Origin of the sequence: Streptomyces sp. NPDC012827, from assembly GCF_042900905.1 — a bacterium.
Lineage (GTDB): Bacteria > Actinomycetota > Actinomycetes > Streptomycetales > Streptomycetaceae > Streptomyces > Streptomyces gulbargensis.
On the sequence record NZ_JBIBBY010000001.1, the window covers coordinates 338,926 to 395,757 of the forward strand.

Here is a 56,832-nt window from a genome sequence, read left to right on the forward strand (position 1 = left end):
GCCGCACAGGCCGACACCCTCATCGGCGAGGCCACGTCCGAGGCGGAGCGCATCGCGGCGGAGGCCGCCGAGCTGCGCGAGACGACCGAGCGGGACGCCGAGCGGCTCCGTACCGAGGCCGAGCAGGTCAAGGCGGACGGCGAGGCGCACGCCCAGGCGCTGCGGGCGGCGGCGCTCGCGGACTCCGACCGGATCCTGGACGAGGCGCGCAAGGCCGCCGACAAGCGGCGGGCCGACGCGGGCGAGCAGGCCGACGCCCTCGTGGGCGAGGCGACCGCCGAGGCCGAGCGGATCACCAACGAGGCGCTGGAGCTGGCCGACGCGGTGACCACGGATGCCCGTGCCGAGGCCGGCCGGACCGTGGCGACGGCCGCCGAGGAGGCGGAGCGGCTGCGGGCCGAGGGCGCCGAGGCGCTGGAGGCCGCGCGTCAGGAGGCGGAGCGGGTCCGTACCGAGTCGGAGCGGGTCAGGGCGGACGCCGAGGAGGCGGCCGAGCGGACGCGCGCCGAGGCGCGGGCCGAGGCGGACCGCACCCTCGACGAGGCGCGGGAGGCCGGGGCGCGCAAGCGCTCCGACGCGGCCGAGCAGGCGGATCAGCTCGTCGCCAAGGCGCAGGAGGAGGCGCTGCGCGCCACCACCGAGGCGGAGACGCAGGCGGACACGATGGTCGGCGCGGCCCGCAAGGAGGCCGAGCGGATCGTCGCGGAGGCGACGGTGGAGGGCAACTCCCTGGTGGAGAAGGCCCGTACGGACGCGGACGAGCTGCTCGTCGGCGCGCGCAGCGACGCGACCGCGATAAGGGAGCGGGCGGAGGAGCTGCGCGGCCGGATCGAGGCCGAGATCGAGGAGTTGCACGACCGGGCGCGGCGCGAGACGGCCGAGCAGATGAAGACGGCCGGCGAGCGGGTCGACAAGCTGGTGAAGGCGGCGGAGGAGCAGCGCGCCGAGGCGGAGGAGAAGGCGAAGGAGCTGGTCTCGGACGCGAGTTCGGAGGCGAGCAAGGTCAGGATCGCGGCCGTGAAGAAGGCGGAGGCGCTGCTGAAGGAGGCCGAGCAGAAGAAGGCCTCGCTCGTCGCGGAGGCGGAGCGGATCAAGGCGGAGGCCGAGGCCGAGGCGGAGCGCCTGGTCGCGGAGGGCCGGCGGGAGCTGGAGGTTCTGACGCGGCGTCGCAAGGACATCAATGCCGAGATCTCCCGTGTCCAGGACGTTCTGGAGGCGTTGGAGTCTTTCGAGACTCCGTCGGCGGGGGCCAAGTCCGCAGGGGCGGTGGGTGCCAAGGCGGGCGCGTCAGCGGGGTCCACTCGTTCGGGTGGCAAGTCCCAGGACGGCTAGCCACTCAAAAGGCTGGACATTCTCCCGATCAAACGGGCATACGCTCGATGACACGCCGCTTCGGCCCCTAGGATTCCCTCTAACACCTCACCGGTCTCATTCGACAGGAACCCCATGAGCGACACATCCTCCCCCTTCGGCTTCGAGCTCGTGCGGCGTGGTTACGACCGCGGTCAGGTGGACGACCGCATTACCAAGCTCGTCGCCGACCGTGACAGTGCTCTGGCCCGAATCACCTCTCTGGAGAAGCGCATCGAGGAACTCCACCTCGAAACGCAGAACGCCCAGGCGCAGGTCAGCGACGCCGAGCCGTCGTACGCGGGTCTGGGCGCCCGTGTCGAGAAGATCCTCCGGCTGGCCGAGGAGGAGGCGAAGGACCTGCGCGAGGAGGCCCGCCGGGCCGCCGAGCAGCACCGCGAGCTGGCCGAGTCGGCCGCGCAGCAGGTGCGCAACGACGCCGAGTCGTTCGCGGCGGAGCGCAAGGCGAAGGCCGAGGACGAGGGCGTCCGGATCGTCGAGAAGGCGCAGGGCGAGGCCAACTCGCTGCGCGCCGAGGCGCAGAAGGACGCCCAGTCGAAGCGTGAGGAGGCGGACGCCCTCTTCGAGGAGACCCGCGCCAAGGCGGCCCAGGCCGCCGCGGACTTCGAGACCAACCTGGCCAAGCGCCGGGAGCAGTCGGAGCGCGACCTGGCCTCGCGTCAGGCCAAGGCCGAGAAGCGGCTGGCGGAGATCGAGCACCGGGCGGAGCAGCTGCGCCTGGAGGCCGAGAAGCTGCGGACGGACGCGGAGCGCCGGGCCCGTCAGACGGTGGAGACCGCGCAGCGGCAGGCCGAGGACATCGTGGCCGACGCCAACGCCAAGGCGGACCGCATCCGCAGCGAATCGGAGCGCGAGCTGGCGGCGCTGACGAACCGCCGCGACTCGATCAACGCGCAGCTGACCAACGTCCGCGAGATGCTGGCGACCCTGACGGGTGCCGCGGTGGCGGCGGCCGGCTCCCCGATCGACGACGAGCGGAACGCGGGCGTCCCGGCCCAGCAGACGCGGTAACGCCCGCCGGTTCCGGTGCGAGAACCCCCTGTCACTCCGGTGGCGGGGGGTTTTGCGCGCCCTTAGGTTGGTACGCATGATCGAGGTTGAGGGGCTGACCAAGCGGTACGGGACGAAGACGGCGGTCGACCATCTCTCCTTCCGGGTCCGGCCGGGCATGATCACCGGTTTCCTCGGGCCCAACGGGGCGGGCAAGTCGACGACGATGCGCATGATGCTCGATCTGGACAACCCGACGAGCGGGACGGTCCGGATCGACGGGCGGCACTACCGGGACCTGGACGAGCCGTTGAAGTACATCGGGGCGCTGCTGGACGCCAAGGCGATGCACGGCGGCCGTTCGGCGTACAACAACCTGCTGTGCCTGGCGCAGTCGAACCGCATCCCCGAGCGCCGGGTGGGCGAGGTGCTGGAGCTGGTGGGTCTGACGGCGGTGGCGCGGAAGAAGTCGAAGGGGTTCTCGCTCGGCATGGGGCAGCGGCTGGGCATCGCCTCGGCGCTGCTCGGTGATCCGGAGATCTTGATGTTCGACGAACCCGTCAATGGTCTGGACCCCGAGGGAATTCACTGGATCCGCAATCTGATGAAGGCGCTGGCCGCCGAAGGCAGGACGATCTTCGTTTCCAGTCATCTGATGAGTGAAATGGCGCTGACGGCTGATCATCTGATCGTGATCGGACAGGGAAAGCTGCTGGCCGACACGTCGATGGCGGATTTCATCCAGCGGAATTCGCGGAGTTATGTACGGCTGCGCTCGCCGCAGCGGGAGCGTGTGCGGGACGTCCTGCACGCCCACGGATTCACCGCCGTCGAGGCGGGTGACGGCGCCCTGGAGGTGGACGGGGCGACGACCGAGCGGCTGGGCGAGCTGGCCGCGGAGAACGGGCTGGTGCTGCACGAGCTGAGTTCCCAACGTGCCTCGTTGGAGGAGGCGTTCATGGGGATGACGGCCGGTGCGGTGGAGTACCACGCGCACGGCACCGACATCCACGGCGGCGCGCTCGCCGCACCGGGGCCCCGCTGGGGCGCGACCTCCGAGGAGGCCTGAACCATGGCAGCGGCATCCGCGGTCCTCCGGTCGGAGTGGACCAAGATCCGGACGGTGTCGTCGACGGTCTGGACGCTGGCCAGCGCCCTGCTGGTCACGGTGGCGATGAGCGCGGCCCTGTGCGCGCTGATGCGGTCCACCTTCGACGACCTCTCCGAGGTGGAGCGGGCCACCTTCGACCCGACGTTCGTCAGCTTCTCCGGGATGGTGCTGGGCCAGCTGGCCATGGTCGTCTTCGGGGTCCTGGTGGTGGGCACCGAGTACTCCTCGGGCATGATCCGCACCTCGCTGGCCGCCGTCCCGCAGCGCGCGGCCTTCCTGTTCTCGAAGATCGCGGTGGCGGGGGCGCTGGCCCTCGCCGTGGGGCTGGCGACCAGCTTCCTCTCCTTCTTCCTCGGGCAGGCGCTGCTCGGGGAGCACCGGACCTCGATCGGTGAGGAGAACGTGCTGCGGGCGGTGGTCGGCGGCGGCCTCTACATGGGGCTGATCGCGGTCTTCTCGATGGGGGTGGCGGCGATGCTGCGGTCCTCGATGCTCTCGCTGGGCATCCTGGTGCCGTTCTTCTTCCTGATCTCGCAGATCCTCTCGGCGGTCCCGAAGGCCAAGGAGGTGGCCCGCTACTTCCCGGACCAGGCCGGCTCCCGGATCATGCAGGTGGTGCCGGACGCCCTGGGTTCGGAGAAGGCGCCGTACGGCCCCTGGGGCGGACTCGGGATCATGCTGGTGTGGGTGGCGGCGGCGCTGCTGGGCGGCTGGCTGGTGCTGAAGCGGCGCGACGCCTGAGGCAGGGGGGTTCTCAGGGAGGTCCCTGATCGTTCCCTGAGGTTCTCCTCTCCCTTCATCGGAACCGTCAAGGGCTGGATAAGCTCCTAGCTCGTACGGGGAACTCCGGCCGCGCGCGGCCGCACCCCGGCATGGACGTGACCGACCTGTCGATGGGGCTGGAAGAATGATCGAGGCGATCGGCCTGACGAAGCGCTACGGCGCCAAGACGGCCGTGTACAACCTTTCGTTCCAGGTGCGGCCCGGTGTGGTCACCGGGTTCCTGGGGCCGAACGGCTCCGGCAAGTCGACGACCATGCGCATGATCCTGGGCCTGGACCGGCCGACGGCGGGCAGCGTCACGATCGGCGGCCACCCCTTCCCGCAGCTGCCGAACGCCCCCCGGCAGGTCGGGGCCCTGCTGGACGCCAAGGCGGTGCACGGCGGGCGGAGCGCGCGCAACCACCTGCTGTCGCTGGCCCAGCTCGCCGGTATCCCGGCCCAGCGGGTCGACGAGGTGCTGGGCGTGGTGGGCCTCCAGGAGGTGGCCAGGCAGCGCTCCAAGGGCTTCTCGCTCGGCATGGGCCAGCGGCTCGGCATCGCGGCGGCGCTCCTCGGCGATCCGCAGGTGCTGCTGTTCGACGAGCCGGTCAACGGCCTGGACCCGGAGGGCATCCTCTGGGTGCGGAACCTGATGAGGAAGCTGGCCTCCGAGGGCCGGACCGTCTTCGTCTCCAGTCACCTCATGAGCGAGATGGCGCTGACGGCCGACCATCTGATCGTGATCGGCCGGGGTCAGCTGCTCGCGGACATGCCGGTGCGGGAGTTCATCGCGGCGAACTCGGCGGGCTTCGCGCGGGTGCGCACCCCGGAGGGTGAGCCGGAGCAGCGGGAGAAGCTGACGGCGGCGCTCACGGAGGCCGGCGGCCAGGTGCTCTCCGAGCCGGACGGGGCGCTGCGGGTCGCGGGGCTGCCCCTGCCCCGGATCAGTGACCTCGCCCACGGGGCGGACGTCCGGCTCTGGGAGCTCTCGCCGCACCAGGCGTCCCTGGAGGAGGCCTACATGCGGCTGACTCAGGGCGCCGTCGACTACCGCTCCACCGACGACCGGCTGGCCCACCTCCAGGCGCCGCCGCAGCCCGGGCAGCCGGGGTACGGGCAGCCGCCGCAGCCGGTGATCCCCGAGGTGCCGCAGCAGGGCTGGTACGCCCCGCCGCCGCCCGGACAGAACCCCTACGCCTCCCCGCAGCCGAGCGACACCCCCAAGGACGCCCGATGACCGCCCCCCTGCCCTCCCCGGCGCCGCACTCCTACGTCTCGCCCATCCCGGTGCGCCGGGCGCACCTCGGCGACGCCCTGGCCTCCGAGTGGACGAAGATCCGCTCGCTGCGTTCGACGATGTGGACGCTGGGGGTGATGGTGCTGCTGATGCTGGGTGTCGGCTTCGGCGTCGCGCTGATCGTGGCGGCCTCGGACTACCCGGCGGAGAACGAGGCGGCGCTCGGCCTGGGCTTCTTCGGTCTGCTGCTCGGTTCGATCTGCGTGATGACGCTGGGCGTGCTCACCATCGCCTCCGAGTACGGGACCGGCATGATCCGCACCACCCTGACGGCCTGCCCGAGCCGGGGGCGCGTGCTGCTCGCCAAGGCGATCGTCTTCTTCGCGCTCGTCTTCACGATCACGACCCTGACGGCCACGGTGGTCGCGGTGGCGCAGGTCGCCCTGGTGTCCGGGCCGGATCCGACGGTCGACCAGTGGCTGCGGGCCACGGTGGGCGCCGGTCTGTTCCTGGCCCTGACGGGCCTGGTGTCCCTGGCCGTCGGGACGCTGATCCGGCACTCGGCCGGCGCGATCACCATCATGATCGGCGTCCTGCTGATGCCGCTGGTGGCCGCCATGTTCATGATGGCCGAGTCGCTGTCCGGCGTGCGGGACTGGCTGCTCGCCTACGCCCTCCCGAGCCAGATGATCGCCCTGTACTCGTCGGTGCCGGTCGAGGGCGCCTCGGGCCCGACGGGCTGGGACCCGGTGTGGATCATGCTGGTCCTCGCGCTCGGCGCCCTGGGCGGCGCCTTCGCCGTGCTGAACAGCCGGGACGTGTGAGCGGGGCGCCCCACCAGGACCCGTGACCGGGACCTGGGCCGGGGCGCGTGACGGAGGTCAGTACCTCGGAGCGTTGCGGGACCGCTGCACCTTGGTGGTGCGGCGGTCCTTCGCGTTCCAGCAGGCCTTGTGCCAGTGCCGGCGGTCGTCCACTCCCCCGAACTCGGGCCAGGCGACGAGGTGCGGGGCGCCGGACGGGATCTCCTGGTCGCAGCCGGGGCAGCGGTACCGCTTGCCGGGGGCGCTGGCGCCCGCGACGAGCCGTACGTACCACTCCTCGCCCTGCCAGGTCTCGGTACGCTGCACTCCCCCGTACCGGTTGCCGTGGTCCACCTGCGGCTCGGGCCTGGCACCGCCCCGGGAGCGGTTGTGACGCGGGGACACGGGCACCTCACAGGGTCTGGGAACGACACGGACCGTTGCCTCCAGCCTACGGGCCGCCACGCGGTGCCGAAGCCGCGTCCGCCCCGGCTTAGCCGAAAATCGCAAGAACTTCATGAACGGCCGTTGCCTTTGGCACGTGTCAGACGTTGGTGCCAGTGCGAGGGGGGAGAACCGTAGGGCGCAAGGAGGCAGTTGGCGATGCGCGTGGGTACGTTCGTTCTGGCCGCCCAGTTCCCCGGCCAGGGACAGGGGGAGGCCCTGCACCGGGCGGTGCGGACCGCCGAGGTGGCCGAGGAGGCGGGGCTCGACTCGGTCTGGCTGGCCGAGCACCACTTCGTACCGTACGGGGTCTGCCCCTCCGCGGTGACCCTGGCGGCCTTTCTGCTCGGCCGGACCCGCCGGCTGCGGGTCGGCACGGCGGTGACGGTGCTCCCGACGGCGCACCCCGTCTCCCTGGGTGAGCAGGCCGCGCTGCTGCACCTCACCTCGGGCGGCCGGTTCACGCTGGGCGTCGGACGGGGCGGCCCCTGGGTGGACCTGGAGGTGTTCGGCGCGGGCCTGGAGGCGTACGAGCGGAGCTTCCCCGAATCGCTCGACCTGCTGCTGCGCTGGCTCACCGAGCCCCGGGTGGGCGCCCGGGGGGAACGGTTCGCCTTCCGCGAGGTGGCGGTGGTGCCCCGCCCCGACGAGCTGATCGACGGCCCGGCGGCCCCGGAGGTGGTGGTGGCGTGCACCTCGCCCCGCAGCGTCCGGCTCGCGGCGGAGCGCGGCCTTCCGATGCTGCTCGGGATGCACTGCGGGGACGAGGACAAGGCCGAGATGGTGGCGGCGTGGGCGCGCTGCGCCCGGGAGGCCGGACGGGACCCGGACGAGATCGCCCGGATCGCGGACGGCCATGTGTCGGCGGGTGTGGTGCAGCTCGCGGACGGCGGCGCCGACGCGGCGGAGGCTCTGCTGAAGGCGATGCCCGGCTGGCTGAAGCAGGGGCTCGACGCCCATGTCACCGTGGACGGCCGGCACCGCGCGATGCGGGACCCGGTGGCGTACACGGAGCTGCTCTGCGGCCTGCACCCGGTGGGCACGCCCCGCTTCGCGGCCGACCGGCTCGCGGCGACCTCCGAGCGCACGGGCATCACCCGTTTCGCCCTCCTCGCGGAGGGCTCCGGCGACCTCGCGGCCACCGAGGAGAACGTGCGGCGCCTGGGCACCGAGGTCCTGCCGCTGCTCGCCTGAGCCTCGCCGGGGCGGCCGCCGGACGCCGGGTCCCCCTGGCGGCGTGCGGCGGTGCGGGGCGACCGGGGCCCCGTGACGTACCGGGAGGCCGGCGCCCCGCCCGGGCCCCCGTGAGGGCGGTGGGACCGTGCGCCGCCGCCCCGGCGTCCGTGTGCGGCGAGGCCGTGCGCGGCGGCACGCACCGAGCGCGGCTCCCGTGACGCGGAGCGGCAGCACCAGGTCTCAGCAGTCGCGCAGTTCCGGCGACTGGTTGAGCAGCTGCGCCCGTACGGACGTGAACCGGGCGAGCCGCTCGTCGGTGGACGGGTCCAGCGGGAAGACCGCCACCCGGTGGCAGTTCTGGAATGCGAGACGCACCCCGAAGTGCCGCTGCAGCGCGCCACGAATGGCATCGCTCGCGAGCGCGCGCAGCAGCTGACCACGTGCCTGCTCGTCCGGCGGCGGCGTCTGGTTGTCGGCGAAGTCTCCGCCGTCGACCTTCAGCTGGGCCACCAGAGAGCTGATCATCTCCCACGCGTAGGGCAGGGAGGTCCGGACGCAGTCGACGAAGTCGGCTTCGTCGACCTCGCCTCGCTCGGCCTGTTCCAACAGGGCCGGTGAGACGTCGAGCGACATGGGTTCTCCTCTCGCGACCCCGCGGGCGGGGTCTTGCGGGCAGGGGTGAAGGCCGGGTCACCGCCACGGAGCGTGCACGGTCGACGACCTCCGGCATCCACGGTAAGCGCGCAGTCGGGACCGCACCAGGAGAATGCGAACACAACCGGCCGATATACAACGGGTGTTCGGCGCATGATGACGCCCGAATCGCGAAGAAGAGGGCCCGTCTTGTAGCGTTGCCCACCATGCGTCTCGTCATTGCCCGCTGCTCCGTGGACTACGCGGGCCGGCTCACGGCCCATCTGCCCTCCGCACCTCGTCTGATCCTGATCAAGGCGGACGGGAGCGTCTCCATCCACGCGGACGACCGGGCGTACAAACCGCTCAACTGGATGTCCCCGCCGTGCACCCTGAAGGAGGGCGCGGACGGTGACGCGGGCGTGTGGACCGTGATCAACAAAGCGGGCGAGAAACTGATCATCACGATGGAGGAAATCCTCCACGACTCCTCGCACGAGCTCGGCGTGGACCCGGGTCTGATCAAGGACGGGGTGGAGGCGCACCTCCAGGAGCTCCTCGCCGACCGCATCGAGACCCTCGGCGAGGGCTACACCCTGATCCGCCGCGAGTACCCGACGGCGATCGGCCCGGTGGACATCCTGTGCCGGAACGCCGACGGTGCGACGGTCGCGGTGGAGATCAAGCGGCGCGGCGAGATCGACGGCGTGGAGCAGCTCACCCGCTATCTGGAGCTCCTCAACCGCGATCCGCACCTGGCGCCGGTCAAGGGCGTCTTCGCCGCGCAGGAGATCAAGCCGCAGGCGCGGGTGCTCGCCACCGACCGCGGGATCGACTGCGTGGTCCTCGACTACGACGCGCTGCGGGGCATCGAGGACGACAAGCTGCGGCTGTTCTAGAGGCCGGAGGGACGGTGTACGGGGGCGGCCCCGGGTGCGGTGAACGCGCCCGGGGCCGCCCCCGTCTTCCGTACACCCGTCTCCGAGGGCTCAGATCGTGGCCCCGGGAGCGCCGGAGCCCCCGGAGGGGGACGGGACGGCGAGGGAGGACGAGGCCGAGCCGCTGGGGTCCGGAGCCGTCGTCGTGGGAGGGGCGGTGGTCGTCGGCGGGGTCGTCGGCACCGAGGGGGACGACGAGGTCGGCGGCGTCACCGGCGGCGTGGTCGTCCCCGTCGGCGCGGGCCCGCCCGTCACCGTGGGGGCCGTGGTCGACGGCGTCGGTGTGTCGCTGGTCGGCCCGTCGGTGGTCGCCGGCGGCGTGGTGGTGGCGGTCTTCGACGGGGAGGACGGGGAGTCGGAGGTGCCGGGCGTCGACGAGGAGGAGACGGAGGGCGAGCCGCTCCCGGAGGCGGACGGGGACGGGCTGCCGGAGGCGGTGGGCTCGGCCGTCCCGCCCGGGACACCGGTCTCCCCACCCGTCCCGCTCCCGGCGGGCGGCTCCTCCGGGCCGAGGCCGTCGTCGGTGGTGCCCGGGGTCGTGCTGCTGTCGGAGGTGACGCGATCGGTGGCGGGGGTCTCCCCGTCGCCGGAGGTGGCGCCGAGCGTCACGACCGTGCCGAGGACCGCGACCAGGAGCGCTCCGGCGCCGACGGCGACCAGGTTGCGGCGGGCGCCGTCGAGGATGCCGCCGCGCAGTCCGGACCGGCCGGCCGCGACCGGGGACCCGGCGGCGGGGGTGGCGCGCTCGTCGCGCGGACCGGGACGGCCCGCGGTTCCGGCCGCCGTGGCGGCGCCGGGAGCGGTCACGCGGGCCGGACGGCCGGCGGGGTCGGGGAAGTCCGCGAACGCCGGGAGCGCGGGCTTGCCCTGGGGCGGCGTGGCGTCGGCCGGGCCGGACGCCGCCGGGGGCACGGGGGCGCGGAGCGCCGGGGTGCCCCGGGGCGGCGAGACGGCCTCGGGAGCCGGCGCGGGGGCGGCGGCACGGCGGGCGAGGTCGTCCACGAGGGCGAGCGCCCGGCGGCCGGCGACCGTGCCGCGCTTGTCGGCGAGGGCGCCGCGCAGCGCGATGGAGGCCTCCAGCTCGGCGCGGGCCCGCTCCAGGTTGCCGGCGCAGAGCGCGAGCACGCCCAGCTCGTGGTGGAAGTACGCCTCCTCGGCGACGTCCCCGGTGAGGCGAGCGGCCTCCTGCCCGGCGCGCAGGGCCCGCTCCCAGGCGCCCCAGTGGAGCGAGGCGGCGAAAGCGGGGGCGGCGGCGCGGGCCAGGAGCACGGCGGTGGCGCGGTGTTCGGCGTCGGTGCCGGCGAGCAGCCCCGTGAGGGCGGCGAGCAGCGCGTCGGCCTCGGCGGCGGCGCGCTCGGGGGTGACGGAGGGGTGTCCGGCCCACCAGGCGTAGTGCTGGGCGGCGCTGTGGACGCGGTCGGTGGCGCCGGTGTCGTACCCGTGGGCGAGGAGCTGGGTGACGACGCCCGTGGCGAGCCGGTGGCGCGGGCCGACCGGGGTGAGCAGTCCGCAGGACCGGAGTTCGCCGAGGGCGGCGTCCGCGTGGGTGTCGCCGACCAGGGCCGGCAGGTGGGCCTGGTGCGGGAGTTCGCCGCCGAGGGCGACGGCGAAGCGGAGGGTGGCCTGGGCGGAGCGGCTGAGCCGGGAGGCGAGCAGGGCGGCCGGGGCGGCGCCCTCGCCGAGGCTCGGCAGCGGTATGTCGCGCAGTTCGATGTCGGCGTCCTCGGCGGCGTCCCCGGCGGGGACGGCGGTGCCGTGCTGCGGCCCGAAGGCCTCTTCGAGGGCGCCGAAGGCGTCGAACTCGGCCGGTGTGACGCGCAGTCGGTCGCGCTGCCGCAGCAAGGCGCCGGCCTGGACGAAGCGGAGCGGCAGGCCCTCGGACTCGAACCAGAGGTCGCCCGCCCAGTTGGCCTCGTCGTCGGTGAGGGTCCGGCCGACGGCGCTCTCCAGCAGCTTCAGGGAGGCGGCGCGGCCGAGGCCGGCGAGGGCGACCTCCTCGACGTGGGAGTCGGCCGAGGGCGCCGGCACGTCGGGGGTGGCGGCGAGGAGGAAGGCGCATTCGGGCGCGGCGGCGAGGAGTTCGTCGAGGGCGGCGCCGCCGAACTCGAGGTCGTCGACGACGACCAAGGCGCCGATGTCGGCGAGCCGGGCCAGGAGCGTGGGCCGGTCGGGCCGCTCGCCGGGGGCGTACCGGACGGTGGTGAAGAGGTCGTGGAGGAGTTCGGTGGCGGTGCGGTGGTGGCCGGAGAGGCGGACGACTCCGTCGGGGGCGAGGTCGGCGCAGTCGGCCGCGACCGCGTCGAGGAGCGCGGTGCGGCCGGAGCCGGCGGGGCCGGTCAGGCGGGCGGAGCGGCCCCGGCCGAGGATCTCGGCGAGCCGCTCACGGGTCTCCTGGCGTTCGAGGAGCGGCAGCGGAGGCGCGGCAGGGCCGGGGGGCACGGGCGGAGCGGCGGCGCGGGCGGCCTCGGCACGCTCCTCGGGGGTGCGGCGCCGGGGTTCGCGGTCTTCCCGGCCGGGCGGGCAGGGCTCGATCTCGCTGCCGTCGACGGGGTTGACGGTGAGAAGCAGGCCGCCGGAGACGATGCGGGTGACGCGGGCCCGGGCGGGCGACGCGGCGGTGCGCTCGGGGAGGGCGGGAGCGGGCGCGGGGCGGGCGTCCTCGGCCGCGGGGTCGTGACCGGACGCGTCCGGTCCCCGGTGTGTCGGGTCCATGGTCAAAGCTCCCAAGAGCGGTGTGCGGAGCCCGCCGGGTGGGTCCGTCGATGTGTGCAGACGGCCGAACCCTAGACGGTCGCGGGGGGCCCGGGAACAGGTGGGGTGCCGCCGAGACCAAGACGTCACGGTCTTGTGAGGATTGAGCGTGACGCCTGGTTCTCACGGCGGCTTCACAGGTGGCGGCCGGTGCGGGCCGCCGGCCCGGCCCGGCCCGCTCAGACGCGGGGCAGGGACTCCATGGCGAGGCCGCCCTCGATGGCGAGGATGCGGTGGAGCCGGGTGGCGACGAGGAGCCGCTGCATCTGGGGCGGTACGCCGCGCAGGACGAGGCGGCGGCCGCAGCGGCCGGCCCGCCGGTGGGCGCCCATGATGACGCCGAGGCCGGTCGCGTCCCAGGAGTCGAGGCCGGTCAGGTCGAGCACGAGGTCGCCGACGCCGTCGTCGACGGCCGAGTGCAGGACCGTACGGGCGTCCGCCGCGCTGCGGACGTCGAGGCGGCCCCCGACGACCAGCTCGGCGTGGTCGCCCCTGATGTGCATATGCGCTCCCCGAGAGTGCTCCGTCTTCACAACGACTGACTGCCGTATCGGCAGATACGTTGCGCCTTGTCAGCGAACCGGTACCGAAGTTCACCCCACGGAGTGAGGCGGACTGGCGTCACGGGCTCAGTACTTGTAGAAGCCCTGCCCGCTCTTGCGGCCGATGTCACCCGCGTCCACCATCCGGCGCATCAGCTCCGGCGGCGCGAACTTCTCGTCCTGCGTCTCCGTGTAGATGTTGCCGGTGGCGTTGACGAGGATGTCGATGCCGGTGAGGTCGGCGGTGGCGAGCGGGCCCATGGCGTGGCCGAAGCCCAGCTTGCAGGCGATGTCGATGTCCTCGGCGGTGGCGACGCCCGACTCCTGGAGCTTGGCGGCCTCGACGACGAGGGCGGAGATGAGGCGGGTGGTGACGAAGCCGGCCACGTCACGGTTGACGACGATGCACGTCTTGCCGACGGACTCGGCGAAGTCACGGGCGGCGGCCAGGGTGGCGTCGCTGGTCTTGTAGCCGCGGACGAGCTCGCAGAGCTGCATCATCGGGACCGGGGAGAAGAAGTGGGTGCCCACGACCGCCTCCGGGCGCCCGGTCACCGCGGCGATCTTGGTGATCGGGATGGCGGAGGTGTTGGAGGCGAGGACCGCGCCGTCCTTGGCGATCTTGTCGAGGGAGCGGAAGATCTCGTGCTTGACCTCCAGCTTCTCGAAGACGGCCTCGACCACGACATCGGCGTCGGCGACGGCTTCCAGGTCGGTGGTGGCGGTGATCCGGCCGAGCGCGGCCTCCGCGTCTGCGGCCTCCAGCTTGCCCTTGGCGACGAAGCGGTCGTACGACGCCTTGATGCCGTCGGTCCCGCGGGTGAGCGCGGCGTCGGTGACGTCACGCAGGACGACGTCCCAGCCCGCCTGGGCCGATACCTGCGCGATGCCGGACCCCATGAGTCCGGCCCCGATGACGGCGAGCTTCCTGGCCACGATCTTCCACCCCTCAACGCCTGTTCACTTCTGGCTCTCCGGCGGAGATTAGCGGTCGCGGGCCGTCATGTGACCGCTAAGTAATGCGCGTCACGCCCTCTTTGACGGACGTCACACTCGCGACAGGCCGCAGGAACCGCCGAGGGGGACGCTGGGCTTCCGGGGCGGGCGCGTCCGCCGTGACGGTGGGCACAGACACCGCCCGGCGGGCCCGGTCGTCACTACGCTGGGGCCATGGTCAATCTGACGCGCATCTACACCCGTACCGGCGACAAGGGCACCACCGCGCTGGGGGACATGAGCAGGACCGCCAAGACGGATCTGCGGATCGCGGCCTATGCCGACGCCAACGAGGCCAACGCCGTGATCGGGACGGCCGTCGCCCTGGGGCAGCTGGACGAGGAGGTCGTCAAGGTCCTGGTCCGCGTCCAGAACGACCTGTTCGACGTGGGGGCGGACCTCGCCACGCCGGTGGTGGAGAACCCGGAGTACCCGCCGCTGCGGGTGGAGCAGGGGTACGTCGACAAGCTGGAGGCGGACTGCGACCGCTTCCTGGAGGACCTGGAGAAGCTGCGCTCCTTCATCCTGCCGGGCGGCACGCCCGGTGCGGCCCTCCTGCACCAGGCGTGCACGGTGGTCCGGCGGGCCGAGCGCTCCACGTGGGCGGCCCTGGAGGTGCACGGCGAGACGATGAACCCGCTGACCGCCACGTACCTCAACCGGCTATCGGACCTGCTCTTCATCCTCGCGCGGACCGCGAACAAGGGCGTCGGGGACGTCCTCTGGGTCCCGGGCGGCGACCGCTGAGGCGTCGCTCCCCGGGGCCTTCCTCGGCCAGACGACGTAGCTGAGGGCGATCAGGCCGTGGATGCCGGCCGCCCGCCAGACGCCGGCGATCGAGGCCTCCAGCTTCGAGGTGTCGCCGGCGTCGCCCACGTACCAGACCGCGGCCAGCAGGAGGCCGGCGGCGACGGAGGCGGCCACCACGGAGCCGAGCCAGATCCGCCCCTCGTGGCGGGCGCGCTCCATGCCGTACTGCGGCGGCTTCGGCGGCGGCGGGCCGCCGCCGAGGCGGTGGGCGGCGTGACCGTCGAGCCACTTCACGGTCCGGTGGCCGTGGCCGACGGTGTAGCCGATGTAGATGGCGGCGAGGCCGTGGCGCCAGCTCGGCTCGGCCCCGTTCTTGAGGTCGACCGCCGTGACGACCAGGAGCAGGACCTCCAGGAGCGGTTCGCACAGCAGCAGCGCCATGCCCAGTCTCGGCTTCCTGAGGAGGTACCGGGCGGAGAGGCCGGCGGCCAGCAGGACCCAGAAGCCCACCTCGCAGACCACGATGAGTGTGACGATCACAGCGGTTCCCCTTTCGCTCCCCCTCAGCGTCCCGCGCGGCCGCGCCCGGATCGTCGTCGCCGGTGACGACGTGCGTCTACATCCTTCGGCGGAGGGGCGGATCGGCCCGGGTGCCGAGGCTCCGCGCCCGCGCGGAGTGTTGGATGGGGACGTGACGCTTCCCCGCCCCCACCGCCACGACGTGCTGATCGCCGTCGTCGGGTTCTTCGGCGGTCTGGTCCTGTGGTGGTTCGGCCTGTACGTCTCCGGCGAGCGCCTGTTCGAGCAGCGGTGGGCGGCCCTGGTGCCGCTGGCGGTGATGTCCGGGGCCGAGGCCCTGCGGCGCACCATGCCCCGGACCGCCCTGTTCACCGGCACCCTCGCGATCGTCGCCGACCAGTTCACCAACGGCAGCCTCGCCACGGTCCTGATGTTCACGGACGTGATGTACGCGGCGGTGGTGTACGGCCCCCCGGCCTCGGCCCGCCGCATCCCGTACACCACCGGCCTGATCACCGTGGCCCTCACGGTCGTCCTGCTGATCTGGTGGCGGAACGCGGTGGCGCTGCTCATCGGCGTGCTCACCGGCGGCATCGCCTTCCTGCCCGCCATCACCGGCGCGATCGTCCGCAACCACCGCAACGCGGCGGACGCGGCCCGGCTGCGCGCCGAGCAGACCGCCCTGCTCGCCGAGATGGACCGGGCCCAGGCCGTGGTGGCGGAGCGCGCCCGGATGGCGCGCGAGCTGCACGACATGGTGGCGAACCACCTCTCGGCGATCGCTATCCATTCGACGGCGGCGCTCTCCCTGGACGATCCCGGGACGACCCGGCAGGCGCTCACGGTCATCCGGGAGAACAGCGTGGCGGGCCTGGCGGAGATGCGGCGCCTCATCGGCCTGCTCCGGGAGAGCGGCGCGGACACCGAGCCGGCGGCGACGGCGACCCTCGCCGGGCTCGACGCCCTGCTGGCGCAGGCCCGGGTGAACGGCGGGCCGAGCGGGCTGAGCTTCGTCCTGGAGGACGCCCGGGAGGGGGACGGCGAGCTGCCGGTGCCGGTGGAGCTGGCGGCGTACCGGATCGTGCAGGAGTCCCTGACCAACGCGCTCAAGCACGCCGCTCCCGGTGAGGTGCGGGTGGCGCTCACCCGGGAGGACGAGGCGCTGACGGTGACGGTGAGCAGTCCCTACGGCGAGCGGCCGGGGCCGAGCGCGCCCGGGTCGGGGGCCGGTCTGGTGGGGATGCGGGAGCGGGTGGCGCTGCTGGGCGGGGTCTTCGAGGCCGGTCCGGTGCCGGACGGCGACGGGCGGAAGCGGTGGCGGGTGCGGGCCGGACTGCCGATGGACACGAACGAGGAGGGGCGGCGGGCATGACGGTGCGGGTGGTGGTGGCCGAGGACCAGAGCGCGGTACGGGCGGGTCTGGTGCTGATCCTGGGCAGCGCGCCGGACCTGGAGGTGGTCGGTGAGGCCGAGGACGGCGAGCGGGCGGTGGAGCTGGCCCGCGCGCTGCGGCCCGATCTTGTCCTGATGGACGTGCAGATGCCGCGGATGGACGGGGTGACGGCGACCCGGCACATCGTGGCGGAGGGTCTGGCCGACGTGCTGGTGCTCACCACCTTCGACCTCGACGCGTACGTGTTCGGGGCGCTGCGGGCGGGGGCGGCGGGGTTCCTGCTGAAGAACGCGGACGCCCGGGAGCTGATCGAGGCGGTACGGACGGTGGCGCGGGGCGAGGGGACGATCGCCCCGGCGGTCACCCGCAGGCTCATCGCGGAGTTCGCGGCCCCGAGCCGGCCGGTGCGGGAGGCGGCGGACCCGGAGGCGCTGGCGTCGCTGACGCCCCGGGAGCGGGAGGTGCTGTCGGCGCTCGCGGAGGGACTGGCGAACGCGGAGATCGCGGTACGGCTCGACATGGCGGAGGCGACGGTGAAGACCCATGTCAGCAAGGTGCTGAACAAGCTGGGCCTGCGGAGCCGGGTGCAGGCGGCGGTGCTGGCACGGGAATGGGGCGTCTGAGGCGTTCTGACACACCCACGCCGACGTTGGTCTGGACCTCTTGACGATTGGTCCAGACCTTCCTACGCTCGCGGGGCGCGCGCAACTCCCGGACCACCCCCACCACGATCGTCCGCAACTTGAGGAGCACCGTTGAGCACTCAAGCACCGTCGCGCAGAACAGGGTTCAGACACCGGGCCGCCGCCGGCCTGACCGCCCTGGTCCTGCCACTGGCCGCCATGGTCGGCCTCGCCACACCCGCCGAAGCGGCCACCTCCGCCACGGCGACGTACACCAAGACCCAGGACTGGGGCAGCGGCTTCGGCGCCAGCTGGACCATCAAGAACACCGGCACCACCACCCTCACCTCCTGGACCGTCGAGTGGGACTACCCCACCGGCACCTCCGTCACCTCCGCCTGGGACGCCACCGTCACCAACTCGGGCAACCACTGGACCGCCAAGAACGTCGGCTGGAACGGCACCCTCGCCCCCGGCGCCTCGATCTCCTTCGGCTACAACGGCGCCGGTTCCGGCGCGCCTACCGGCTGCAAGATCAACGGAGCGCCCTGCGACGGCACCAGCCAGCCCGGCGACGCCCTGCCCTCCGCCCCCGGCACCCCGGTCGCCTCGAACATCACCGACACCTCGGTGAAGCTCACCTGGACCGCCGCCACCGACGACAAGGGCGTCAAGAACTACGACGTCCTGCGCGACGGCGCCAAGGTCACCACCACCACGGGGCTGAGCTACACCGACCAGGGCCTGACCGCCGGCACCGACTACAGCTACACCGTCGTCGCCCGCGACAGCACCGACCAGACCGGCCCGGCCAGCGCCGCCGCGAACGTCCGCACCACCGGCGGGGGCGGCGGCCAGCCCGTGCCCAACGCCGTGAAGCTGGGCTACTTCGCCAACTGGGGCGTCTACGGGCGCAACTACCACGTGAAGAACATCGTGACCTCGGGCTCCGCCCCGAAGATCACCCACATCAACTACGCGTTCGGCAACGTCACCGGCGGCAAGTGCACCATCGGTGACGCCTACGCCGACTACGACAAGGCCTACACCGCCGACCAGTCCGTCGACGGCGTCGCCGACACCTGGGACCAGCCCCTGCGCGGCAACTTCAACCAGCTCCGCAAGCTGAAGAAGGCCTACCCGCACATCAAGGTCATCTGGTCCTTCGGCGGCTGGACCTGGTCCGGCGGCTTCGGCCAGGCCGTGCAAAACCCCGCCGCCTTCGCCCAGTCCTGCTACGACCTGGTGGAGGACCCGCGCTGGGCCGACGTCTTCGACGGCATCGACCTCGACTGGGAGTACCCGAACGCCTGCGGCCTGACCTGCGACACCAGCGGCCCCGCCGCCTTCAAGAACATGATGCAGGCCATGCGCGCCAAGTTCGGCCCGAACAACCTCGTCACCGCGGCCGTCACGGCCGACGCCTCCGCCGGCGGCAAGATCGACGCCGCCGACTACGCGGGCGCCGCCCCGTACTACGACTGGCTGAACGTGATGACGTACGACTTCTTCGGCGCCTGGGCGGCGAAGGGCCCGACGGCCCCGCACTCCCCGCTCACCTCCTACCCCGGCATCCCCCAGGCGGGCTTCAACTCCGCCGAGGCGATCGCCAAGTTCAAGGCGAAGGGCGTCCCCGCGAAGAAGCTGCTCCTCGGCATCGGCTTCTACGGCCGCGGCTGGACCGGCGTCACCCAGTCCGCCCCCGGCGGCACCGCGACCGGCCCGGCGGCCGGCACGTACGAGCAGGGCATCGAGGACTACAAGATCCTCAAGGCCTCCTGCCCCGCCACCGGCACCGTCGCGGGCACGGCCTACGCCCACTGCGGCACCAACTGGTGGAGCTACGACACCCCCGCCACCGTCACCTCCAAGATGAGCTGGGCCAAGAACCAGGGCCTCGGCGGAGCGTTCTTCTGGGAGTTCAGCGGTGACACCACCAACGGCGAGCTCGTCGGCGCCATCAACAGCGGCCTGAACTAGCCGCCGCACGACGAAGCGGGGGACGGCGCAGCACGCCGTCCCCCGCTTCCCGCGTTCCTGGTGCCCCTAGGTCGTGTCTTTTGGATCAGGCCGGATCAGGGAGCGGCGTCTGGCGCCGTGCATCGCAAGGCGGAGGAGGGAGTCCATGCGGAGCATCGGCGACCGACGACAACGCTGGGGGCACCTCCCGTGCCCGAAGGGCCACGGGGGAGAGGCGCGGCGCCAGGCGCCGCGAGCCCGGCAAGATCCGAAAGACACGGCCTAGGCCACATTGACCCGCTGGCCCGGAGGCGCCGCCTCCAGCCAGGCCATGAAACCCGTGCGGGCGTCCTCGCTCATCGCGAGCTCCAGCCGCACGCCCTCGTACATGCAGGGCTGGATCACCGCGTCCGAGAGCAGCGCGAGCTCCTCCTCGCCCTCCGGCATCCGGCGCTCCAGGGCCACGATGGCCGAGCGCTCCAGGACCCGGCGGGGGCGGGGGGCGTACGAGAAGACGCGGAACCAGGCGATCTCGTCACCGCTGTAGCGGGCGACGCCGTACACCCAGCCCTTGCCGGTCGAGTCCGGCTCGTCCGGGACGTTCCACCGCAGCGAGCAGTCGAAGGTGCCGCCGGCCCGCTGGATCAGCCTGCGACGCAGGCCGAAGACGAACAGCCCGATCACCACCAGTGCGACGACCAGGCCGCACACGAGCAGAGCGAGGAACATCTTCACCGACCTCCTCGCCGCGTCCCGTGGCCGGCGCCGCCGGCCGAACCGAATACAACCTGCATCTGCATCGCCTCAGCCGCGGCACGGTCTGGAACATTCCAGCCGTGCCGCGGCTGAGGGCACTACTCTCGGCGCGGACCGTCAGCGGGCCGCTACCGCGCGCAGCCGTACCTCGGCGCGCCGCTCGGCGGCGGCGTCCGAATCCGACTTCGCCCGCTCCAGCGCGCGCTCGGCACGCTGGGCGTCGATCTCGTCCGCCAGCTCGGCGATCTCCGCGAGCAGAGACAGCTTGTCGTCGGCGAAGGAGATGAATCCGCCGTGCACGGCCGCGACGACGGTCGCGCCCTCGCTCGTACGGATGGTCACCGGGCCCGACTCCAGCACACCGAGCAGCGGCTGGTGGCCGGGCATGACGCCGATGTCGCCGGAGGTGGTACGCGCGATGACCAGGGTGGCCTCGCCGGACCAGACACTCCGGTCCGCGGCGACCAGCTCGACGTGCAGCTCAGCAGCCAAGGGTGGCTCCTCGGGTCACCACCCGGCGGTCGTGCCGGGTGTTGGGGTCAATTCTAGTGGGCGTGGAGAGGGGGCGGGACGGATCCCGCCCCCTCAGGCGAGCACAGGGCTCAGGAGACGCCGAGCTCCTTGGCGTTCTTCTTGAGGTCCTCGAGACCACCACACATGAAGAAGGCCTGCTCCGGGAAGTGGTCGTACTCACCGTCGCAGATCGCGTTGAACGCGGCGATCGACTCGTCGAGCGGAACGTCCGAACCGTCCACACCGGTGAACTGCTTCGCCGCGTGGGTGTTCTGGGAGAGGAAGCGCTCGACACGGCGGGCGCGGTGGACGACGAGCTTGTCCTCCTCGCTCAGCTCGTCGATACCCAGAATCGCGATGATGTCCTGGAGGTCCTTGTACTTCTGCAGGATGCCCTTGACCCGCATGGCGGTGTCGTAGTGGTCCTGCGCGATGTAACGCGGGTCCAGGATCCGGGACGTGGAGTCCAGCGGGTCCACGGCCGGGTAGATGCCCTTCTCGGAGATCGGACGGGAGAGAACCGTCGTCGCGTCGAGGTGGGCGAAGGTGGTCGCCGGCGCCGGGTCGGTGAGGTCGTCGGCGGGGACGTAGATCGCCTGCATCGAGGTGATCGAGTGACCACGGGTCGAGGTGATGCGCTCCTGGAGGAGACCCATCTCGTCGGCCAGGTTCGGCTGGTAACCCACCGCGGAGGGCATACGGCCGAGCAGGGTCGACACCTCGGAACCGGCCTGCGTGAAGCGGAAGATGTTGTCGATGAAGAACAGCACGTCCTGCTTCTGCACATCGCGGAAGTACTCCGCCATGGTCAGACCGGCCAGGGCCACGCGCAGACGGGTGCCCGGGGGCTCGTCCATCTGGCCGAAGACCAGCGCGGTCTTGTCGAGAACGCCGGCCTCCTCCATCTCGACCATGAGGTCGTTGCCCTCACGGGTGCGCTCGCCGACGCCCGCGAACACCGACACACCCTCGTGCAGCTTCGCCACACGCATGATCATTTCCTGGATCAGAACGGTCTTGCCGACACCGGCACCACCGAACAGACCGATCTTTCCACCCTTGACGTACGGGGTGAGAAGGTCGACGACCTTCAGGCCGGTCTCGAACATCTCGGTCTTGGACTCGAGCTGGTCGAAGGCCGGGGCCTTGCGGTGGATCGCCCAGCGCTCGGCGCTCGCGACCGTGGACGGGTCCTCGTTCAGGACCTCGCCCAGGGTGTTGAACACCTTGCCCTTGGTGACGTCACCGACGGGCACGGTGATCGCGCTGCCCGTGTCGGTCACCGGGGCCTGGCGGACCAGACCGTCGGTGGGCTGCATGGAGATGGTGCGGACCATGCCGTCACCGAGGTGCTGCGCGACCTCGAGGGTCAGCGTCTTGGTGCCCTCACCGGACGGGTCCGGCACCTGGACGTTCAGCGCGTTGTAGATCTCCGGCATCGCGTCGACGGGGAACTCCACGTCGACGACCGGGCCGATGACCCGGGCGACGCGGCCCGTGGCGGCGGCCGTCTCAACAGTGGTCGTCATTACTTGTCACTCCCCGCGGTCGCGTCGGCCAGGGCTGCGGTGCCACCGACGATCTCGCTGATTTCCTGGGTGATGTCGGCCTGGCGGGCCGCGTTGGCAAGTCGGGTGAGATTGGTGATCAGCTCACCCGCGTTGTCGGTCGCCGACTTCATCGCGCGCCGCGTGGCGGCGTGCTTCGAGGCCGAGGACTGAAGCAGCGCGTTGTAGATCCGGCTCTCGACGTAGCGCGGCAGAAGGGCGTCGAGGACGTCCTCCGCCGACGGCTCGAAGTCGTACAGCGGACGAAGGGTGTCCTGCTGGCCGGCCTCCTTCGCCACCTCGTCGAGGCTGAGGGGCAGCAGCCGGGCCTCGACCGCCGTCTGCGTCATCATCGAGACGAACTCGGTGTAGACGATGTGGAGCTCGTCCACGCCGCCCTCGGCCGTGTCCTTCTCGATCGCCTCGATCAGCGGTTCGCCGATCTTCTTGGCGTCCGCGTAGGTCGGCTCGTCCGTGAAGCCGGTCCACGAGTCGGCCAGCTTGCGCTCACGGAAGTTGAAGTGCGCGACGCCGCGGCGGCCGACCACGTAGATGTCGACCCCCTTGCCCTCGCCCTCCAGCTTCCGGATGAGCTGCTCCGCCGCCTTGATGGCGTTGGAGTTGAAGGCGCCGGCCAGACCGCGGTCGCTCGTGAGGAGCAGGACCGCGGCGCGGGTCGGGTTCTCCGCCTCGGTGGTCAGCGGGTGCTTGTCGTTGGCGCCCGTGGCCACCGCGGTCACCGCGCGGGTGAGCTCGGTGGCGTACGGGGTCGACGCCTGCACCTTGCGCTGCGCCTTGACGACGCGCGAGGCGGCGATCATCTCCATCGCCTTGGTGATCTTCTTCGTCGCGGTGACGGATTTGATGCGACGCTTGTAGACCCGGAGCTGCGCTCCCATGAGTCAGGTCCCTTCCGTCGTCACTTCGAGACGTTGACGGCGGAGGCGTCGTCGCCGAGGAGCTTGCCGTCAGAGGTCTCGAACTGCTTCTTGAACTCCGCGATGGCGTCGGCGACGGACTGCAGCGTGTCGTCCGACATCTTGCCGCCCTCACGGATGGAGGTCATGAGGCCCGAGTGGTTCTGGCGGAGGTACGCCAGCATCTCGGCCTCGAAGCGACGGATGTCGGCGACCGGGACGTCGTCCATCTTGCCGGTGGTGCCGGCCCAGATGGAGACGACCTGGTTCTCCGTGGCCATCGGCTGGTACTGCGGCTGCTTCAGCAGCTCGACCATGCGCTGACCACGCTCCAGCTGCGCCTTCGACGCGGCGTCCAGGTCGGAACCGAAGGCGGCGAACGCCTCCAGCTCACGGAACTGGGCCAGGTCCACGCGGAGACGGCCGGAGATCTGCTTCATCGCCTTGTGCTGGGCGGAGCCACCGACACGGGAGACGGAGATACCGACGTTCAGGGCCGGACGCTGACCGGCGTTGAACAGGTCGGACTCCAGGAAGCACTGGCCGTCCGTGATGGAGATGACGTTGGTCGGGATGAACGCCGAGACGTCGTTGGCCTTGGTCTCGACGATCGGCAGACCGGTCATCGAACCGGCACCCAGCTCGTCCGAGAGCTTGGCGCAGCGCTCGAGCAGACGGGAGTGCAGGTAGAAGACGTCACCCGGGTAGGCCTCACGGCCCGGCGGGCGGCGCAGCAGAAGCGACACGGCGCGGTAGGCGTCGGCCTGCTTCGACAGGTCGTCGAAGACGATCAGGACGTGCTTGCCCTGGTACATCCAGTGCTGACCGATGGCCGAGCCGGTGTACGGGGCGAGGTACTTGAAGCCGGCCGGGTCGGACGCCGGGGCGGCGACGATCGTCGTGTACTCGAGCGCACCGGCCTCTTCGAGGGCCGCGCGCACGGACGCGATGGTGGAGCCCTTCTGGCCGACGGCGACGTAGATGCAGCGGACCTGCTTGTTCACGTCGCCCGAGCGCCAGTTGTCGCGCTGGTTGATGATCGTGTCGACAGCCAGGGCGGTCTTGCCCGTCTGGCGGTCACCGATGATCAGCTGACGCTGACCACGGCCGACCGGGGTCATGGCGTCGACGGCCTTGTAGCCGGTCTCCATCGGCTCGTGGACCGACTTGCGCTGCATGACGCCGGGGGCCTGCAGCTCGAGGGCGCGGCGGCCCTCGGTCGCGATCTCGCCGAGGCCGTCGATCGGGTTGCCGAGCGGGTCGACGACGCGACCCAGGTAACCCTCACCGACACCGACGGAGAGGATCTCGCCGGTGCGCTGCACCGACTGTCCCTCCTCGATGCCGCTGAACTCACCGAGAACGATCGCGCCGATCTCGCGCTCTTCGAGGTTCAGCGCAAGACCGAGCGTGCCGTCCTCGAACTTCAGCAGCTCGTTCGCCATGGCCGAGGGAAGACCCTCGACCTTCGCGATACCGTCGCCGGCCAGGCTGACCGTGCCGACCTCCTCGCGCGAGGCCGCGTCCGGCTGGTACGACTGGACGAAGTTCTCCAGCGCGTCCCGGATCTCCTCCGGCCGGATCGTGAGCTCCGCCATCTGGGTTCCCTGCTCTCCTTGTTGGGCCCGAAGTTTCTTAAGGGGTCTGGGGGCCGACCCCCAGGAATCTTCTGCAATCTCTGCACGGCCCAACCGGGCCGCTGTGATGCGTGTTGTGTTGGTGACCGCTGCCGTCAGCCGGCCAGTCGCCGGGTCGCCTCGTCGAGGCGCTCCGCGACGGTGCCGTTGATGACCTCGTCGCCGACCCGCACCGAGATCCCGCCGAGGACCGCGGGGTCCACGTCCAGGTTCAGGTGCATCTCGCGGCCGTACAGCTTCGCCAGTACGGCTCCGAGGCGCTGCTTCTGCAGGTCGGACAGCGGCACCGCCGAGGTGACGACGGCGACCATCCGGTTCCGGCGGTCGGCGGCCAGCTTGGAAAGGGACTCGAGTCCCGCTTCCAGGCTACGTCCCCGCGGCTGGGTCACCAGACGGACGACCAGGCGCTCGGTGGTGCGGTGCGCCTTGCCACCGAGCAGGCTGCGGAGCAGCTCGGCCTTGGCGGTGGCCGTGGCGGCCTTGTCCGTCAGTGCCGAGCGGAGCTCGGTGCTGGAGGACACGATCCGGCCGAAACGGAACAGCTCGTCCTCGACGTCGTCGAGCGCGCCCGTCCGCTGCGCGGCGGTCAGGTCCGCGGTGTTCGCCAGCTCCTCGGCCGAGTCGACCAGGTCACGCGAGCGCGACCAACGGGAGCGGACCATTCCGGAGACCAGGTCGACGGTCGCGCCGCCCACCTGACCGCTCAGGAGTCGCTGCGCGAGCGCGGCCTTGGCCTCACCCGGCTGGGCGGGGTCGGTCAGGACCCGGCGCAGCGACACCTCGCGGTCGAGCAGCGCGGTGACGGAGGCCAGCTCGTCCGCGAGCGTCGTCGCGTCGACCGAGGTGTTGTCGATCAGCGCGTCGAGGGACTCACGTGCGGCGGCCAGTGCCTCGCGGCTCGCTCCGTTCATCGGACGGCCTCTGCCTTCTCCTCGAGCTCATCGAGGAAGCGGTCGATCGTGCGGCTCTGGCGGGCGGTGTCCTCGAGGGACTCGCCGACCAGCTTGCCGGCCAGGTCGGTGGCGAGCTTGCCCACGTCCTGACGCAGCGAGGCGGCCGCGGCCTTGCGGTCGGCCTCGATCTGCGCGTGGCCGGCCGCGATGATCTCCTCGCGCTGGCGCTGGCCTTCCGCCTTCATCTCCTGGATGATCGCGGTGCCCTGCTCCGTCGCCTCCTGGCGAAGACGCGCGGCCTCGTGGCGGGCCTCGGCGAGCTGGGCCTTGTACTGCTCCAGCACACTCTGAGCCTCGATCTGGGCCGACTCGGCCTTCTCGATGCCACCCTCGATGGCCTCGCGGCGCTCGTCCAGAACCTTGTTGATGTTCGGGAGGAGCTTCTTGGCGAGGAAGCCGAAGACGATGACGAAGGCGATCAGGCCGATGACGAGCTCGTCGAGATGCGGGATGAGCGGAGGCTGCTCCTCCGCCGCTGCCGCAAGAAGCAGAGCGTTCACATCAGTGCCTTCCGTAAAGGGGTTGGGCTAGGTCCGGCTTACTTGTAGACGAAGCCCATGACGATGCCGATGAGGGCGAGCGCCTCACAGAAGGCGAAACCCATGATCTGGTTGGTACGGATCAGGCCGGCCGCCTCGGGCTGACGGGCGAGGGCCTGGGTGCCGTTACCGAAGATGATGCCGACGCCGACGCCGGGGCCGATGGCCGCGAGGCCGTAGCCGATCGAGGCGACGTTTCCGTTGACGGCGGCGAGAGTCTCGAGAGCGGACATGCCGGTTCTTCCTTCTCTTTCAAGGACCCGGTGGGGGTTGGCCACCGGACGACTGTTGGTTGGGGGTGGTACTGCCGGGCGGGGCAGGACTCAGTGGTGCTCGGAGAGCGCGCCCTGGATGTAGCTGGAGGCCAGGAGAACGAAGACGTACGCCTGGACGGCCTGGATAAAGAGCTCGAAAGCGGTCATCACGAGGACCATCACGAACGAGGCGCCGGCGTAGACGAAGCCCAGGCCGTTCATGAGGTACCAGGTGGCCAGCGAGAACATCACGATCAGCAGGTGACCGGCGAACATGTTCGCGAACAGTCGGACCGCGTGCGTGAAGGGCCGGATCAGGAGGTTCGAGAAGAACTCGAGGACCACGACCAGGGGAAGGATCGGGCCGAGCGACTTGTCGTAGCCGACGATGTTCTTCCAACCGCCCACGAAGCCGTGCTTCTTGAAGGTGAGCGAGATCCACATGACGTAGACGATCAGCGCGAGCGCGGCCGGGAAGGCGATCAGCGAGGTGACCGGGAACTGGGCCAGCGGGATGATGGACCAGAGGTTCATGATCCATACGAAGAAGAACAGCGACACCATGAAGGGGACGTACTTCTCGCCGTCCTTCTTGCCGATGATCTCGTAGACGATGCCGCGGCGCACGAAGTCGTACCCGGCCTCGCCGACCATCTGCAGCTTGCCGGGGACCAGCTTGGGCTTGCGGAACGCCGCCCAGAAGAACCCGACCACCACGATGGAGCCCAGAATGGCGAGCAGCATCGGCTTGGTCAGCTCGATGCCGGCCACCGTTGCGATGGGCTCGTACATGAACGTGTGCAGGCCCGGCGCCGGGAAGCCACATCCGGTGAAGATGTGGCAATCCGGGTCGAAGGCAAGCGTCTGGTCAGCACTCACCGCGGGCTCCTTCAGCGTGGCGCATAGGTTCGGCAACCTCGTTGTGTCGGCGCGGCACGCAGCCGCGGATCGGCACTGGACTGGTCTTACGGATAAGGGGGCGGCGGTTCGGCATCGAGCCTCGCGCTGGGACAGGCGTTGTTTCCGATGCCCGCGCCCGCAGTGCCGCAGTTGGCACCGGACGATAGCAGGAAGCCGAACGCCTCTTTATCCCGGCCCTACCCTTCACGACTTCGGTCCCGACTTCTCGGGCTCGACGTACATGATTTTGGCCTTCATGTAGGCCCGGGCCTGCGCGGCGACCCACACCACGGTCGTCGCGAGCAGCGTGAAGGCGAAGGCCTTGAAATCGAACAGCTCGGTGTCCTTGAACAAGGCCAGGAAGATGAAGAGAAGCAGCAGCTGGGCCGTGTAGAGCATGAGCCCCATGGCCTGGAACAGCTGCGGGAGCTTCTTCGCCGTCCGCTGGAGGACCACCAGCCCGATCCCCATGAAGAGGATCACGACCAGGGTGCCGACCACGGCACCGAGCGCGCCCTTGCCACCGGCGACCACCCCGCTGACGACCGTGGCGACGGCGCCTACGGCAGCGGTGGGTACGGCGGTGTGCAGCAGGGTGCGTGCGTCGTTGGACGGCATGGCGGTGTCTCCGCTTGCTGGAGGGGGCGATGGTGTCGTCATGGACGAGCGTAAGCCCGGTCCGAGGTGGGTCTCGGGGCCAACGAACCGTCGCACTACGGTTCTTCGGCTCTGTCGCCGGGTCTCGTGAACGGTATCACAAACTATTTGAATAGGTCTTTACCCAGAGGGTGTGCCAACTGTCACACATGAGAGCTACAACGCCCGTGTGTGCAGGACATGGGGGCGACTTGTCTGGTATTGAACCCGAACATGCCGTTCGTCAACTCGGCGTTCCGGCCTTACGCCGGTCCGTGAAGCGCGAGCGGTTGCCGATCGCCGTCGCCCCGTTGATCCCCGCCGGCACCGGGACCCGCTCCTCCGGGGCCGTCCCGGCGACCGGCGCGGGGGCCGCGGGGAGCTTGCGGCGCCGGTAGCGCGGCGGCACGAAGGACTCCGCCCAGCGGGGCGCCCGCGGCGTGAACCGGGGCAGCAGGAGCAGCACCAGACCGACCGCGCTCAGCGCCGTGATGCCGAGGACGATCCACATCGAGGCCGAGTGCACCGAGTACGCGAGCGTGCCGAAGGCGATGAGCGCCGACCAGAAGTACATGATCAGCACGGCCCGGCTGTGCGAGTGGCCGATCTCCAGGAGCCGGTGGTGCAGGTGCCCGCGGTCGGCCGCGAACGGCGACTGCCCCTTCCAGGTCCGGCGCACGATCGCCAGGATCAGGTCGGCCATCGGGATCGCGATGATCGTCAGCGGGAGCAGCAGCGGGATGAAGACCGGCAGGGCGGCGTGCGTGGCCTGCCGGGTCGAGCCCTCGAAGATCTTGAGGGTGTCCGGGTCGACCTGCCCGGTGATCGAGATGGCCGAGGCGGCGAGGATCAGGCCGATCAGCATCGAACCCGAGTCGCCCATGAAGATCCGCGCCGGGTGCATGTTGTGCGGCAGGAAGCCCAGGCACATGCCCATGAGGATCACGGTGAAGAGGGTCGCGGGGGCGGCCGCCTCGATCGTGTAGCCGTACCAGAGGCGGTACGCGTACAGGAAGAAGGCCGTGGCGGCGATGCACACCATGCCGGCGGCCAGGCCGTCGAGGCCGTCCACGAAGTTGACCGCGTTGATGGTGAGCACCACCAGCGCGACCGTGAGGAGCGTGCCCTGCCACTGGGTCAGCGAGACCACGCCCACGCCGGGGATCGGCAGCCAGAGGATCGTCAGCCCCTGCACGACCATCACGCCGGCCGAGATCATCTGCGCGCCCAGCTTGATGAGGGCGTCCAGCTCGAACTTGTCGTCCAGGACGCCGATCAGCCAGATCAGGGCGGCGCCGGAGAGCAGCGCGCGGGGCTCGTTGGACAGCTCGAAGACGCTGTTCAGGTTCTGCAGGTGGTCGGCGACGAGCAGACCGGCGCACAGCCCGAAGAACATGGCGATGCCACCGAGCCGCGGAGTCGGTTCTCGGTGCACGTCGCGGGCGCGGATCTCCGGCATCGCCCCGGTCGCGATGGCGAACTTCCGCACCGGACCGGTGAGCAGATAGGTCACCGCGGCCGTGACACAGAGCGTCAGCAGGTAATCACGCACGGGCTGCCCCACAGGAATCGCTGGCCATCTCAGCCCCACACCCTAGCCGTGCCGTCCACGTGGTCTGAGACATCCGGGCCGCCCGAACGGTTGCGGCCGGGCCCGGTTCAGCGTCCGTACGGGGGAAATCCGCCGGTCAGCTCGCGTACCTCGGCCCGGACGCGGGCCGCCTCCGCGCCGTCGTCCCGCAGCGCGAGGCCGAACAGGGCGGCGATCCGCGCCATCTCCGGAACGCCCATGCCCTGCGTGGTGACGGCGGCCGTGCCCAGCCGGATGCCGCGCCCGTCCCCGTACGGCAGGGCGCAGGTGTCGAGCACGATCCCGGCGGCGGCCAGCCGGGCGCGGGCGGTGCGGCCGTCGACACCGAGCGGGGACGGGTCGGCGGTGACGAGGTGGGTGTCGGTGCCGCCGGTCGTGACCGCGAAGCCCTCGGCCTCCAGGGCGGAGGCGAGAACCCGCGCATGGGTGACCACCTGATGGGCGTACGCGCTGAACGCCGGAGTGGACGCCTCGCCGAAGGCCACCGCCTTGGCGGCGATCGTGTGCATCTGGGCCCCGCCCTGCGTGAACGGGAACACCGCCCGGTCGATCCGGTCCGCCAGCTCCTCGCCGCACAGGATCATGCCGCCGCGCGGACCGCGCAGCACCTTGTGGGTGGTGGCGCAGACGACGTCGGCGTACGGGACGGGGTTCGGGGCCGCCCCGCCGGCGACCAGCCCGATGGGGTGGGCCGCGTCGGCGATGAGGTAGGCGCCGACCTCGTCGGCGATCTCGCGGAAGACGGCATGGTCGAGATGGCGGGGGTAGGAGACGGACCCGCAGACGATCGCCTTGGGCCGGTGGTGGCGGGCGAGCGCGGCGACCTGCTCGTGATCGACGAGACCGGTCTCGGCGTCGACGCCGTACGGGACGAAGTCGAACCAGCGGCCGGAGAAGTTCGCGGGCGAACCGTGCGTGAGGTGGCCGCCGTGTCCGAGGCCCATGGCGAGGACGGTGTCCCCGGGCTTCAGGAGGGCCGCGTAGGCCGCCAGGACGGCCGAGGAGCCGGAGTGGGCCTGCACATTGGCGTGCTCGGCGCCGAAGAGGGCGGTGGCCCGCCGGACGGCGATCCGCTCGGCGGCGTCGGCGTACTCGCAGCCGCCGTGGTAGCGGTTGCCGGGGTAGCCCTCGGCGTACTTGTTGGCGAGCGGGGAGCCGAGCGCGGCGAGGACGGCGGGCGAGGTGAAGTTCTCGCCGGCGATCAGCTGCAGCCCGTCGGCCTGCCGCCGTGCCTCCCCGAGCAGCACGTCGGCGATCTCCGGGTCCTGGCGGCGCAGGACGTCGGCTTCCTCGGCGGGGGGCGCGGTGACCGGCATGGCTGACTCCGGACGTGGAGGGGTGTCACCCCCAATGTAGGCACGCCGCCGCGCCCCCGCCCGTCCACACCGCCCGGCCGTGTCCGAAGCCCTCCCGCGGGCCGTCCCCGGCGCTCCCCCGGAGCCCGGCTCCCGGCGCGCCCGCCGTTCAGCGCTCCCCCGGGACCCCCGTCAGCGCCGTCACGACGGGGTCGAGCGCTTGGCTGATCTCCTCGCCGATGGAACGGAAGAACGTGATGGGGGCGCCGTACGGGTCGTTGACCTCGTCCGCCTCCGCCGAGGGGGCCAGCAGCCACCCGCGCAGGGCGGCGGCGGCGCGGACGAGGGCGCGGGCGCGCTCGACCACACCTTCGCCGCGCGGGTCCGGGAGCGTGGCCGGGTCGATCGCGCGGACCAGGCGGGTGAACTCCTTCAGGGTGAAGGTGCGCAGTCCCGCCGAGTGGCCCATGGAGATGACCTGTGCCCGGTGGTCGCGGGTCGCCGTGAGGACGAGGTCCGCGCGGATGACGTGCTCGTCGAGGAGCTCACGGCCGACGAAGCCGCTGTAGTCCGCGCCGAAGTCGGCGAGGACGAGTTCCGCGTTGGCCTCCATGGGGGCGCCCTCGTGGCCCCAGGTGCCCGCGCTCTCCACGATGAGGCCGCCGAGGGGGTCCCCGGCGTGGCCCGGGGAGCGTTCGCCGAGGCGGACGCTCAGGGCGTGGCGGGTCAGCCGCTCGGTGATCGGCGAGCGGCAGACGTTGCCGGTGCTGACGTGGAGGATGCGGAAGGTGTTGCCGTCGTCGTACCCCGCTATGCCACGCCCCTCAGGGGCGGTCAATTGGCCACCTCGAGGTCGGGTACGACCTTCCGGAGCTCGTCCGGGGACAGCGCGCCCTCGCGCAGCAGCACCGGCACCGGGCCCGTGACGTCGACGATGGAGGACGGGAGGTCGGCGGGCGTCGGGCCGCCGTCGAGGTAGACGGAGACGGAGTCGCCGAGCATCCGCTGGGCGGCGTCGCAGTCCTCCGGTGCCGGGTGGCCCGCGGTGTTCGCCGAGGTGACGGCCATGGGGCCGACCTCGGTGAGGAGTTCCAGGGCGACCGGGTGCAGCGGCATGCGGAGGGCGACGGTCCCGCGGCTGTCGCCGAGGTCCCACGCCAGGGACGGCTGGTGGCGAGCGACCAGGGTGAGGGCGCCGGGCCAGAAGGCGTCGACGAGCTCCCAGGCCTGCTCGGAGAAGTCCGTGACGAGGCCGTGCAGGGTGGTCGGGGAGCCGATGAGCACGGGCGTGGGCATGCCGCGGCCCCGGCCCTTGGCGGCCAGCAGGTCCGTGACGGCCTCGCTGCTGAAGGCGTCCGCCCCGATCCCGTACACGGTGTCGGTGGGCAGCACGACCAGTTCGCCGCGGCGGACGGCGGACGCGGCCTCGCGCAGCCCGGCCTTGCGGTCGGTCGCCTCGTTGCAGTCGTATCGCCGAGCCATCAGCTCCGGACCTCCTCGTACGCGTCGTGCTGGGTCATGGTGTCGCCTTGCGGGCGGTCGCGAAACGCGGCCGGTTGTTCAGGTCCGGGTGGTCGGCGGCGTCGGCCCAGCCGGCCTCCTCGTTGAAGATCCACGGCACCTGCCCGCCCTGGGTGTCGGCGTGCTCGATGACGACGAGGCCGCCGGGGCGCAGCAGGCGGTGGGCCGTGCGTTCGATGCCCCGGATGGTGTCGAGGCCGTCCTCGCCGGAGAAGAGGGCCATCTCCGGGTCGTGGTCGCGGGCCTCGGGCGCCACGTACTCCCACTCGGTGAGGGGGATGTACGGGGGGTTGGAGATGACCAGGTCGACCTGGCCGTCCAGCTCGGGCAGGGCGGTCAGCGCGTCGCCCTGGTGGACGGTGACGCGCGAGCCCTCGGCGTTCCTCCGGGTCCAGACGAGCGCGTCCTCGGACAGCTCGACGGCGTGCACGCGCGAGCGCGGCACCTCCTGGGCCATGGCGAGGGCGATGGCCCCGGAGCCGGTGCACAGGTCGACGATGAGGGGTTCGACCACGTCCATGGCCCGGACGGCGTCTATGGCCCAGCCGACGACGGACTCGGTCTCGGGGCGGGGCACGAAGACCCCGGGGCCCACCTGGAGCTCCAGGTACCGGAAGAACGCCCGCCCGGTGATGTGCTGGAGCGGTTCGCGGGCCTCGCGGCGGGCGATCGCCTCCCAGTAGCGGGCGTCGAAGTCCGCGTCCTTGACGTTGTGCAGCTCCCCCCGCTTGACGCCGTGCACGAACGCGGCGAGCTCCTCGGCGTCGAAACGCGGTGAGGGAACGCCGGCGTCGGCCAGCCGCTGGGTGGCCTGGGCCACCTCGGCAAGCAGCAGGTTCACGCTGGTCCTCCGTGGTGCGGGGGGGTGGGGCTTGAGGGGTGCCTCAGGCCGCGGCGAGCTTCGCCGCGGAGTCGGCGTCGACACAGGCCTGGATGACCGCGTCGAGTTCGCCGTCGAGGACCTGGTCGAGGTTGTACGCCTTGAAGCCGACGCGGTGGTCCGAGATGCGGTTCTCCGGGTAGTTGTACGTCCGGATCTTCTCGGAGCGGTCGACGGTGCGGACCTGGCTGCGGCGCGCGTCCGCGGCCTCGGCCTCGGCCTTCTCCTGCGCGGCGGCGAGCAGCCGGGAGCGGAGGATGCGCATGGCCTGCTCCTTGTTCTGGAGCTGGCTCTTCTCGTTCTGGCAGGAGGCGACGATGCCGGTCGGCAGGTGGGTGATGCGGACGGCGGAGTCGGTCGTGTTGACGGACTGGCCGCCGGGACCCGACGAGCGGTAGACGTCGATGCGCAGGTCGTTGGCGTGGATCTCGACGTCGACCTCCTCGGCCTCGGGCGTGACGAGGACGCCGGCGGCGGAGGTGTGGATGCGGCCCTGCGACTCGGTGGCGGGGACGCGCTGGACGCGGTGCACACCGCCCTCGTACTTGAGGCGGGCCCAGACGCCCTGGCCGGGCTCGGTGGCGCCGTTGCCGCCCTTGGTCTTCACGGCGACCTGGACGTCCTTGTAGCCGCCGAGTTCGGACTCGGTGGCGTCGATGATCTCGGTCTTCCAGCCGACGCGCTCGGCGTAGCGGAGGTACATCCGGAGCAGGTCACCGGCGAAGAGGGCGGACTCGTCGCCGCCGGCACCGGCCTTGATCTCCAGGATGACGTCCTTGTCGTCGCTGGGGTCGCGGGGCACCAGGAGCAGGCGGAGCTTCTCGGTGAGCTCCTCGCGCCGCTTCTCCAGCTCCTTGAGCTCGGCGGCGAAGTCGGGGTCGTCGTGCGCGAACTCGCGGGCGGTCTCGATGTCGTCGCCGGTCTGCTTCCAGGAGCGGTAGGTGGCGACGATCGGAGTCAGCTCGGCGTACCGCTTGTTCAGCTTGCGCGCGTTCGCCTGGTCGGCGTGGACCGACGGGTCTGCGAGCTTCTTCTCGAGGTCGGCGTGCTCGCCGACCAGTTCCTCGACCGCCTCGAACATCGGGGGCTCCTGGGGTTTTCGTCAGTTGCTACGGGACGCCAAAGCGCCGGTCCCGGCCGCCCGCGCGGGGCAGCCGTGGACCGGCGCAGGGGCTCGCTACTTCTTGGCGGAGCCGGCGGCCTTGCCGAAGCGGGCCTCGAAGCGGGCGACGCGGCCGCCGGTGTCGAGGATCTTCTGCTTGCCCGTGTAGAACGGGTGGCACTCGGAGCAGACCTCGGCACGGATGGTGCCCTCGGTCAGGGTGCTACGGGTGGTGAACGACGCGCCACAGGTGCAGCTGACCTGGGTCTCGACGTACTCGGGGTGGATCTCGCGCTTCAAGGTGTCTCCTAGTTTCGGGAGGGCTCCGGGTCGTCGCCGCGGGTTGCGGCCGGACGTGAACCGGGGCCGACGTACCAGTCTGCCAGGACTGGCCGCATCTCCCCAAACCGGGGGGCGGCGCCGGTTATTCCAGGGCTCGTCCGCGGCCGGTCCGGGGCTCGTCCGGGGGCCGCCGGCGGGAGCGGGGGTCAGCGCACGACCCCGTCGGCCTTGCCGGTGGCGGCGTCCCGGGTGGCGGAGGCGGGGACGGGCCGGTCGGCCCTGAGGGCGGCCCAGACCTGCTGGGAGCGGGCTTCGAGCGGGATGACGCGGTTGGGGTCCCGGGGGTCGTAGACGACCGGGAGGGTGATCATGTGCACCTTGTCGGCGCCGATGCCGGACAGGCCGCGCGCGAAGCCGGTGAGCTCCTTGACCGAGTCGAGCTCGGAGTCGGGGGTGATGGCCTTGGTGGCGGCGTCGGCGAGGCCGAGGAGCTTGGTGGGGCTGGTGAACACCCCGACGCTCCTGACCTGGGCCAGGAAGGCCTTCATGAAGGCCTGCTGGAGCTGGATGCGGCCGAGGTCGCTGCCGTCGCCGACGCTCTTGCGGGTACGGACCAGGGCCAGGGACCGCTCACCGTCGAGGGTGTGGGTGCCGGGGGCGAGGTCGAGGTGGCTCTTGGTGTCCTTGATGGCGCGGGTGGTGGTGATCTCGACGCCGCCGAGTTCGTCGATCAGCTTCTTGAAGCCGGTGAAGTCGACCTCGATGTAGTGGTCCATGCGGATGCCGGACATCGCCTCGACGGTCTTGACGGCGCAGGCGGGGCCGCCGGCCTCGTACGCGGTGTTGAACATGGCCCGCCGCGCGCCGGGGACGGTGGCGCCCGTGGAGTCGGCGCAGGCGGGGCGGGTGACGAGGGTGTCGCGCGGGATGGAGACGACGGAGGCCTCGGTGTGGCCCTCGTGGACGTGGACGACCATCGCGGTGTCGGAGCGGGCGCCGCCCTCGTCGGTGCCGTAGGCGGCGTTCTCGCCGGCCCGGGAGTCGGAGCCGAGGACGAGGATGTCCAGGGAGCCGTTGGCGAGGTCGTCGGGGCGGTCGCCGCCCAGCTGGGCGTTGATGTCGACGCCCTGGAGGTTGCCGTCGAGGCGGAGGTAGACGGAGCCGAGGCCGGCGCCGGCGAGGACGAGGACCGCGGCGGCGCCGGCGAGGAGCACGCCGGTGCGGCGGCGTGCGGCGGGCGGCTTGCGGCGGCGTCCGGTGCCGGCACCGGGTATGCGGCCGCTCTTGTTCTGCTCGGTCATCGTCTTCCTTCGGGCCCTGGGTTCACCTTCTGTGACGGCGAAACGCCCGAAAGAGTTGCATACGGACCTGTGCGCCCCCGGTGCGCGAGGGCCGGGAACGCACCGCGCCCGCCGTGCGGAAGCACGGCGGGCGCAGTGGTCGACGCAGGTCACGAGGGCGTCACGGCTCCGGGATCCGGACCGCCGGCCCGGGGGCCGCCCTCGCGCGCTGTGACGCGAGTCTCACGTCAGTCGTTGTTCGAGGCTCCCGGCGTGGTCTTCTGGATCTGCATCAGGAACTCGCCGTTCGACTTCGTCTGCTTGAGCTTGTCGAGCAGCAGCTCGATCGCCTGCTGCTGGTCGAGCGCGTGCAGCACGCGACGCAGCTTCCAGGTGACGGCGAGCTCCTCGCTGCCGAGCAGGATCTCCTCCTTGCGCGTACCCGAGGCGTCGACGTCGACGGCCGGGAAGATGCGCTTGTCGGCGAGCTTCCGGTCGAGCTTGAGCTCCATGTTGCCGGTGCCCTTGAACTCCTCGAAGATCACCTCGTCCATGCGCGAGCCGGTGTCGACCAGCGCGGTGGCCAGGATGGTCAGCGAGCCGCCGTCCTCGATGTTGCGCGCGGCACCGAAGAAGCGCTTCGGCGGGTACAGCGCGGTCGAGTCGACACCACCGGACAGGATGCGGCCGGAGGCGGGCGCGGCGAGGTTGTACGCGCGGCCCAGGCGGGTGATGGAGTCGAGCAGGACGACCACGTCGTGGCCCAGCTCCACGAGGCGCTTGGCGCGCTCGATGGCCAGCTCGGCGACGGTGGTGTGGTCCTCGGCCGGACGGTCGAAGGTCGAGGAGATGACCTCGCCCTTGACCGACCGCTGCATGTCGGTGACCTCTTCCGGACGCTCGTCGACCAGGACGACCATCAGGTGGCACTCGGGGTTGTTGTGCGTGATCGCGTTGGCGATCGCCTGCATGATCATGGTCTTGCCGGTCTTCGGCGGGGCCACGATCAGACCGCGCTGGCCCTTGCCGATCGGCGACACGAGGTCGATGATCCGCGTGGTCAGCACACCCGGGTCGGTCTCCAGACGGAGGCGGTCCTGCGGGTAGAGCGGGGTCAGCTTGTTGAACTCCGGGCGGCCGCGGCCGGAGTCGGCGGCCATGCCGTTGGCGGAGTCCAGGCGGACCAGCGCGTTGAACTTCTCGCGGCGCTCGCCCTCCTTGGGCTGCCGGACGGCGCCCGTGATGTGGTCGCCCTTGCGCAGGCCGTTCTTGCGGACCTGGGCGAGGGAGACGTACACGTCGTTGGGGCCCGGCAGGTAGCCGGAGGTCCGGATGAACGCGTAGTTGTCGAGGATGTCTAGGATGCCCGCGACGGGGATCAGGACGTCGTCCTCGGACACCTGCGGCTCGCCGGCGGCGAACTCGTCACGGCCACGGCGCCCGCGGCGGTCGCGGTAGCGCCCGCGCCGGCCACGGCGGCCGCCGGCCTCGTCGTCGTAACCGTCGTCCTGCGGGCCGGCCTGCTGGGCGCCGCCCTGCTGCTGGCCCTGACGCTCCTTGCGCTGGCCGCCGCCCTGGCCGCCGCCCTGCTGGTCGTCGCCCTTGCCGCGGTCGCGCTGGCGGTCACGGCGGTCGCGGCGGTCACCGCGCTCGCCCCGCTCCCCGCGGTCACGGCGGCCCCGGCCCTCGGCGCCGTCGACGGCGGCCTCGGCCTTGGCGTCGGCGTTCTGGGTGTCCGGCTTGGCCTCGCGGGTCTCGGTGCGGGCCTCCGCCGTACGGGGCTCGGCGGTACGGGTCTCGGTCCTGACGGCCTGGACGGCCTCGGCCTTGGCCTCGCCCTCCGGGGAACCGGCGGGGGCGGTGGCCCTGCGGCGGCGGCGCTCGCCCGCCGGGGCGTCGTCGGCCGCCGGCTGACCCGGGATGTCGATCTGCTGCTGGGCGACGGCCGGCTCGGCCTTCTCCGCCTGCGGCGCGCCGGTCTCGGCGGCCTCGCCCGTACGGGCCTTGGAGGTGGCGCGACGCTTCGGCTTGGTCTCGGCGGCGTCGGCGGTCTTGGCGGCGGCGGGGCCCGAGGCCTGCGCCTCCTTGATGACCTCGATCAGCTGGCTCTTGCGCATCCGCGCGGTGCCCCTGATGCCGAGGCCGGACGCGACCTGCTGCAGCTCGGCCAGGACCATGCCCTCGAGGCCGGTGCCGGAACGGCGGCGCCGTGCGGTGCCGCCACTGGCAGCACCTGCGGCGGGCGCGGCGGTGTCGACACTGTTGTCGGCAGTCACGCCCATCAGATCGGTGGTGTCGCTCACGAAGGGTCCTTCCCTGGAGCGGACGTCGGCCATCTGGCTCGGCGACCGGTTGTGCTGTCCGGCAGGGTCCTGGTTGGTGGACCGTGTCCGGGGCGGTGGTCCCGCCGGGTACGGCGGAAGAGAGAAAACGTGCTGGGGTCCGGCCCGAGCGCCCCCTGCTCGGCCCTCGGCAGAGAGAAGCGAGGGGTGTCGTGCCGGTTCCGGAGCGTGCTCGAAACTGCTCAGGCGGGCTGCTCTGGCAGTTGGGGAGGCTCCCGGAAGAATGGCTGGTCCCTAAGGGGACACTGCGCACCGCGCCACAAAGAGGTCGGGTGCAGACTTGAGGTTAACACTACCGGCTCCAACAAACATTCCCCCTCTCCAACACCGGCAATCACGTGTCCGGCGCCGCCCGGCGTCCGGCAACACCGCGCGCGCCAGGACGTACCCCGCGGATCGCGCCGTCCTGCCGGCCCGGTCCGCGGACGCGCCCTAGGGCGCCAGCGGCAGCACGCTCGCGCCCGTCGCGTCGAGGTCGAGCCGGTTGGCGGCCCATCCCTCGCCCGCGAGGAGGGCGACCTTGTCGGCCGTCCCGTGTTCGGCCAGCGCGAGGACCGTGGGGCCCGCGCCGGAGATGACCGCGGGGACGCCGTCCGCCCGCAGCCGGTTCACGAGGGCGACGCTCTCGGGCATCGCCGGGGCCCGGTACTCCTGGTGCAGCCGGTCCTCGGTGGCCGCGAGCAGCAGCTCGGGGCGGCGGGTCAGGGCCTCGACGAGGAGGGCTGCGCGTCCCGCGTTGGCGGCGGCGTCCACGTGCGGGACGGTGCGCGGCAGCAGTCCGCGGGCGGTCTCGGTCAGGACCGGCTTTCCGGGGACGAAGACCACCGGAACGATGGAATCCGAGGGGTCCATCCTGATCGCCCGGGCGGCGCCGGCCTCGGTCCAGGCGAGGGTGAAACCGCCGAGGAGACAGGCGGCGACGTTGTCGGGGTGGCCCTCGATCTCGGTGGCGAGCTCCAGCAGGGCGGTCTCGTCGAGCCGGGCGTCGCCGCCTATGGTCACGGCGCGGGCGGCGACGATGCCGGCGCAGATGGCGGCCGAGGAGGAGCCGAGGCCCCGGCCGTGCGGGATGCGGTTGGCGCAGACGACCTCGAGGCCGCGCGGCTGTCCGCCGAGCAGGTCGAAGGCCGTGCGCAGGGAGCGTACGAGCAGGTGGCTCTCGTCGCGCGGGAGCGTCTGGGCGCCCTCGCCGGCGATGTCGACGTGCAGCCCGGAGTCGGCGACCCGGACGACGACGTCGTCGTAGAGCCCCAGCGACAGACCGAAGGCGTCGAAGCCCGGGCCGAGGTTGGCGCTGGTGGCGGGGACGCGCACCCGTACGGCGGCGGCGCGGAACGCTGGACCGGCCATCGCTCGATGACTCTCCTTGATTGCGACAACGGGTATTCCAAGAGAAGTGCACGGGAACCCGGGGGACCGTTTCGGCCCGGGGGGCGACAACGGCAACGACACCGCGCATATGCGGCGGGGCGGGTTCGGTACAGCCTATCGAAGGAAGGTTCTGTGGCGACATAGGGCGCACAGGAGGCGCACGATGCGTGTCGCGGGCCAACCTGTGCGCCTATGTACGTTCCTGATCGGGTTTCGATCAGTTCCCCTCCCCCGGCCCGAGCGGGGAGAGGGGGGTGGAATCAGGCCAGGCCGAGGCGCTCGGCGGCGGCCGAGGCGTCGACCGGGACGGTGACCGGCTGCGGTGCGCCGGCGACGGCCCAGTCGGGGTCCTTCAGGCCGTTGCCGGTGACGGTGCAGACGATCCGCTGGCCCGGGTCGACCTTGCCCTGCTCGGCGGCCTTCAGCAGACCGGCGACCGAGGCGGCCGAGGCGGGCTCCACGAAGACGCCTTCCTGCGCGGCCAACAGCCGGTAGGCGCGCAGGATCTCACGGTCCGTCACCTCGTCGATGAAGCCGCCGGAGGCGTCGCGCGCGGCGATCGCGTGGTCCCAGGAGGCCGGGTTGCCGATGCGGATCGCGGTGGCGATGGTCGACGGGTCCTTGACGACCTCGCCGCGCACGAGCGGCGCGGAACCGGAGGCCTGGAAGCCCCACATGCGCGGCCGGCGGCCGGCCAGGCCGTCGGCGGCGTACTCGGTGTACCCCTTCCAGTACGCCGTGATGTTGCCGGCGTTGCCCACGGGCAGGACGTGGATGTCGGGGGCGTCGCCGAGCATGTCCACGATCTCGAACGCGGCGGTCTTCTGGCCCTCGATGCGGACCGGGTTGACCGAATTGACCAGCGCCACCGGGTAGTTCTCGGAGAGCGAGCGGGCCAGCGTCAGGCAGTCGTCGAAGTTGCCGTCGACCTGGAGGATCTTCGCGCCGTGCACGAGGGCCTGGCCCATCTTGCCCAGTGCGATCTTGCCCTGGGGCACCAGGACGGCGCAGACCATCCCGGCGCGCACCGCGTAGGCGGCGGCGGAGGCCGAGGTGTTGCCGGTGGACGCGCAGATGACGGCCTGCGCGCCCTCCTCCTTGGCCCGCGTGATGGCCATGGTCATGCCCCGGTCCTTGAAGGAGCCGGTGGGGTTGGCGCCCTCGACCTTGAGGTGCACCTCGCATCCCGTGCGCTCGGAGAGGACCTGAGCGGGAACGAGCGGCGTACCGCCCTCACGGAGCGTGACGACCGGCGTCGTGTCCGTGACCGGAAGGCGGTCCCGGTACTCCTCGATGATGCCGCGCCACTGGTGGGTGCCCTTGCTGGTCATGGGTCCTTACTCCCCTTCAACACGCATGATGCTGGCGACACCGCGCACGGTGTCGAGCTTGCGCAGCGCCTCGACCGTCCCGGAGAGGGCGGCGTCGGGCGCGCGGTGGGTGACGACGACGAGGGAGGCCTCGCCGTCCTTTCCCTGCTGGCGGACGGTGTCGATCGACACCCCGTGCTCGGCGAAGACCGTCGCGACCTGGGCGAGGACGCCCGGCTTGTCGGCAACGTCGAGGCTGATGTGGTACCGCGTGACCACGTCGCCCATGGGGCTCACGGGCAGCTGGGTGTACGCGGACTCGCCGGGGCCGTTGGCCTCGTTGAGTTTGTTGCGGCAGACGGCGACCAGGTCGCCGAGGACGGCGGAGGCGGTCGGGGCACCGCCGGCGCCGGGGCCGTAGAACATGAGCCGCCCGGCGGCCTCCGCCTCGACGAAGACCGCGTTGTACGCCTCGCGGACGGAGGCCAGCGGGTGGCTGAGCGGGATCATCGCGGGGTGCACGCGCGCGGTGACGGAGCCGCCGTCGGCGGCCCGCTCGCAGATCGCCAGCAGCTTGATGGTGCAGCCCATCTGCTTGGCGGAGGCGAAGTCGGCGGCGGTGACCTCGGTCATGCCCTCGCGGTAGACGTCGTCCAGGCGCACGCGCGTGTGGAAGGCGATCCCGGCGAGGATCGCGGCCTTGGCGGCGGCGTCGAAGCCCTCGACGTCGGCGGTCGGGTCGGCCTCCGCGTACCCGAGGGCGGTGGCCTCGTCCAGCGCCTCGGAGTAGCCGGCGCCGGAGGTGTCCATCTTGTCGAGGATGAAGTTGGTCGTGCCGTTGACGATGCCCATCACCCGGTTGATCTTGTCGCCGGCGAGGGACTCGCGCAGCGGCCGGATCAGCGGGATGGCGCCGGCGACGGCCGCCTCGTAGTACAGGTCCTGCCCGTGCTGCTGGGCGGCGGCGTAGAGGGTCGCGCCGTCCTGGGCGAGGAGCGCCTTGTTGGCGGAGACCACGGAGGCGCCGTGCTCGAAGGCGGTGGTGATGAGGGAGCGGGCCGGCTCGACGCCGCCGATGACCTCGACGACGACGTCGATGTCGCCCCGTTTGACCAGGGCGGTGGCGTCGGTGGTGATCAGCTCGGCCGGGATGCCCTCACGGACCTTGTCCGGGCGGCGGACCGCCACGCCGGCGAGCTCGACCGGGGCGCCGATGCGCGCGGCGAGGTCGTCGGCGTGCGTCGTCATGATGCGCGCCACCTCTGAGCCGACAACTCCACAGCCCAGCAGCGCCACCTTCAGCGGACGCGTACGCATCATCCGACCTCGTTTCTCGTACTTCGGCTTCGTATTTCTACGGTGGGAACCAGTCTCACTCACCGGACGGGCGTTTCCGCCCCATGTCCGGATCGTGAGACATCGATTTCATCACTCGGCCTATTTCATCACGCGACTATTTCGTCAGCCGACGTCGAGACGCAGGAGATCTTCCTCCGTCTCGCGCCGCACGACGACCCGCGCCTCCCCGTCCCGGACGGCGATGACGGGCGGCCGGAGCGCGTGGTTGTAGTTGCTGGCCATGGAGCGGCAGTACGCCCCCGTGGCCGGGACGGCGATCAGGTCGCCGGGCGCCAGGTCGGACGGCAGGAAGGCGTCCCGTACGACGATGTCACCGCTCTCGCAGTGCTTGCCGACGACCCGGGACAGCATGGGCTCCGCGTCACTGGTGCGCGAGACGAGGCTCACGCTGTACTCGGCGTCGTAGAGAGCAGTACGGATGTTGTCCGACATGCCGCCGTCGACGCTCACGTACGTCCGCAGCCCTTCGAGCGGCTTGACCGTGCCGACCCGGTAGAGGGTGAAGGCCGTGGGCCCGACGATGGCACGGCCCGGCTCGACGGAGATGCGCGGCGTGCGCAGCCCGGCGGCCTCGCACTCACGGGTCACGATCTCGCCGAGGGCCTTGGCGATCTCGTGCGGCTCACGCGGGTCGTCGTCGGAGGTGTAGGCGATGCCGAGGCCGCCGCCCAGGTCGATCTCGGGCAGCTCGACGCCGTGCTCGTCGCGCACCTCGGCGAGGAGCTGGACGACACGGCGCGCCGACACCTCGAAGCCGGCCATGTCGAAGATCTGCGACCCGATGTGCGAGTGGATGCCGATGAGCTCCAGGCCGTCCAGCGTGAGGGCCCTGCGGACCGCCTCGGCGGCCTGCCCGCCGGCCAGGGCGATGCCGAACTTCTGGTCCTCGTGGGCGGTGGCGATGAACTCGTGGGTGTGCGCCTCGACGCCGACCGTCACCCGGATCTGCACGCGCTGGCGCTTGCCGAGGGACTGGGCGATGTGGGCGACGCGGACGATCTCCTGGAAGGAGTCGAGGACGATGCGCCCGACACCGGCCGCGACGGCCGTGCGGATCTCGTCCTCGCTCTTGTTGTTGCCGTGGAAGGCGATGCGCTCGGCGGGCATGCCGGCGGAGAGGGCGGTGGTCAGCTCGCCGCCGGAGCAGACGTCGAGGTTGAGGCCCTCCTCGTGCAGCCACCGCACGATCGCGCGGGACAGGAACGCCTTCCCCGCGTAGAACACGTCGGCGTCCGGGCCGAAGGCCTCCGCCCAGGCGCGGCAGCGGGCGCGGAAGTCGGTCTCGTCGAGGAAGTAGGCGGGCGTGCCGAACTCCTCCGCGAGGTCGGTGACGGCGAGCCCGCCGAGGGTGACGACCCCCCGCTCGTCCCGCGCCACGGTCCGCGCCCAGACCTTCGGGTCGAGGGCGTTGAGGTCGGCGGGGGGCGCGGTGTAGTGGCCCTCGGGGAGGACGTCGGCGTGGCGGGGGCCTGCGGGGTGGGCGGAACGGCTCATGTCTGGCTCTGCTCTTTCAGATCCGGTCGGGTGCGCTGATGCCGAGCACGGAGAGGCCACCGGCGAGCACCGTCCCGGCGGCTTCGGCGAGCGCGAGCCGGGAGCGGTGGGCGGCCGAGGGTTTCTCGTCGCCGAGCGGCAGGACGGTGTGCTGGAAGGCGAGCAGCGCGTCGGCGGTGCTCTCGAGGTGCCGGGCGACCCGGTCGGGGGCGCGGTGGCGGGCCGCGGCGAGCAGGGCGGCGGGGTGGTCGCCGAGGGCGCCGAGGAGTACGGGGGCGTCGACGCCGGTCTCGTACGCGGGGGTGATGCCGAGCTGCCGTCCGTTGACGAGCAGCCGGCGCACGCGCGCGTGGGCGTACCGCACGCGGAAGAGGGAGTTGCGCTCGTGCTGGACGAGGAGCGGCGGCCCGTCGAGGGGCCGGTCCTGGGGGGCGGCGCGCAGGAGGCGCCAGCGGGCCGCGTCGGTTCCGAGCGTCCGGGGGTCGTACGCCCCGGGCCGTACGTGGATCCGCTCGCCGTCCCTCCCTCCGTACGCGACGTCGGCGCCCTGGTCACGGAGCAGCCGGGCGACGGTCTCCGTGACGATCCGGGCCCGCGCCTCGGCCGGCTCGGCGAGACGGACGGTGGTCCCGGCGAGGGCGCTGCCGTGCCCGTACGCGGGCCCCGCGTCGAGAACGGCGCGGATCAGCTCGCCGCCCGCCTCGCGCCGGAGCGTGAAGTTGAGGAAGCCGGGCCCGGTGATCTCCACGGCCCCGAGGCCGGGCGCGTCGCGCAGCCGCTCCTTCAGGATCCCGGCGACGTCGAGGGCGCTGAGCCCGGCGGGCCTGGCGAGGGCGAGGGCGATGCTGCTGGCGTACTCCCCGGTCCCCCCGGCCCGCGCCCGCTCGACCTTCACCCGCGGCAGGGCCCCTTCGCCGACCCGCAGCGCACCGTCGCCGACCGCGCGGCGCACGGCGTGCAGCACGGTGAGGGAGAGGTCCGCGGGGGTCACGGGACCAGCCTAGGGGAGGAGGGGGGTCGGAGCGCGAACCGGTTTCGCGATGCGGGACTGGGGTGGGTGGGGCCGGGTACGGGGTGCGGCCGGGTGCGGGGCGGCGGGGGCTCCGGGGCCCGGTGCGGGTGGTGCGGGGTGCGGGCGGGGGCGGACCGCCCCTCGTCAGCTCGGCGGCTGCCCGAGAGCGGCACCCCCGGCGGACCGCGTCTGCCCCTGTGCCTGCGTCTGCTCACCCTCCGGCTCCCGCGGCGCGGCCTCTTCCTGCCGGCCGATCGCGGCCGGCTCCTCTCCCCCGTCGGCCGCGCCGTCCGGCCCGGCGGCGCCGGGCCGCTCCTTCCGCTCGCGGTGCATGAGCTGCCGCACGACGCGCACGAGTTCGGTGGGCTCGAAGGGCTTCGCGAGGAAGGCGTCGACGTCGGAGGTCACCTCGCCCTCCCCGCAGGCGCTGATGAGCGCGACGGGCAGATGTCTGGTCCGGGGGTCGGCCCTCAGCCGCTCGGCGGTCGTGATCCCGTCCAGCCGGGGCATGACGACATCCAGGGTGACGACATCAGGACGGACCCGATGCACGACATCCAGACACTCGGCACCATCGGCCGCGGTCACGACCTCGAACCCCTCGAGTTCGAGATTGACCCTGATCAACTGCCGGATCACCTTGTTGTCATCGACAACGAGCACCCGACCGGGCATGCCTGACACACGAACGAGAGTAGGACCCCCCGCCCCCCGGCGTCCGGCTTTTGCCCACTTCTGACCCGACCGAGGGACCCCGCCCCTGGTGACACCACGGAAATACCTGTTCACAGGCACCCCTCGCGAGCTGGTAGGGTTCTACCCGTCGCCGCCGAACGCGGCGGACGCCCCCGTAGCTCAGGGGATAGAGCAACGGCCTCCGGAGCCGTGTGCGCAGGTTCGAATCCTGCCGGGGGCACTTCCAGGAAGTGCCAAGAGACCCCGTGATCAGCGGAAACGCTGGGCGCGGGGTCTTGTTGTATGTGCAGGCGTGTGCCGGAGTGGGCGGCCGTATGACATCTGACGCGCGCTTCACTCAACCGCTTACTTGTACTCACGCAGCAGGCCCTCGATACGCCGGTTCGCCACCTCCTGGCGGCCGTCGATGCACTCCGCGTACCGAGTCAGCAGCACCTCGACGCTGTTGCCCGCGCGCTCGGCGACCTCGGTGGCGTCCACGCCCGCGTTGAGCCACGTGGAGAGCGCGGAGTGCCGAAGGCCGCAATGTCGAACACGCGCCTGAGAAGGGCTCGCGGCTCGGTACTACTGGGTCGGGCCCAGCTCAGGAATGCAGTGCTTGCTTGGCCGCGGCATAGGGAGAACGGATTCCTTCAATCGACGGATCCGGCAGGTTTACAGTCCCCGGAGTACTCCCGGCTGACGGACGGGGGTTCTCGGGCAATCCCGTCTTTTCAAGCTGCGCGCATGACGCAAGACTCCTTCGAGGTCCGGAAGCCGGGCGACAACTCCAACCTCTACGCACAACCTGCTCCGCGCGCCGATCCGAAGCGCTCAGCCAGTCCGTGCCTGTAGCAGGACACCTCCGCCCCTCGCCCAAGGCGCAACCCTCAACTCCTAAGAGCAGAACACCACTGAGGCTGCGCGTTGATTTCGTGATCCTCCGGCCTACTCAGCAGCACTGCCGGTAGGCCCGGGTGCCTGGCCTACCGGCAGTGCTGCTGAGTAGGCCAGGCACCCGGGCCGCACTGTGAGCGGCGTTGACTAGTGGACGAACACCCTAAGGCGTAGCCGTGAGCCGAGGAGGCCAAGACGGTGTGCTGTCATGGCCTCCTGGCTTGCAGTGCGGCATCGAGGGCGGTGAGGTGGTGAGACAGCGATTCTGTACCGGCGGACTGTCCCTGGAGTTCGCCTTGGGCAACGCCAGCGGGGAACGCGTCGCCAGCCTCGGGAACGGCCACCTACGGCGCAGACCGCGTCGTGAATGGGAGCGTGGAGCGACCCGGACCGAGCTGACCGTATGTCCGAACTCCGCCGGGACGGAAGGTGGACGGCTCAGCCCAGATGGGATCTGGGATCCGCATCAGTGCGGCTTCAACGCGATACTCCTAGGGCAGAGCACTCTGCCTCCGAGACGGGGATCTTCGCCCGGCGCATGCCGGCGGATGGCAGAGGTTCGGCGTACCCTCCGCCTGTCAGTGACTGAAACCGATCGAGACTGGATGACGAGGTCGCGCTCGTCTGCCCGGTCCTGGCTTGAGGGGCCTTCGTACAATGGCGCTCCGCTTGGGCACTGGAATCCTCGCCTACCAGGGGGTGGGCGCAGCGGCGGACTGAAGGTAGCGAGAGGGGGAGCCATGACAAAGTTCAGGAAGGTGGCACCACTAGATGAAGGCGCCCAAGGAATGGTCTGGAAGGCCAAACGAGTCGGCTCCGATGAGCTCGTAGCGCTGAAGTATCTCAGGTTCGAATCGAACTCCTCGCGTCTCGAGAGGTCGAACCAGAAAAAGCGCTTCATTCGCGAAGTGGAAAGTCAGCGGAAGCTGATTCATCCCGGAATTATGCCAGTCCTGGCTTGCGCAACGAATTCTTCGACCCCTTGGTACGCCATGCCGTTGGCGGACGGAAGTCTGCAAGAATACTTTGACGAAGCGAAGAAGCCGATACCATGGGTTATGTCGGTCATGAAGGAGGTGATGGACGCAATCGAGTACGCGCATGAGCATGGGGTGATTCATAGAGATTTGAAGCCCAACAACATATTGCACCTCGACGGCAAGTGGCTTATCTCAGACTTTGGTTACTGCCGTCGCGTCAACTCCGAGAGCGCCGTGATCACCGAAAAAAATCACCTCGTCGGCTCCATGGCATACGCCGCACCGGAGCAGTACGACGACGCGCACGTGGCCACAGAGTCTGCCGACATCTACTCTTTGGCTAAAATCCTTATTCACCTCCTCACTTGGCAAACCCCGTTCCCTTACTCTCGCATCCAAGAAACCCCGAGAGATTGGCATGACCTACTGAGACGTTGCTTGGCGGAAAACCCTCGCCAGCGTCCGCAGAAGGTCGCAGATTTTCGACTTGAAGTGCTACCCCTCCTCACTGGACGATAGGGAGACCTCATGACCTCCATGTTCAAGGAAGACCCGGTTTTCAAAACGAACCCGGAAACGGTCGGCAGTCTTATCCGATCCATCAACGAGGGGTCGCTCGCTCTGCCAAACTTTCAGCGCAGCTTCGTCTGGGATCCGAAGAGGACTGTAGGTCTGATCAAGTCTATTATTCTTCGATACCCAGCAGGCACCCTACTGACATGGGAGCAGAGTTCCTCCCACAGGTTCGACTCGCGGCCCTTCGAAGAGGCACCAACGCATAACGTGAATGAGCCTCGGCGACTCGTGCTTGACGGACAGCAACGTCTGACCTCGCTCTACCACGCCCTCACCGGAAAGGGCGAATACCAGTTCTTTATCAAGGTTTGGCCCTTCATCAACCCAAGCGATTACACACTCTTGCCGATTGAAGAGGTTGAACTGGAAACCGCTATCGTGGCCTACGACACGCGCGGACGGTTGCGACATGACCCGCTCAAAGAAGAATGGCAACTCGAAAACGGAACCTTTCCTCTGTCCAGCTTCCACGAACTGAGGAAATCTTTTAAGGCGCTGTCTCGCTCCATCACCGAAGAGCGAGAAACCCAGGACACCCTGGAGGAAACCCTCCACCAGCTAAGGGAAGGCTACCTCCAACCTCTTGACTCCTACCCTTTCCCGGTGGTTGATCTACCTGAACACACCTCCTTGTTGGCTGTCTGTAACATTTTCGAGACATTGAATAAAACGGCAAAGCCACTGGGCGTGTTCGAGCTTCTGACCGCAAAGTTCTACCCGTCCGGCGCGCGCCTCAGAGAATGGTGGGAAAAAGCGCAGGCGGAATACCCCATCCTCTCCGAGTTCGACGTAGACCCATACAATCTTCTGCAAGCCGTTTCACTGCGAGCAAGAGGATCCGCTCAGCGTGCCGACATCCTGGGTAAGCTCACGTCGGAAGAGCTGGAACAACATTGGGATGCGGTCGTCACCGCAGCTGCCGACGTATTGGACATGCTCAAGCGCGAGTGCGGCGTGATCTCACCTCAATGGCTTCCGTATGGCATGCTTCTCGTTCCCATGGCAGCTATCTGGCCCGAAATCGCAGCCCTCCGTCCTCATCAGCGCGGGCAGGCGCGCACAAGGCTGCAGCAGTACTACTGGTGCTCCGTCTTCACGGAAAATTTCGACCAAGGTGCAAATAGTCAAGTTGGCGCGGACTACAAGCTGCTTAGAGGTTGGGTCACGAACCAAGAGGAAAACAAGGCTCCTGAATCCGTCGAGAATTTCGACCTGACGGATGCAGATCTTCTCAGCGCTCGAGCAAATCGGAAGGCGCTCTTCCGTGGCGTGATGTCGCTCCTCATCCAAGGTGGCGCTAAAGATTTTCTGTCAGCCCAGGCGGTATCAAATATTCGCCCTTCTGAGGCCAAGCTTGAGACCATCCAGGTATTCCCCAAGTCCTGGCTGCAAAAAAATTCCGAAACTCCCGTAGCGGATCTCATCCTAAATAGGATAATGGTCGACGGTGAGACGAGAAGGTCGATCAAGGGTAGCCCTTTGCATGAGTACCTCAGCTCTCAGGAACCCTCTGTTCAGACAAAACTGGTAGACGTTCTGTCATCCCACCTGATTAACACACAACCTGAATACGGCTTCCGGTGCGGCGATTACGAGGACTTCTTGCAGGAACGACTTTCTCTTGTCCTCGAGGCCATCGAGCAGGCCACGGGGCAGGCCGTGGTGGTGGATTCGGAAGTCGGCGAACCATAGTTTGAAGGGTGGGCAATGCCCCGCCAGCAGAAGTGGCGCCTCAAGGGGTGAAATGACAGCGCCGCCTTTGGTGATCACTCCCTCGGAGATGCAGGTGTTGACCTCAGGCGCCGACCTGCTCTGGGCGGCCCCTAGGGTTCGCCCTACAAAACAGAGGCCCACCATCGCGCCCTTGGTGCTGGGCGGCGAAATCCGTACTTTGCCACGAGATGCGGCCGCCAAGCTCCATGAAGATCGCCCGGCCGACCGCTCCGGTGGGAACCCCGGCGGATAGGCTGGGCCGGCTCCGGGGTAACGGGGTCCGATCGTGGCGTGTGTGGGGTGGGGAATGGCGAAGCACCGGTTGTCCAGGAGAGGTCGTTACATCGCTCTGGCGGTGACGGGGGGCGTCGTCGTCGCCGGGGCCGGGGTCGCGGCGCAGAGTTCGATGGCGGCTCCGGCGTGGCCGGCGCAGAAGACGTACACCGGGCGGGCGTTCGACGCCTGTACGGCTCCTTCGCTCAGTGCGATGAAGGCCTGGAAGAAGGACGGGTACTACGGCGGGGTCGCCGTCTACGTCGGTGGCAGGAACCGGGGGTGTGCGCAGCCGAACCTGACGAAGTCGTGGGTGAAGTCGGTCGACACGCTCGGCTGGCGGGTCATTCCGCTGTACGTCGGGGCGCAGCCGCCCTGCCAGAAGAGCCGGAACAAGGAGCGGTTCACCGCGGCCACCGCCGCCTCGGTCGGGGTGAGCAACGCCAATGACGCGATCGCCAAGGCGTCGGCGCTCGGCATGAAGGCCGGCAGCCCGATCTACCTCAACATGGAGTCGTACGACATCGCCGACAAGGCGTGCAACGACGCCACGCTGACGTACGTGCGGTCCTTCACCAGGACCCTGCGGGCCAAGACGTACCGGGCGGGCCTCTACGGGTTCAGCAGCTCCAGCGCCAAGGCGGTCGCCACCGCCAAGGACCGTACCGATCTGCCGGGCAACCTCTGGTACGCCCTGTGGAACGGGCAGGAGACCACGACCAGGGACTGGCCCTGGGACCCGAAGCTGTACACCGGCCACAGCCGCGGGCACCAGTACAAGGCCAACAGCAAGGAGACGCGCGGCGGTCACACCATCAACGTCGACCGCAACGCCTGGGACGCGCCGGTCGCCATCATCGGCTGAGGGCCGTCCGCGCGCCTTCGTCCGCCCCGGTCGGGGGACGTTCCGTCGTTCCCCGGACGGGAGCGGGCGGGCGGGAACACAATGCGCGCATGGACGATGACTGGGGGCGACGGATCGCCCAGGTGCAGGCCGAGTTCGTCAGGGGCGGGGATCCCGTGGCGTGGGTGACCGAGGCCGACGCCGTCGAGGGGGCCATGCGCTACCGGGGCCTCGCGGTGCGGGGGGCGCTGTTCGGGGTGGCCGCGCGGGAGGTGGGGGCCACGGGGCCGTGGCGGCTGGTGGTGCCGGTGCGGGCCGGGATGCCGCAGGAGTCGCGGGACAGTCTGCAGTCGCTGCTGTTCTTCCGGGCGAAGGACGACACCGACGATCCGGCCGTGCGGCGGGAGCTGATCGCGGCGGTGCGGGTGCTGGAGCGGGAACCGGTCGACGAGATCGACGTCCTGGGGGTGCGCTACCGGGTCGTGCGGGCCGACGAGTTCGCGCGGAGCGGGGACGGCGGGTGTCTGGAGCCGCCGCGGCCGACGGATCCCGAACCGGTCTTCCGGGTGTGGGAGGGGCGGTCGACGGCGCCGGACCCCGATGTGGACGTCGTCCTGGATCCGGACCGGTCCCGCGGGCCGATGGCGGAGGCGATGCGGTTCGGGCTGCGGAGTTTCCACTACGGGGCCGAGCGGTATCCGGCGGCCGTACGGGCCGATTCGGAGCGGGCCGTGACGACGCACCCGGACATCGCGCTGCTCCCGGTCCGCTTCGGGGTCGTGGAGCGCACCGGGGAGACGTGGGAGCCGCACGATTCGCTGCTGCCGACGCCGCACGAGGCGCGGCGGTCCCTGTACCAGGACATGATCAGGATCTGGCCGCTGATCCATCGGTGGAGCGCGCAGGAGTGCGAACCGTACCGGCGGGCGGCCGAGTTGTTCCGGGCTGCCGGACGCGCGGACGTGGCGCGGGTGCGGGGGCGGGAGTTCCGGATCTTCCGGGCGGAGCGGATGGTGCGGATCGGGCCGGACGGCCCCGAGGGGCCGCGCCCGTCCGATGTGGACGAGTACGGCCCCCAGAAGCTGCATCCGACGATGGACGAGGACGGCACTCTGCGGCAGAGCGACGACCCGGCCGCTACGTGACGTTGACCGCCGCCCAGGCCGCGGCGACCGCCTTGTACTCCGCGCCGCCCGCGCCGTACAGGTCCGTGGCCGCCGACAGGGTGGCCGTGCGGGCGCCGGCGTAGGTGGTGGAGGAGGTCATGTAGGTGGAGAGGGCCTTGTACCAGATCTTGTAGGCCTTCTCGCGGCCGATGCCGGTGAGGGTGGAGTTGTCGTACGTCGGGGAGTTGTAGCTGACGCCGTTGACGGTCCGCGCGCCGCTGCCTTCGGCGAGGAGGAAGAAGAAGTGGTTGGCCGGGCCGGACGAGTGGTGGACGTCGAGGCGGCCGAGGCCGCTGGACCAGTAGTCGGCGGAGGAGCCGTCGCGGCTGGGCTTGTCCATGTACCGGAGCGGGGTGCCGTTGCCGCGGATGTCGATCTTCTCGCCGATGAGGTAGTCGCCGGTGTCGGCGGCGTTGGCGGCGTAGAACTCGACGGAGGTGCCGAGGATGTCGGAGGTGGCCTCGTTGAGGCCGCCCGATTCCTTGCTGTAGCGCAGGCCGGCGGTCGCGGAGGTGAGGCCGTGGGTCATCTCGTGGCCGGCCACGTCGAGGGAGGTCAGCGGCCGGGCGTTGCCCGCGCCGTCGCCGTAGGTCATGCAGAAGCAGGAGTCGGACCAGAAGGCGTTGACGTACGCGTTGCCGTAGTGGACGCGCGAGTGGGCGGCGGCGCCGTCGCCGCGGATGCCGTTGCGGCCCAGCTCGTTCTTGTAGAAGTCCCAGGTGACGGCGGCGCCGTAGTGGGCGTCGGCGGCCGCGGTCTCACGGTGGGTGGCGAGGCCGTTGCCCCAGATGTCGGTCGTGTTGGTGAAGAGGGTGCCGGTGCCGCTGGTGGCGCCCTTGAGGTCGTACGTCCGGTGGCCGCCGCGCGCGGTGTCGGTGAGCGAGTACGAGGGGGCCGTGCCGAGCGTGACCTGGCCGCTGTACTGGGTGTGGCCGGTGCCGGTGGCCACCGCCTCGTAGGAGTACAGCTCCTTGCCGGTGGTGGCGTCGGTGACGACGTGACGCTCGCTCGGGGTGCCGTCGTGCTGGAGGCCGGTGACGACCGTCTCCCAGGCGAGGGTGGGCCTGCCGGTGGCCGCCCAGATCACCTTGCGGGTGGAGGTGGGGTTCTCGGCCTGGTTCTCGCCGGAGGCGAGGGCGGCCTTCCCCGCGGCGGCCGCGGGGACGGCGGCCGTGGTGGTCGGCACGGATATGCGGGCGCCGGTCGCCTTGGTGGCGGAGTGGGCGCCCGACTTCTTCCGGTGGACGACGAGGTCACCGCCGAGGACCGGGAGGCCGTCGTAGGTGCGCTCGTAGCGGGTGTGGACGGTGCCGTCGGCGTCCTTGACGACATCGCGGACGACCAGCTTCTCCCGGCCGGAGAGGCCGAGGGTGCGGGCGGTGGCGGTGGCGCCCGCCTGGGCCTCCTGGACGGCGGCGGCGCGCTGGGAGCCGGTGAGCACGAGCGCGGTCGCGCCGGCCTCGCGCTGGGTGGCGGCGTCGTACCGGGTGTCGGCGCCGGCGGTGCCGGCCTGGACGCCGACGACGACCATCGCGGCCGAGGCGAGCAGGGCGGCGGCGCGGAGGGTGGTGGTGCGGGTCCGCCGGGTGGGGGCGGCGGTGGGGGTGGTGCGGAGGTGCGAGGACGGGAGGCGGGTCACGCGGGCTCCTTCGCCGGAACACGTGGGGGATTCGTGGGGGGTGACGCGGAGGTGAGCGTGCCAGCGAAAGACGATCTTTGACAGGTATGCAACAAGGATTTGACCATCTGTTGTCCGAAGGGCGGCCAACCCGGTCCGCTATGCGGTGAGTTGGCCGCCCTCCGGCAGGGCCCGCGGGACCCGGATCAAGCGGTGCGCTTGCGCGGCGTGGCCGTCTTCCCGCCCGTGGCCTTCTGCGCCGTCTTCTTGGCGGGGGTCTTCTTGGCCGTGGCCTTCTTGGCGGGGGTCTTCTTGGCCGCCGCCTTCTTCGCGGCGGTCTTCCCGGCCGGGGCCTTCCCCTCCGGCGCGGCGCCCTCGGCGGCCTTGTCCCCGGAGCCCCCGGAGGCCTTCTCCGCCGGAGCCTTCCGCGCCGCCCTCCCCTTCCGGCCGGTCTCCTCCGCCTCCTCCCTCCGCCCGCGCGGCTTGAGCTCGGTCACCTCGGCGGCCGCCCGCTCCGCCGGCGCCTCCCCGCGCGCCTCCTTCGCCGCCCGCACACTGCTCTCCAGGGCCGCCATCAGGTCGATGACCTGGCCACCGCGCCGCTCCTCGCCCGGCTCCGGAGGCGCCACGCCCTCGCCGCCGGCCGCCTTCGCTGCGATCATCTCCTCCACGGCCGTGCGGTAGTCGTCGTGCAGCGAGCTGATGTCGACCTCGCCGAGCGTCGCCATCAGGGCGTCGGCCAGGTCGAGTTCGGCCTCCCGTACGCTCACCGGGGTCTCGGGCGCCACGCCCTCCGGGGCGCGGATCTCGTCCGGCCACAGCAGCCCGTGCATCGCGATCACGTCGTCCACGACCCGCAGCATCCCGAGCCGCTCCCGGCCGCGCAGGGCGAACTTCGCCACCGCCACCTTGTCGCTGCGCTTGAGCGCCTCGCGGAGCAGGGTGTACGGCTTGGCGGCCGGCACGCCGTTCGCGGAGAGGTAGTACGCGGTGTCGATCTGGATCGGGTCGATCTCGGCGGCCGGGACGAAGGCCACGATCTCGATCGTCTTGGCCGTCGGCAGGGGCAGCGAGGCCAGGTCCTCGTCGGTGATCGGGATCATGGTCCCGTCGGCGTCCTCGTACGCCTTGCCGATCTCCGGAGAGGACACCTCCTCCCCGTCGAGCTCGCACACCTTCTTGTAGCGGATGCGCCCGCCGTCCTCGACGTGGATCTGGCGGAAGGAGACGGACCGGCTCTCCGTGGCGTTCACGAGCTTGATCGGGATACTGACCAGCCCGAAGGAAATGGCGCCATTCCAGATGGAACGCACGGTTCGCTCCCTTCACACCATATGGACGGGAATCATGGGATTCTCATCGTATGACGCCCATCACAGAGGTGGAGGGGCGGCGCCTGGCGCTCAGCAACCTGCACAAGGTGATCCATCCGGTCACCGGCACCACCAAAGGCGAGGTGCTGCACTACTACGCGACCGTCGGAGCCGCGATCCTGCCGCATCTGCGGGACCGGCCGGTCTCCTTCCTGCGCTACCCGGACGGTCCTGACGGGCAGCTGTTCTTCACCAAGAACCCTCCGCCCGGCACGCCCGCCTGGGTGAACACCGCCCCCGTGCCCCGCTCCGAGGACCCCGGGGCCCGGCAGGTGGTGATCGAGGACCTGGCCTCGCTGATGTGGGCGGCGAATCTCGTCGTGGAGTTCCACACGCACCAGTGGCGGGCCTCCTCCCCCGCCGTCGCCGACCGGCTCGTCCTCGATCTCGACCCGGGGCCGCCCGCGACGGTCGTGGAGTGCTGCCGCGTCGCCCTGCACCTGCGGGAACGGCTCGCCGCCGACGGTCTGGAGGCCTTCGCCAAGACCTCCGGGTCCAAGGGGCTGCACCTGCTGGTGCCCGTGGAGCCCACGCCCTCGGCGGAGGTGTCGGCGTACGCGCGCCGGCTCGCCGTCGAGGCGGAGGCCGACCTGCCGGGGCTGGTCGTGCACCGGATGGCCAAGGCGCTGCGGCCCGGGAAGGTCTTCGTGGACCACAGCCAGAACGCGGCGGCGAAGACCACCGCGGCCCCCTACACCCTGCGGGCCCGGGCCCTGCCGGCCGTCTCGGCGCCCGTCAGCTGGGAGGAGGTCGAGGGCTGCCGGCACCCCGGGGACCTCGTGCTCCTCATGGACGACATCGCGCCACGTCTGGAGCGGTACGGCGAGCTCCTCGCGCCCCTTTTCGCGCCGGAGCGGGCCGGGGGCGTGCCATGAGGCCGGCCGCGCGGGGAGCGGGCGGCGGACCGGGAGCGGCCCCCGAGTCCGGCTCCGGAGCCACCTCCGGCCCCGGCCCCGGCGGCGGACCGGGACCGGCCCGGGGAAGCGGCGCCCCCGGCCCGGGCGGCGGCGGGGACACGCACGACCGCGGCGACACGGACGGCGGGGACCGCGGCGGTCGCTCCGCCTCCCCCTCCCCCGTCGTCCTCGTCCCGCCCCTGGACGTCGTGCGGCCGCGCTCCGCCGACGCCATCCCCCCGCAGAAGCCACCGCCCCACGACCTCCAGTACTCCCTCAAACTCGACGGTTTCCGCGCCCTCGCCTTCGTCCTCGACGCGGGCAAGGTCGTCCTCCAGTCCCGCACCCACCGCGACCTCGCGCCCGAGTTCCCCGGCATCGCCGCGGAGCTGCGCGCCCAGCTCCCGCCGGGGATCGTCCTGGACGGCGAACTGTGCGCCTACCGGGAGGGCCGGTTCAGCTTCCCCGACCTGCTCCGCTCCCACGCGGACCGCGTGCGGTCCGGCGTCCCCGTCTTCTACGTGGCCTTCGACCTGCTCGCCATGCCGGGCCGGGACCTGCGCGGCCTGCCACTGCGCGACCGGTGGGAGCTGCTCGGCGCGGCCCTGCGGCACGCCGAGCCGCCGCTCCAGCGGGTGCTCGCCACCCGGGACGAGGAGACCGCGCGGGACTGGTTCCGGGACCTGCGGGAGGCCGGGGTGGAGGGGATCGTCGCCAAGACGCTGGCCTCGCCCTACCGGCCGGGCCGCGGCTGGGCGTGGCGGAAGGTCCGGCACGCCGACACCACGGACGGCGTCCTGGTCGGGCTCACCGGCCCGGCCGACCGGCCCAGGGCGCTGCTCGTCCGGCTGCCCGACGACCGTACGGTGCTGACCTCGCCGCGGCTGACGCCGGCGCAGGCCCGGCTGGTCGGCGAGCTGGTGCGCGACCGGCTCGGAGCGTCCGTGCGGGACCCCGCGCACGGGCCCGTCACCCTGCTCGACCGCCCGCTCGCGGTGGAGCTGCGCCAGGTCGCCGGGCGGCACGAGACGGCCGCCTTCGTGCGCGTCCGGGGCGAGCCCTGAACGCGGCGCGGGAGGCGGTCGGCCGCGTCCGGCTCCGCCACGCTGAGCAACTGCCGGACAGCGCACCGCACATGGCGCAAAGCGAGCGCAACTCGCCCGCTGGGCAGGGGCGATACGGACAGTAAGGGGCTGTCCTCCGTGCCGTGGTGCACACTTGCTGCCTGGTACAGCGCTCACGGGGAAGGCGGCCTGGCAATGCTGACGGGGATCGAGGAGGTCGACTGGGCCTCACTGGGGCACGCGTACGGCCCCGCGGACGACGTACCGG

51 protein-coding genes, 1 tRNA gene and 2 pseudogenes (1 of these 54 only partly in view) are annotated in these 56,832 nt (G+C 71.0%); 20 read left to right on the forward strand and 34 right to left on the reverse strand.

Annotated elements, in window-relative coordinates; genetic code table 11:
* The 6 genes and pseudogenes from ACFY60_RS01465 to ACFY60_RS01490 form a co-directional block, all read left to right on the forward strand.
* Positions 1-1,332 (forward strand): annotated as a pseudogene (locus ACFY60_RS01465) (hypothetical protein); the annotation flags it as partial.
* A gap of 114 nt (positions 1,333-1,446) precedes the next feature.
* On the forward strand, positions 1,447-2,382 hold the full coding sequence (locus ACFY60_RS01470) for a cellulose-binding protein (RefSeq protein ID WP_388607724.1): 936 nt from the start codon (positions 1,447-1,449) through the stop codon (positions 2,380-2,382).
* A 76-nt stretch (positions 2,383-2,458) separates the two neighbouring features.
* On the forward strand, positions 2,459-3,430 hold the full coding sequence (locus ACFY60_RS01475; protein WP_388607721.1) for an ABC transporter ATP-binding protein: 972 nt from the start codon (positions 2,459-2,461) through the stop codon (positions 3,428-3,430).
* Positions 3,431-3,433: 3 nt separating this feature from the next.
* Complete coding sequence (locus ACFY60_RS01480; RefSeq protein WP_388607719.1) at positions 3,434-4,213, forward strand: ABC transporter permease; 780 nt, start codon at positions 3,434-3,436, stop codon at positions 4,211-4,213.
* Between the two features lie 166 nt (positions 4,214-4,379).
* Positions 4,380-5,471 (forward strand): ATP-binding cassette domain-containing protein, encoded by a 1,092-nt coding sequence (locus tag ACFY60_RS01485; protein ID WP_309050260.1) that lies wholly within the window; start codon positions 4,380-4,382, stop codon positions 5,469-5,471.
* Positions 5,468-6,295, forward strand: a complete 828-nt coding sequence (locus ACFY60_RS01490) for an ABC transporter permease subunit (RefSeq protein WP_388607717.1) — start codon at positions 5,468-5,470, stop codon at positions 6,293-6,295. The genes ACFY60_RS01485 and ACFY60_RS01490 overlap by 4 nt, the downstream gene beginning before the upstream one ends.
* 57 nt (positions 6,296-6,352) lie before the next feature.
* On the opposite strand, the gene ACFY60_RS01495 is transcribed toward ACFY60_RS01490, so the two are convergent.
* A complete protein-coding gene (locus tag ACFY60_RS01495; protein WP_388607715.1) occupies positions 6,353-6,679 on the reverse strand; it encodes an ATP/GTP-binding protein in 327 nt (108 codons plus the stop codon).
* A 198-nt stretch (positions 6,680-6,877) separates the two neighbouring features.
* On the opposite strand from ACFY60_RS01495, the gene ACFY60_RS01500 reads away from it, so the two are divergent.
* Positions 6,878-7,912: an LLM class flavin-dependent oxidoreductase gene (locus ACFY60_RS01500; RefSeq protein WP_388607713.1), complete on the forward strand. Its 1,035-nt coding sequence runs from the start codon at positions 6,878-6,880 to the stop codon at positions 7,910-7,912.
* Positions 7,913-8,134: 222 nt separating this feature from the next.
* Here ACFY60_RS01500 and ACFY60_RS01505 read toward each other — a convergent pair whose 3' ends face one another.
* On the reverse strand, positions 8,135-8,527 hold the full coding sequence (locus ACFY60_RS01505) for an SCO5389 family protein (RefSeq protein WP_309050264.1): 393 nt from the start codon (positions 8,525-8,527) through the stop codon (positions 8,135-8,137).
* Positions 8,528-8,754: 227 nt separating this feature from the next.
* Between ACFY60_RS01505 and nucS the strand changes: the two genes are divergently transcribed.
* Entirely contained in the window at positions 8,755-9,426 is a 672-nt protein-coding gene (nucS, locus tag ACFY60_RS01510) for an endonuclease NucS (RefSeq protein ID WP_309050265.1), read from the forward strand.
* 90 nt (positions 9,427-9,516) lie between these two features.
* Here nucS and ACFY60_RS01515 read toward each other — a convergent pair whose 3' ends face one another.
* From ACFY60_RS01515 to ACFY60_RS01525, 3 genes are all read right to left on the reverse strand, one after another.
* Positions 9,517-12,177: a tetratricopeptide repeat protein gene (locus ACFY60_RS01515; protein ID WP_388607711.1), complete on the reverse strand. Its 2,661-nt coding sequence runs from the start codon at positions 12,175-12,177 to the stop codon at positions 9,517-9,519.
* Positions 12,178-12,395: 218 nt separating this feature from the next.
* The gene (locus ACFY60_RS01520; RefSeq protein ID WP_309050267.1) at positions 12,396-12,719 is read right to left on the reverse strand and encodes an STAS domain-containing protein; all 324 of its coding nucleotides are present in this window, start codon (positions 12,717-12,719) and stop codon (positions 12,396-12,398) included.
* A gap of 126 nt (positions 12,720-12,845) precedes the next feature.
* The gene (locus ACFY60_RS01525; RefSeq protein ID WP_388607709.1) at positions 12,846-13,694 is read right to left on the reverse strand and encodes a 3-hydroxyacyl-CoA dehydrogenase family protein; all 849 of its coding nucleotides are present in this window, start codon (positions 13,692-13,694) and stop codon (positions 12,846-12,848) included.
* 234 nt (positions 13,695-13,928) lie between these two features.
* On the opposite strand from ACFY60_RS01525, the gene ACFY60_RS01530 reads away from it, so the two are divergent.
* Complete coding sequence (locus ACFY60_RS01530) at positions 13,929-14,501, forward strand: cob(I)yrinic acid a,c-diamide adenosyltransferase (RefSeq protein ID WP_309050269.1); 573 nt, start codon at positions 13,929-13,931, stop codon at positions 14,499-14,501.
* Here the strand turns inward: ACFY60_RS01530 and ACFY60_RS01535 are convergent.
* Entirely contained in the window at positions 14,418-15,044 is a 627-nt protein-coding gene (locus ACFY60_RS01535; RefSeq protein WP_388607707.1) for a hypothetical protein, read from the reverse strand. The two genes, ACFY60_RS01530 and ACFY60_RS01535, sit on opposite strands and share 84 nt — an antisense overlap.
* A gap of 151 nt (positions 15,045-15,195) precedes the next feature.
* Here ACFY60_RS01535 and ACFY60_RS01540 point away from each other — a divergent pair, with 151 nt between their 5' ends.
* The 3 genes from ACFY60_RS01540 (at position 15,196) to ACFY60_RS01550 (ending at position 19,019) form a co-directional block, all read left to right on the forward strand.
* Positions 15,196-16,395 carry a sensor histidine kinase gene (locus tag ACFY60_RS01540; RefSeq protein WP_388607705.1) on the forward strand — a complete coding sequence of 400 codons (1,200 nt, stop codon included), beginning with the start codon at positions 15,196-15,198 and terminating at the stop codon, positions 16,393-16,395.
* Positions 16,392-17,039, forward strand: a complete 648-nt coding sequence (locus ACFY60_RS01545; protein ID WP_388607703.1) for a response regulator — start codon at positions 16,392-16,394, stop codon at positions 17,037-17,039. Before ACFY60_RS01540 ends, ACFY60_RS01545 begins: the two co-directional genes overlap by 4 nt.
* Before the next feature lie 132 nt (positions 17,040-17,171).
* The gene (locus tag ACFY60_RS01550) at positions 17,172-19,019 is read left to right on the forward strand and encodes a glycosyl hydrolase family 18 protein (RefSeq protein ID WP_388607702.1); all 1,848 of its coding nucleotides are present in this window, start codon (positions 17,172-17,174) and stop codon (positions 19,017-19,019) included.
* A gap of 261 nt (positions 19,020-19,280) precedes the next feature.
* On the opposite strand, the gene ACFY60_RS01555 is transcribed toward ACFY60_RS01550, so the two are convergent.
* From ACFY60_RS01555 to ACFY60_RS01675, 25 genes are all read right to left on the reverse strand, one after another.
* Positions 19,281-19,727 (reverse strand): DUF2550 domain-containing protein, encoded by a 447-nt coding sequence (locus ACFY60_RS01555; RefSeq protein WP_309052212.1) that lies wholly within the window; start codon positions 19,725-19,727, stop codon positions 19,281-19,283.
* Between the two features lie 144 nt (positions 19,728-19,871).
* Positions 19,872-20,246, reverse strand: a complete 375-nt coding sequence (locus ACFY60_RS01560; RefSeq protein WP_309052213.1) for a F0F1 ATP synthase subunit epsilon — start codon at positions 20,244-20,246, stop codon at positions 19,872-19,874.
* Between the two features lie 110 nt (positions 20,247-20,356).
* Positions 20,357-21,796 carry a F0F1 ATP synthase subunit beta gene (atpD, locus tag ACFY60_RS01565; protein WP_388607698.1) on the reverse strand — a complete coding sequence of 480 codons (1,440 nt, stop codon included), beginning with the start codon at positions 21,794-21,796 and terminating at the stop codon, positions 20,357-20,359.
* Positions 21,796-22,713: a F0F1 ATP synthase subunit gamma gene (locus ACFY60_RS01570; protein ID WP_309052215.1), complete on the reverse strand. Its 918-nt coding sequence runs from the start codon at positions 22,711-22,713 to the stop codon at positions 21,796-21,798. Before ACFY60_RS01570 ends, atpD begins: the two co-directional genes overlap by 1 nt.
* Before the next feature lie 20 nt (positions 22,714-22,733).
* A complete protein-coding gene (gene atpA, locus ACFY60_RS01575) occupies positions 22,734-24,329 on the reverse strand; it encodes a F0F1 ATP synthase subunit alpha (protein WP_309052216.1) in 1,596 nt (531 codons plus the stop codon).
* Positions 24,330-24,463: 134 nt separating this feature from the next.
* Positions 24,464-25,279, reverse strand: a complete 816-nt coding sequence (locus ACFY60_RS01580; RefSeq protein ID WP_388607695.1) for a F0F1 ATP synthase subunit delta — start codon at positions 25,277-25,279, stop codon at positions 24,464-24,466.
* Positions 25,276-25,821: a F0F1 ATP synthase subunit B gene (locus tag ACFY60_RS01585; RefSeq protein ID WP_309052218.1), complete on the reverse strand. Its 546-nt coding sequence runs from the start codon at positions 25,819-25,821 to the stop codon at positions 25,276-25,278. The genes ACFY60_RS01580 and ACFY60_RS01585 overlap by 4 nt, the downstream gene beginning before the upstream one ends.
* Positions 25,822-25,859: 38 nt before the next feature.
* A complete protein-coding gene (gene atpE / locus ACFY60_RS01590) occupies positions 25,860-26,093 on the reverse strand; it encodes an ATP synthase F0 subunit C (RefSeq protein WP_010474382.1) in 234 nt (77 codons plus the stop codon).
* Positions 26,094-26,183: 90 nt separating this feature from the next.
* Entirely contained in the window at positions 26,184-26,993 is an 810-nt protein-coding gene (gene atpB / locus ACFY60_RS01595; RefSeq protein ID WP_309052219.1) for a F0F1 ATP synthase subunit A, read from the reverse strand.
* A 225-nt stretch (positions 26,994-27,218) separates the two neighbouring features.
* A complete protein-coding gene (locus ACFY60_RS01600; RefSeq protein WP_388607693.1) occupies positions 27,219-27,632 on the reverse strand; it encodes a hypothetical protein in 414 nt (137 codons plus the stop codon).
* Positions 27,633-27,894: 262 nt separating this feature from the next.
* Positions 27,895-29,202, reverse strand: a complete 1,308-nt coding sequence (locus ACFY60_RS01605) for an MraY family glycosyltransferase (RefSeq protein WP_388607691.1) — start codon at positions 29,200-29,202, stop codon at positions 27,895-27,897.
* A gap of 107 nt (positions 29,203-29,309) precedes the next feature.
* Entirely contained in the window at positions 29,310-30,557 is a 1,248-nt protein-coding gene (glyA, locus tag ACFY60_RS01610) for a serine hydroxymethyltransferase (RefSeq protein WP_388607689.1), read from the reverse strand.
* Between the two features lie 148 nt (positions 30,558-30,705).
* Positions 30,706-31,374, reverse strand: coding sequence for a protein-tyrosine-phosphatase (locus ACFY60_RS01615; RefSeq protein ID WP_309052002.1), 669 nt, complete (start codon positions 31,372-31,374; stop codon positions 30,706-30,708).
* Positions 31,371-32,018, reverse strand: a complete 648-nt coding sequence (locus ACFY60_RS01620) for an L-threonylcarbamoyladenylate synthase (RefSeq protein WP_388607687.1) — start codon at positions 32,016-32,018, stop codon at positions 31,371-31,373. The genes ACFY60_RS01615 and ACFY60_RS01620 overlap by 4 nt, the downstream gene beginning before the upstream one ends.
* Before the next feature lie 34 nt (positions 32,019-32,052).
* Complete coding sequence (gene prmC, locus ACFY60_RS01625; RefSeq protein WP_388607685.1) at positions 32,053-32,898, reverse strand: peptide chain release factor N(5)-glutamine methyltransferase; 846 nt, start codon at positions 32,896-32,898, stop codon at positions 32,053-32,055.
* A 43-nt stretch (positions 32,899-32,941) separates the two neighbouring features.
* On the reverse strand, positions 32,942-34,018 hold the full coding sequence (prfA, locus tag ACFY60_RS01630) for a peptide chain release factor 1 (RefSeq protein WP_388607683.1): 1,077 nt from the start codon (positions 34,016-34,018) through the stop codon (positions 32,942-32,944).
* 96 nt (positions 34,019-34,114) lie between these two features.
* Positions 34,115-34,339, reverse strand: coding sequence for a 50S ribosomal protein L31 (rpmE, locus tag ACFY60_RS01635; RefSeq protein WP_030761597.1), 225 nt, complete (start codon positions 34,337-34,339; stop codon positions 34,115-34,117).
* Positions 34,340-34,527: 188 nt separating this feature from the next.
* A complete protein-coding gene (locus ACFY60_RS01640) occupies positions 34,528-35,622 on the reverse strand; it encodes an LCP family protein (protein ID WP_388607680.1) in 1,095 nt (364 codons plus the stop codon).
* Between the two features lie 227 nt (positions 35,623-35,849).
* A complete protein-coding gene (gene rho / locus ACFY60_RS01645; protein WP_388607677.1) occupies positions 35,850-37,904 on the reverse strand; it encodes a transcription termination factor Rho in 2,055 nt (684 codons plus the stop codon).
* 471 nt (positions 37,905-38,375) lie between these two features.
* Entirely contained in the window at positions 38,376-39,293 is a 918-nt protein-coding gene (thrB, locus tag ACFY60_RS01650) for a homoserine kinase (protein ID WP_309055098.1), read from the reverse strand.
* Between the two features lie 281 nt (positions 39,294-39,574).
* Positions 39,575-40,645, reverse strand: coding sequence for a threonine synthase (gene thrC / locus ACFY60_RS01655; RefSeq protein WP_388607675.1), 1,071 nt, complete (start codon positions 40,643-40,645; stop codon positions 39,575-39,577).
* 6 nt (positions 40,646-40,651) lie between these two features.
* Positions 40,652-41,944, reverse strand: coding sequence for a homoserine dehydrogenase (locus ACFY60_RS01660; RefSeq protein ID WP_388607672.1), 1,293 nt, complete (start codon positions 41,942-41,944; stop codon positions 40,652-40,654).
* Between the two features lie 141 nt (positions 41,945-42,085).
* A complete protein-coding gene (gene lysA / locus ACFY60_RS01665) occupies positions 42,086-43,477 on the reverse strand; it encodes a diaminopimelate decarboxylase (RefSeq protein WP_388607669.1) in 1,392 nt (463 codons plus the stop codon).
* 16 nt (positions 43,478-43,493) lie between these two features.
* A complete protein-coding gene (nrtL, locus tag ACFY60_RS01670; RefSeq protein WP_388607668.1) occupies positions 43,494-44,468 on the reverse strand; it encodes an ArgS-related anticodon-binding protein NrtL in 975 nt (324 codons plus the stop codon).
* Positions 44,469-44,633: 165 nt separating this feature from the next.
* Positions 44,634-45,164: a response regulator gene (locus ACFY60_RS01675; protein WP_388608158.1), complete on the reverse strand. Its 531-nt coding sequence runs from the start codon at positions 45,162-45,164 to the stop codon at positions 44,634-44,636.
* A 169-nt stretch (positions 45,165-45,333) separates the two neighbouring features.
* On the opposite strand from ACFY60_RS01675, the gene ACFY60_RS01680 reads away from it, so the two are divergent.
* A tRNA-Arg gene (locus ACFY60_RS01680) sits at positions 45,334-45,405 on the forward strand.
* Between the two features lie 125 nt (positions 45,406-45,530).
* On the opposite strand, the pseudogene ACFY60_RS01685 reads toward ACFY60_RS01680, so the two are convergent.
* A pseudogene (locus tag ACFY60_RS01685) lies at positions 45,531-45,710 on the reverse strand (site-specific integrase); the annotation flags it as partial.
* A 1,091-nt stretch (positions 45,711-46,801) separates the two neighbouring features.
* Between ACFY60_RS01685 and ACFY60_RS01690 the strand changes: the two are divergent.
* From ACFY60_RS01690 to ACFY60_RS01705, 4 genes are all read left to right on the forward strand, one after another.
* Complete coding sequence (locus tag ACFY60_RS01690) at positions 46,802-47,560, forward strand: serine/threonine-protein kinase (protein ID WP_388607665.1); 759 nt, start codon at positions 46,802-46,804, stop codon at positions 47,558-47,560.
* 9 nt (positions 47,561-47,569) lie between these two features.
* Positions 47,570-49,309 carry a DUF262 domain-containing protein gene (locus ACFY60_RS01695; protein WP_388607664.1) on the forward strand — a complete coding sequence of 580 codons (1,740 nt, stop codon included), beginning with the start codon at positions 47,570-47,572 and terminating at the stop codon, positions 49,307-49,309.
* 328 nt (positions 49,310-49,637) lie between these two features.
* Positions 49,638-50,468: a glycoside hydrolase domain-containing protein gene (locus tag ACFY60_RS01700; RefSeq protein WP_388607662.1), complete on the forward strand. Its 831-nt coding sequence runs from the start codon at positions 49,638-49,640 to the stop codon at positions 50,466-50,468.
* Between the two features lie 89 nt (positions 50,469-50,557).
* Positions 50,558-51,592, forward strand: a complete 1,035-nt coding sequence (locus ACFY60_RS01705) for a DUF5954 family protein (RefSeq protein ID WP_388607660.1) — start codon at positions 50,558-50,560, stop codon at positions 51,590-51,592.
* Here ACFY60_RS01705 and ACFY60_RS01710 read toward each other — a convergent pair.
* Positions 51,585-53,144, reverse strand: a complete 1,560-nt coding sequence (locus ACFY60_RS01710; RefSeq protein WP_388608157.1) for a M4 family metallopeptidase — start codon at positions 53,142-53,144, stop codon at positions 51,585-51,587. The genes ACFY60_RS01705 and ACFY60_RS01710 overlap by 8 nt on opposite strands.
* 293 nt (positions 53,145-53,437) lie before the next feature.
* Positions 53,438-54,544, reverse strand: coding sequence for a Ku protein (locus ACFY60_RS01715; protein ID WP_388607658.1), 1,107 nt, complete (start codon positions 54,542-54,544; stop codon positions 53,438-53,440).
* Positions 54,545-54,594: 50 nt separating this feature from the next.
* Here ACFY60_RS01715 and ligD point away from each other — a divergent pair, with 50 nt between their 5' ends.
* From ligD to ACFY60_RS01730, 3 genes are all read left to right on the forward strand, one after another.
* Entirely contained in the window at positions 54,595-55,479 is an 885-nt protein-coding gene (gene ligD, locus ACFY60_RS01720; RefSeq protein WP_388607657.1) for a non-homologous end-joining DNA ligase, read from the forward strand.
* The gene (locus ACFY60_RS01725; RefSeq protein ID WP_388607655.1) at positions 55,476-56,564 is read left to right on the forward strand and encodes a DNA ligase; all 1,089 of its coding nucleotides are present in this window, start codon (positions 55,476-55,478) and stop codon (positions 56,562-56,564) included. The genes ligD and ACFY60_RS01725 overlap by 4 nt, the downstream gene beginning before the upstream one ends.
* Before the next feature lie 195 nt (positions 56,565-56,759).
* On the forward strand, positions 56,760-56,832 hold the beginning of the coding sequence (locus tag ACFY60_RS01730) for a PBS lyase (protein WP_388607653.1). Its footprint extends 2,258 nt past the window's final position; only the first 73 of its 2,331 coding nucleotides appear in the window; the start codon lies at positions 56,760-56,762; the stop codon falls past the right edge of the window.

Bases quoted from the DNA above. Each gene is read 5' to 3' on its own strand.
- ACFY60_RS01470 (WP_388607724.1), top strand. From the start codon at position 1,447: ATGAGCGACACATCCTCCCCCTTCGGCTTCGAGCTCGTGCGGCGTGGT.
- ACFY60_RS01475 (WP_388607721.1), top strand. From the start codon at position 2,459: ATGATCGAGGTTGAGGGGCTGACCAAGCGGTACGGGACGAAGACGGCG.
- ACFY60_RS01480 (WP_388607719.1), top strand. From the start codon at position 3,434: ATGGCAGCGGCATCCGCGGTCCTCCGGTCGGAGTGGACCAAGATCCGG.
- ACFY60_RS01485 (WP_309050260.1), top strand. From the start codon at position 4,380: ATGATCGAGGCGATCGGCCTGACGAAGCGCTACGGCGCCAAGACGGCC.
- ACFY60_RS01490 (WP_388607717.1), top strand. From the start codon at position 5,468: ATGACCGCCCCCCTGCCCTCCCCGGCGCCGCACTCCTACGTCTCGCCC.
- ACFY60_RS01500 (WP_388607713.1), top strand. From the start codon at position 6,878: ATGCGCGTGGGTACGTTCGTTCTGGCCGCCCAGTTCCCCGGCCAGGGA.
- ACFY60_RS01505 (WP_309050264.1), bottom strand. From the start codon at position 8,527: ATGTCGCTCGACGTCTCACCGGCCCTGTTGGAACAGGCCGAGCGAGGC.
- nucS (WP_309050265.1), top strand. From the start codon at position 8,755: ATGCGTCTCGTCATTGCCCGCTGCTCCGTGGACTACGCGGGCCGGCTC.
- ACFY60_RS01515 (WP_388607711.1), bottom strand. From the start codon at position 12,177: ATGGACCCGACACACCGGGGACCGGACGCGTCCGGTCACGACCCCGCG.
- ACFY60_RS01520 (WP_309050267.1), bottom strand. From the start codon at position 12,719: ATGCACATCAGGGGCGACCACGCCGAGCTGGTCGTCGGGGGCCGCCTC.
- ACFY60_RS01530 (WP_309050269.1), top strand. From the start codon at position 13,929: ATGGTCAATCTGACGCGCATCTACACCCGTACCGGCGACAAGGGCACC.
- ACFY60_RS01545 (WP_388607703.1), top strand. From the start codon at position 16,392: ATGACGGTGCGGGTGGTGGTGGCCGAGGACCAGAGCGCGGTACGGGCG.
- ACFY60_RS01555 (WP_309052212.1), bottom strand. From the start codon at position 19,727: ATGTTCCTCGCTCTGCTCGTGTGCGGCCTGGTCGTCGCACTGGTGGTG.
- atpD (WP_388607698.1), bottom strand. From the start codon at position 21,796: ATGACGACCACTGTTGAGACGGCCGCCGCCACGGGCCGCGTCGCCCGG.
- ACFY60_RS01570 (WP_309052215.1), bottom strand. From the start codon at position 22,713: ATGGGAGCGCAGCTCCGGGTCTACAAGCGTCGCATCAAATCCGTCACC.
- atpA (WP_309052216.1), bottom strand. From the start codon at position 24,329: ATGGCGGAGCTCACGATCCGGCCGGAGGAGATCCGGGACGCGCTGGAG.
- ACFY60_RS01580 (WP_388607695.1), bottom strand. From the start codon at position 25,279: ATGAACGGAGCGAGCCGCGAGGCACTGGCCGCCGCACGTGAGTCCCTC.
- atpE (WP_010474382.1), bottom strand. From the start codon at position 26,093: ATGTCCGCTCTCGAGACTCTCGCCGCCGTCAACGGAAACGTCGCCTCG.
- ACFY60_RS01600 (WP_388607693.1), bottom strand. From the start codon at position 27,632: ATGCCGTCCAACGACGCACGCACCCTGCTGCACACCGCCGTACCCACC.
- glyA (WP_388607689.1), bottom strand. From the start codon at position 30,557: ATGCCGGTCACCGCGCCCCCCGCCGAGGAAGCCGACGTCCTGCGCCGC.
- ACFY60_RS01620 (WP_388607687.1), bottom strand. From the start codon at position 32,018: ATGGCTCGGCGATACGACTGCAACGAGGCGACCGACCGCAAGGCCGGG.
- prfA (WP_388607683.1), bottom strand. From the start codon at position 34,018: ATGTTCGAGGCGGTCGAGGAACTGGTCGGCGAGCACGCCGACCTCGAG.
- ACFY60_RS01640 (WP_388607680.1), bottom strand. From the start codon at position 35,622: ATGACCGAGCAGAACAAGAGCGGCCGCATACCCGGTGCCGGCACCGGA.
- thrB (WP_309055098.1), bottom strand. From the start codon at position 39,293: ATGGCCGGTCCAGCGTTCCGCGCCGCCGCCGTACGGGTGCGCGTCCCC.
- thrC (WP_388607675.1), bottom strand. From the start codon at position 40,645: ATGACCAGCAAGGGCACCCACCAGTGGCGCGGCATCATCGAGGAGTAC.
- ACFY60_RS01660 (WP_388607672.1), bottom strand. From the start codon at position 41,944: ATGATGCGTACGCGTCCGCTGAAGGTGGCGCTGCTGGGCTGTGGAGTT.
- lysA (WP_388607669.1), bottom strand. From the start codon at position 43,477: ATGAGCCGTTCCGCCCACCCCGCAGGCCCCCGCCACGCCGACGTCCTC.
- ACFY60_RS01675 (WP_388608158.1), bottom strand. From the start codon at position 45,164: ATGCCCGGTCGGGTGCTCGTTGTCGATGACAACAAGGTGATCCGGCAG.
- ACFY60_RS01690 (WP_388607665.1), top strand. From the start codon at position 46,802: ATGACAAAGTTCAGGAAGGTGGCACCACTAGATGAAGGCGCCCAAGGA.
- ACFY60_RS01695 (WP_388607664.1), top strand. From the start codon at position 47,570: ATGACCTCCATGTTCAAGGAAGACCCGGTTTTCAAAACGAACCCGGAA.
- ACFY60_RS01700 (WP_388607662.1), top strand. From the start codon at position 49,638: ATGGCGAAGCACCGGTTGTCCAGGAGAGGTCGTTACATCGCTCTGGCG.
- ACFY60_RS01705 (WP_388607660.1), top strand. From the start codon at position 50,558: ATGGACGATGACTGGGGGCGACGGATCGCCCAGGTGCAGGCCGAGTTC.
- ACFY60_RS01710 (WP_388608157.1), bottom strand. From the start codon at position 53,144: ATGGTCGTCGTCGGCGTCCAGGCCGGCACCGCCGGCGCCGACACCCGG.
- ligD (WP_388607657.1), top strand. From the start codon at position 54,595: ATGACGCCCATCACAGAGGTGGAGGGGCGGCGCCTGGCGCTCAGCAAC.
- ACFY60_RS01725 (WP_388607655.1), top strand. From the start codon at position 55,476: ATGAGGCCGGCCGCGCGGGGAGCGGGCGGCGGACCGGGAGCGGCCCCC.